Genomic DNA, 56739 nt, shown 5'->3' with positions numbered 1-56739 from the left:
TACGGCAACCAGATCGCGCCGTGCAACTACTGTGGCTACTGCAGCAAGTACCCGTGCCTGAACTACTCCAAGGCCTCGCCGCAGACCGCGGTGATGGACGCGCTCAAGCGCATGGACAACTTCGACTACCGGGTCAATGCCAACGTCCTGCGCGTGGAGCTGCACCCGGACGGCAAGACCGCCAAGGGCATCACCTACATCGACGCCCAGGGCAACGAGGTGTTCCAGCCAGCGAAGATCGTCGTGCTGGCGGCGTTCCAGTTCGTCAACGTACGCCTGATGCTGCTGTCGGGCATCGGCCAGCCGTACAACCCGGTCACCCGCAAGGGCACCATCGGCCGCAACTACGCGTTCCTCAGCAACGGCGGCGCCACGTTGTTCTTCAAGGACAAGCACTTCAACCCGTTCGCCACCGCCGGTGCCACCGGGCAGATGTTCAACGACGTTTCCCCGGGCAACTTCGACGGCCCGTCCCTGGGCTTCATCGGCGGCGCCAAGATCCACAGCTCGCAAGCCACCGGCACGCCGATCGGCACCGCGTTGCCTTCCGGCACCCCGGAGTGGGGCCAGGGCTGGAAGGAAGGCATGCAGGACTGGTACGGCCACTCGATGAAGATCAGCATCTCCACCGGCTGCATGTCGTACCGCGACCACTACGTCGACCTCGACCCGACCTACAAGGACCCGTGGGGCCAGCCGCTGCTGCGCATCACCTTCGACTGGAAGGAAAACGAGCTCAAGCTGCAGCAGCACCTGCGCAAGATCGTCCTGGACATCACCAAGGAGCTCAACCCGGACAGCTACAGCGAGAGCTTCCTGGGCATGGATTCGCACTGGGACATCACCAAGTACGTCTCCACCCACAACGTCGGTGGCGCAATCATGGGTGATTCGCCGGAAACCAGCGCACTCAACCGCTACCTGCAGAGCTGGGACGTGCACAACGTGTTCGTGCCGGGCGGCAACGCCTTCCCGCAGAACTTCCAGGCCAACCCCACCTCGATGATCGGCGCGCTGACCCTGTTCGCCGCCCAGGCCATCAAGGACCAGTACCTGAAGAACCCTGGCCCGCTGGTGCAGGCGTGAGGAGCGAGAACATGAAAGCCAAATCCCGTTCCATCCTCTCGGTATTGCTGGGTGTCGCCGTGCTGGCCGTGGTGCTGGCGTGGATCGTCGCCGGCCTGCTCAACCGCTCCGGTGATGCCCAGGCCAAGCTGACCCAGGCCGTGACCCCGGCGCTGATCGAAAAAGGCGCCTACCTGGCCCGCGCCGGTGACTGCGTGGCGTGCCACACCAGCCACGACGGCGGCAAGCCGTTCGCCGGCGGGCTGGGCATCGCCTCGCCGATCGGCACCATCTACTCGACCAACATCACCCCGGACAAGAAAACCGGGATCGGTGACTGGACCTACGGCGAGTTCGAACGCGCCGTACGCCGCGGTATCGGCCACGACGGCAGCGCGCTGTACCCGGCGATGCCGTTCCCGTCCTATGCCAAGGTCAGCGATGAAGACACCCAGGCGCTGTATGCCTACTTCATGCAGGGCGTGGCAGCGGTCGAGCAGCCGAACAAGGCCAACGACATCCCTTGGCCGCTGTCGCTCCGCATGCCGCTGGCCTACTGGCGCGCGCTGTTCTCGCCAGTGCCCGAGGCCAGCGCGGCGGCGGTCGGCAGTGACGCCCGGATCAGCCGTGGTGCCTATCTCGTGCAAGGTCTGGGGCACTGCGGTTCGTGCCACACCCCGCGCGCGCTGACGATGCAGGAAAAAGGCCTGGACGAGTCGGCCAGCGGCTACCTCACCGGCGCCGAACTGAACGGCTGGAACGTCCCGGCCCTGCGCGGCATGCCGCACTGGAGCGAGGAAGAGCTGGTCGAGTACCTGGGCAGCGGCCGCAACGCCAAGGCCTCGGTGGCTGGCGAGATGACCGACGTGATCGCCAACAGCACCTCGCACATGAGCGATGCCGACCTGCAGGCCATGGCCGCGTACCTGAAATCGCTGGCACCGGCCAAAGGCCCAGGCTACCAGCAGCAGGCCGAACGCAGCGCGGCGACCACCGCCAAGCTGACCGCAGCCAAGGACCTGACCCTGGGCGAGCGGCTGTACATCGACAACTGCGGTGCTTGCCACTTCGTCTCCGGTGAGGGCGCGCAGCGCGTGTTCCCGCGTCTGGACGGGGCTTCGGTGGTCAACGCGGGCAATGCCGATGCACTGCTGCACGTGATTCTGGCGGGGGCGGCGACGCCATCGACCGAGCGTGCGCCATCGGTGCTGCCGATGCCGGGCTTTGCCGAGCGTATGGACGACGCCGAAGTGGCGGAGCTGGCGACCTTCCTGCGCCAGGGCTGGTCGAACCAGGCCTCGGCAGTGACGGCGGAGCAGGTGCACGCGGTGCGTGCGGCCATTTCCAGCCAGCACTGACACCTGGCGGGAGCGGGCCCCCATGGCACCGGCTTTGCCGGTGTTCGCGGGCAAGCCCGCTCCCACAGAGATCGCGCCTGCTTTTAAGCATCGAGCAAGACTCAGTAATTGCGATCAGTCTGTGGGGCAGCCGTCTTGCTCCAATTTCACTAGCTGATGCATTTCCTGCGGAGCGCTCGATCCCTGTGGGAGCGGGCTTGCCCGCGAACACCGGCGCAGCCGGTGCCATCCACCACAGTTCATGATTCCAGGACGACAGTCAGCCGTGGCCACATTTCCAGCCATCGCTTCGACTGATAGCGCTCCCTGAATACCGCTAGCTTTTCCCCCGAAAACCGCCGCGTCGGCCTGACCATCAAGCCAAACAGATCCCCCAGCCCAAACGGCGCCGACACCTCGATCTCACCGCCGCCATCGACCCTGGCCCCCACTGCAGTAGCCGTCTCCGGCCAGCGCATCATCGCCTCGGCCGCCGACCCATAAGCCACATCCCCATTACGCAGATGCATCCGCGCCTGGTTCTTCACCGACCACTGCACCCCACCACAACGCCTCATCAGTTCCGCCTCCAGCGCAAGGTCTACCTGCGGCTCCACCCGCTCAGGGTCGAACCAGATCACATCGATGTCCTCAGGCAGCGGTGAGGCAGGGCGCTGATGCAAATGGTCCCACACCAAGCTGCGCACGAACCCCGCCGCCACCCAGCAATCCGGCAGCCCCAACTCTTGAACTGCCTGAAGGATTCGCCGCCGCACCGGGTCATTGGCCAGCAGTGCCTGAAGTTGTGCCTGGTGATTCATCCGTTTCCCCGTTGCGATCACGCGCGGTTAAGCTTGCCAGTTTTCCAGGATGGATTGGCCCATGACCGACATTTACCAAGGCAGTTGCCTGTGCGGCGCCGTGCGCTTCGAACTGCTTACTGCGCCGAAAGCCGTGAGCCATTGCCATTGCAGCCAATGCCGCAAAGGGCATGGGGCAGCGTTTGCCAGTTATGGCAGCGTGCCGCGTGAGGCGTTGCGGATGCTCAGTGGGGCTGAGGTCGTCAGCGGCTATGCCTCATCCGAGTCAGTGCTGCGCGAGTTCTGTTCGCGTTGCGGGTCGAGCTTGTTCTGGTCGAGGTCGCGGGGTGCATACGCCGATTGGATTTCCATCGCGCTGGGAACGCTGGATACGGCGTTCGAGCCTGGTAAGCAGATGCATGTTAACGCGGACTTCGGGGCATCCTGGTACAAGGTTGCCTAGATGGACAGCAAAGTTGCTCAAAGAAGGAACTTGAACTCTGAAAGCAGTTTGACCGTTTCAGGCAGTTTTTGCTGGAGCAGTTTGTCCAAGTACTCTTGCGCGTTATGAGGTGGCTTCTTCAGGGCCTGCCGTTGGCGCTGAGCGGCCTCAAGGACAGCTGCTTTATCCAGATCCCACAAGTCAGCGATGAAGTCATCAGGATGCAAGGGCTCGATGTCGAAGTTGCCAAGCGTGGAAGAGGGAAAATCCTTGAGGTTGAAGGTGACGATCACCGATGCGTTGCACTTGATGGCTGCAGCGAGCACATGACGATCGTCCTCATCCGGTAGATCGAGCCCATTGACCAGCGGTTCGTAATCCGTGACCAGTGCGTCAGGGACCGCTGCGTCCATGAGTTCCGATGTGCGATCCACCTGAGCGCGGGTCAGGTCTGTACGCTTGAGCAAGAGATTGCGTTTCCACTCCTCATGAATCTTCGCTGACCAGCGGGCGCGGTAAACGCCAGTCAACGCAAGGTTCATGAGGAAGTCACGTAGAGGGGCGGGGTACAGCACGTTGGCGTCATACAGTGCTGTGAAGGGTGAGTGCTTCATTCGTAACCCATCCTCAACTCCTGTGCTTGTGCCGTCAGCGCGTCCATCGCGGAACGGCTGATTTCGTCACGTTTGTCTTTGTAGGCAACCAGGTCAGAGAATTTGACCCGGCGATGGCGGCCTGTCTTGGTGTGAGGAATCACGGCTTCATCCAGAAGCTTCACCAGGTGCGGGCGAGAGACATTGAGCAGGTCTGCGGCTTCCTGGGTGGTCAGCTCAGCATGGATGGGCACGACTTTGACGGCGTTGCCCAGCGCTAGCTCGCTGAGGATTTCTCCGAACAAGCGAAGAGCAAAAGTGGGCACCTCAACGACTTGGCGCTGGTTCTCTTCATTGAACAGCTCAATCCGTTGGGTTTCTGATTTGGTCGAGAGGAAGGCGGCTAGCGTTCGGCTCGATTCGACAGCCGCAGCAATCTCCTTTTCATCGGGAAGCATCTTGCGAGAGAGGTCGGCAGTGGTCATGGGGGTCTCCAGAGCGGTATAGAAGGAAGGGCTGATGTGCTGAGCAGCGGCCTGACTGGAGTTATATTCGAAATATTCGAAAATCGCAATAAACGAAACGGGCTCGGTCGTAGGGGTTAGCCAGGTAGGTTATTCCGTCTCAAGTGGCAGAGCGTCTCAATCCTGGGCAACCCTGGACTCAGTGCTTCATACCCATCTCGGCATCATCCATCAATGCCTTGGCCATCGCGCTCAGGTAGTGGGAGGCCCAGATCAGCATGGGTTTTTCTTCCATAAGGCCCTGGATGGTGAGTTCGCGGACGTAGCCCATCAGTTCAGAGGCCTGCTCGCGGGCGAGCTGGCAGGGGATGCCGGGTTCGATGCGGAACAGGGGGTGGGTTTTGTCTTCGCCTTGGTAGAAGGTGGTTTTGCCGACGGTGCATGGGATGGTGTCTGTGGTCATTGTTCGGTCTCCCTGAAATTTGGCAGTTGCCTGTGCCGGCCCTTTCGCGGGTAAACCCGCTCCCACAGGGATCACCACAGGCTTGAAGGTATGCGCCGTACCTGTGGGAGCGGGTTTACCCGCGAAGAGGCCGGCACAGACAACCCATCACTCAAGCCTCAATGCAGAGTTCGAGGCTCAGTGGGCATCTGCACCTGGATCAAGGCCTGCTCGAGCAACGCCCGCAGCGCCTCCATCTCATGTATGGAAGCCATCATTAGGATCGACGCCGGCGACTTGGGCTGCAACAGCAACGCCTGATGCACCACGGTCGACGCGCACAGCGCGTAGTCCGTCGCCTGGATCAGGGTGTCTTCAAGGGAATGAAAAGCGTGGGGTGGATCGGGGACTATCTTCAGCATCTCGTAATTCCATGGTCTGGGCGGCCACCCTGTCTGCTGTCAAACAGTAGGGTGGCAGCTGTACGCGGGTTGACAGACCGGCGGAATCACGAAGTTCCGGCGCACGCAAGCGTGCCCACACGTACAGCCGCCATAGAAGGGCTCTGTAAGTATGATTACCGTCGCGGCCTGTCAAAGCCGATCGCTGAACACCAGCGACAGGTCGAGACTAGGGCCCTGCTTTAGCAGTCGCAACGGAAAACAGGTTGCAGGAGTATCTTTGGGAAATGGACTACAAACCAGCGGTTAAATCTGATTCTTGATGCTTCAGGCGCCCCCCAAAAACGCCGCCTCCAGTAGTTGTTTTGTATAACCATGTTGCGGCGCATGGAATATCTCCCGCGCATCCCCTTGTTCCACCACATGCCCATGCTTGATCACCATCAACTGGTGACTCAGCGCCTTGACCACCGCCAGGTCATGGCTGATGAACAGGTAGGTCAGGTTGTACTTGGCCTGCAGATTCCTCAGCAACTCCACCACCTGCCGCTGCACCGTGCGGTCCAGCGCTGAAGTCGGCTCATCCAGCAGAATCAACGCCGGCTTCAGCACCAGCGCCCGGGCAATGGCGATGCGCTGGCGCTGGCCTCCGGAAAATTCATGCGGGTAACGGTGCCGGGTGCGTGGGTCCAAACCCACTTCCTCAAGCGCCGCAATGATCGCCGCCTCTTGCTCCTGCGGCGTACCGATCTTGTGAATCCGCAGCCCCTCGCCAACGATATCCGCCACGCACATGCGCGGGCTCAGGCTACCGAACGGATCCTGGAACACCACCTGCATCTCGCGACGCAGCGGCCGCACTTCCTTCTGGTTCAGGCCTTGCAGTTGCTGGCCATGGAAGCGAATCCCGCCCTGGCTGGAAATCAAGCGCAGAATCGCCAACCCCAAGGTCGACTTGCCCGACCCCGACTCGCCGACGATCCCCAGCGTCTGCCCCTGGGGCAGGCTGAAGTTGATCCCGTCCACCGCCTTCACGTGGTCCACCGTCTTGCGCAGCAGGCCCTTCTTGATCGGGAACCACACTTTCAGGTCATTCACCTCCAGCAGTGGCGCGCCGACCGGGTTGTGCGCCGGCAACCCGCTGGGCTCGGCATTGATCAGCATCTGCGTGTAATGGTGCTGCGGCGCGCTGAACAGCGTGGCGCATTCGGCCTGCTCGACGATCTGCCCGCGCTGCATCACGCACACGCGGTGGGCGATGCGCCGCACCAGGTTGAGGTCGTGGCTGATCAGCAGCAGCGCCATGCCCAGGCGCGCCTGCAGTTCCTTGAGCAGGTCGAGGATCTTCAACTGCACCGTCACGTCCAGCGCCGTGGTCGGCTCATCGGCGATCAGCAGCTCCGGCTCGTTGGCCAGCGCCATGGCGATCATCACCCGCTGGCGCTGGCCACCGGACAGCTCGTGGGGCAGGGCCTTGAGGCGCTTGCGCGGCTCGGGGATGCCGACCAGCTCCAGCAGCTCCAGGGTGCGCGCCGTGGCCTCCTTGCCGGTCAGGCCCTTGTGCAGCAGGAGGATCTCGTTGATCTGCTTCTCGATGCAGTGCAGCGGGTTCAGCGAGGTCATCGGCTCCTGGAAGATCATCGCGATGCGGTTGCCGCGAATGCGCTGCAGGGTCTTCTCGTTCTGCAGCAGCAGGTCCTTGCCTTCATAACGGATGCTGCCGCTGGGGTGGCGGGCCAGCGGGTAGTGCAGCAGGCGCAGGATCGAGTGGGCGGTGACGGACTTGCCCGAGCCGCTCTCGCCGACCAGGGCCAGGGTTTCGCCCTTGCGGATGTCGAAGCTGATGCCGTCGACCACCCGGTTGACCTGCTCGCCGGTGACAAACTCCACGGCCAGGTCGCGCACTTCGATCAGGTTCTGTTCGCTCATTTCACTTCCTCGGGTCGAAGGCGTCGCGGGCGGATTCGCCGATGAACACCAGCAGGCTCAGCATGATCGCCAGCACGGCGAAGGCGCTGATGCCCAGCCACGGGGCTTGCAGGTTGGACTTGCCCTGGGCCACCAACTCGCCCAGCGACGGTGCGCCGGGGGGCAGGCCGAAGCCAAGGAAGTCCAGCGCGGTCAGGGTGCCGATGGCCCCGGTGAGGATGAACGGCATGAAGGTCATGGTCGAGATCATCGCGTTGGGCAGGATGTGCCGGTACATGATCGCGCCATTGCGCATCCCCAGGGCGCGGGCGGCGCGCACGTATTCCAGGTTGCGCCCGCGCAGGAATTCGGCGCGCACCACGTCCACCAGGCTCATCCACGAGAACAGCAGCATGATCCCCAGCAACCACCAGAAGTTGGGCTGCACGAAGCTGGCGAGGATGATCAGCAGGTACAGCACCGGCAGGCCGGACCAGATCTCCAGGAAGCGCTGCCCGGCCAGGTCGACCCAGCCGCCGTAGAAGCCCTGCAAGGCGCCGGCGATGACCCCGACGATGGAGCTGAGCACGGTCAGGGTGAGGGCGAACAGCACCGACACGCGGAAGCCGTAGATCACCCGCGCCAGCACGTCGCGGCCCTGGTCGTCGGTGCCCAGCCAGTTGTCCGCCGAGGGCGGCGCCGGGGCGGGCACGCGCAGGTCGTAGTTGATGCTCTGGTAGCTGAACGGGATCGGTGCCCAGAGCACGAAGCTGTCTTTCTTTTCCAGCAGGTCGCGGATGTACGGGCTCTTGTAGTTGGCTTCCAGCGGGAACTCGCCGCCAAAGGTGGTTTCCGGGTAGCGTTTGAATGCCGGGAAGTACCAGGCGCCGTCGTAGCGCACGGCAATCGGTTTGTCGTTGGCGATCAGCTCGGCGCCCAGGCTCAGGCCGAACAGGATCAGGAACAGCCACAGCGACCACCAGCCACGGCGGTTGGCCTTGAAACGCTCGAAGCGTCGGCGGTTGAGGGGGGAGAGGGCCATGTCAGTGCTCCCGGCTGGCGAAGTCGATGCGAGGATCGACCAGGGTGTAGGTCAGGTCGCCGATCAGCTTCACCACCAGCCCGAGCAGGGTGAAGATGAACAGGGTGCCGAAGACCACCGGGTAGTCGCGGTTGATCGCCGCCTCGAAACTCATCAGGCCCAGGCCGTCGAGGCTGAAGATCACCTCGATCAGCAGTGAGCCGGTAAAGAAGATGCCGATGAACGCCGAAGGGAAGCCGGCGATCACCAGCAGCATGGCGTTGCGGAACACGTGGCCGTACAGCACCCGCGAGCGGCTCAGGCCCTTGGCCTTGGCGGTGACCACGTACTGCTTGTTGATCTCGTCGAGAAAGCTGTTCTTGGTCAGCAGGGTCATGGTGGCGAAGTTGCCGATCACCAGCGCGGTGATCGGCAGCACCAGGTGCCAGAAGTAGTCCAGCACCTTGCCGGTGGTGCTCAGTTCGTCGAAGTTGTTCGAGGTCAGCCCGCGCAGCGGGAACCAGTCGAAGTAGCTGCCGCCGGCGAACAGCACGATCAGCAGGATGGCGAACAGGAACGCCGGGATGGCGTAGCCGACGATGATTGCCGAGCTGGTCCAGACGTCGAAGTGGCTGCCGTGGCGCACGGCCTTGGCGATGCCCAGGGGGATCGACACCAGGTACATGATCAGTGTGCTCCACAGCCCCAGCGAGATCGACACCGGCATCTTCTCGGCGATCAGGTCGATGACCTTGGCGTCACGGAAGAAGCTGTCGCCGAAGTCCAGGGTGGCGTAGTTCTTGACCATGATCCACAGGCGTTCGGGCGCCGACTTGTCGAAGCCGTACATGTGCTCGATTTCGGCGATCAGGGCTGGGTCCAGGCCCTGGGCGCCACGGTAGTTGGAGCCGGCCACGGAAACCTCGGCGCCGCCGCCGGCGATGCGGCTGGTGGCGCCCTCGAAGCCTTCGAGCTTGGCGATCATCTGTTCCACCGGGCCGCCGGGGGCGGCCTGGACGATGATGAAGTTGATGATCAGGATGCCGAACAGGGTCGGGATGATCAGCAGCAGGCGGCGCAGGATATAGGCCAGCATGTTATCGGGCCTCGTCCGCTGGGGCTTCGCTCACCGCCGGGGCGACATTGGGCTTGATCCACCAGGTGTCGAGGCCGACGTCGTACTTGGGCGACACTTTCGGGTGGCCGATGTGGTTCCAGTAGGCCACTCGGTTGGTCTTGATGTGCCAGTTGGGCACTACGTAGTAGCCCCACTGCAGCACGCGGTCGAGGGCACGGCAGTGGTCGATCAGGCTCTGGCGCGAGTCGGCGTTGATCAGCTGTTCCACCAGTTGGTCGATGGCCGGGTCGCGCAGGCCGATGAAGTTGCGGCTGCCGGGGTTGTCGGCGGCGGTGCTGGACCAGTACTCGCGCTGTTCGTTGCCGGGGGAGTTGGATTGGGCGAAGCCGCCGACGATCATGTCGAAGTCACGCGAGCGCAGGCGGTTGATGTATTGCGAGACGTCCACGCGACGGATCTCGAAGCCAATCCCCAAGTCGGCGAGGTTGCGTTTGAACGGCAGCAGCACACGTTCGAACTGGGTCTGCGCGAGCAGAAACTCGATGCTGACCGGCTTGCCATCCTTGTCGACCATCTTGTCGTCGACGATCTTCCAGCCAGCTTCCTGGAGCAGCTTGTAGGCCTGGCGCTGCTGCTCGCGGATCATCCCGCTGCCGTCGCTGACCGGATTGGCGAAGGCCTCGGTGAAGACTTGCTCAGGGACCTTGCCGCGCAGCGGTTCGAGAATTTTCAGCTCGGCCGGCGAGGGCAGGCCGCTGGCGGCCATCTCGGAGTTTTCGAAGTAGCTGTCGGTGCGCAGGTAAGCGCCGTTGAACAGCTGCTTGTTGGTCCATTCGAAGTCGAACAACAGGCTCAGCGCCTTGCGTACCCGCACGTCCTGGAACACCGGTTTGCGCAGGTTGAAGACGAAGCCCTGCATGCCCACCGGGTTGCCGTTGGGGATTTCTTCCTTGATCAGGCGGCCATCGCGCACGGCGGGGACGTCGTAGGCGGTGGCCCAGTTCTTCGCGCTCATTTCCAGTTCGTAATCGAAGGCGCCGGCCTTGAGGGCCTCCAGCGCCACGTTGTTGTCGCGGTAGACATCGAAGGTCATGGCGTCGAAATTGTAGATGCCGCGGTTGATCGGCAGGTCCTTGGCCCAGTAGTCCTTGACCCGCTCGTAGCGGATCGAGCGCCCGGCCTTGACCTCAGCGACCTTGTACGGGCCGCTGCCAAGCGGCAGCTCGAGGTTGCCGCGGGTGAACTCGCGGTGCGCGTACCAGTGCTTGGGCAGGACCGGCAGCTGGCCGAGGATCAGCGGCAGCTCGCGGTTGTTGTTGTGCTTGAACTTGAACAGCACCTTGAGCGGGTCTTCGGCGACCACCTCGGCGACGTCGCCGTAGTACTGGCGGTACAGGGGCGCGCCGTCCTTGATCAGGGTATTGAAGGTGAACACCACATCCTCGGCGCGCATCGGCTGGCCGTCATGGAAGCGCGCTTCGGGGCGCAGGTAGAAGCGCACCCAGCTGTTGTCCGGGGCCTTTTCGATCTTGCCGGCCACCAGGCCATACTCGGTGAACGGCTCGTCCAGGCTCTGGCGCATCAGGGTGTCGTAGATGATGCCGAGGTTGTCGGCCGGCACGCCTTTGTTGATGAACGGGTTGAGGCTGTCGAAACCGCCGAAGCTGGACTGACGGAAGGTGCCGCCCTTGGGCGCGTCCGGGTTCACGTAGTCGAAGTGCTTGAAGTCGGCCGGGTATTTCGGCGGCTCGTCGTAGAGCGTAAGCGCATGTTGCGGCGCGGCCAGCGCGGGCAGGCTCAGGCAGGCGAACAGCAGGCTGCAGGCCAGGCGGTGCGTTGGCTTCATTGGGTTTTCTCCGAAGGCTTTATCCACCAGCTGTTCAGCCCGAGGGTGTAGGGCGGCGTGGTGACGAAGGCGAACCGGTTGCGGTAGGCCAGGCGGTGATTGTCGAGGTACCAGTTGGGGATCATGTAGTACTGCCATGAGAGCACGCGGTCCAGGGCGCGGGCGGCGGCGACCTGGTCGTCGCGGGTGCGCGCGGCGAGCAAGGTGTCGAGCAGGTGGTCGACCACCGGGTCCTTGACCCCAGCATAGTTCTTGCTGCCCTTGGTCGAGGCCTGGCTGGAATGGAAGTACAACCACTGCTCGAGGCCCGGGCTCAAGGTCTGGTTCAGGATCATCAGGATCATGTCGAAATCGAACTGGTCCAGGCGTTGTTTGTACTGGGCGCGGTCCACGGTGCGCAAGCGCGCATCGATGCCGATGCTGGCCAGATTTTCGACATAAGGTTGCAGGATGCGTTCCAGGTTCGGGTTCACCAGCAGCAGTTCCATCCTGAACGGCTGGCCCTTGGCGTTGACCAGGCGCTGGCCGTCGAGCTTCCAGCCGGCCTGGTCGAGCAGGCCCAGGGCCTGGCGCAAGGTCTGGCGGCCGACGCCGCGCCCGTCGGTGTGGCTGACCTGGTAGGGCTGGGTGAACAGCGTGTCGGGCAGCTGCTCGCGCAACGGCGCCAGCAGCAGCCATTCCTTGCCGGTGGGCAGGCCGGAGGCGGCGAACTCGCTGTTGGGGTAATAGCTGGTCGCGCGGCGGTAGGCACTGCTGAACAGCGCGCGGTTGGTCCACTCGAAGTCGAGCATCAGGCCCAGCGCCTGGCGCACCCGCGGGTCGCTGAAGGTGGCCCGGCGGCTGTTCATGAACAGGCCCTGGGTCTGGGTGGGGATCCGGTGCGGGATCTGCGCCTTGATCACCTCGCCACGGCGCACGGCCGGGAAGTTGTAGCCGTTGGCCCAGTTCTTCGCCTGGTGCTCGATATAGATGTCGAACTCGCCGGCCTTGAAGGCTTCGAAGGCCACCGTGGCATCGCGGTAGAACTCGTACTCGACGCGGTTGAAATTGTACTTGCCGCGGTTCACCGCCAGGTCCTTGCCCCAGTAGTTCTTCACCCGCTCGAACACCAGGCGCCGGCCCGGCTCGACCTGGGTGATACGGTACGGCCCGCTGCCCAGCGGCGGTTCGAAGGTGGTGGCTTCGAATTCGCGTGTTTGCCAGTAGTGCTTGGGCAGCACCGGCATCTCGCCCAGGCGCAGGATCAGCAGCGGGTTGCCGGCGCGCTTGAAGACGAAGCGGATCCGCAAGGGCCCGAGCACGTCGACGCGCTGCACTTCCTGCAGGTTGGTGCGGTAGATCGGGTGGCCTTGCTTGAGCAGGGTGCGGTACGAGAAGGCCACGTCGGCGGCGGTGATCGGCGCGCCGTCATGCCAGCGCGCTTCAGGGCGCAGGTTGAACACCACCCAGCTGCGGTCCTCGCTGTATTCCACGCTGCGGGCGATCAGGCCGTAGCTGGAGGTGGGCTCGTCGCCGGAGGGGTCGTACTGGCCGGTGCCAACCATCAGCGTCTCGTTCAGCTCGCTGATGCCGTATTGCAGGAAGTTCGGCGTGGTGACCGGGCTGCTGCCCTTGAAGGTGTAGGGGTTGAGCGTGTCGAAGGTGCCGAACGCCATGGCCCGCAAGGTACCGCCCTTGGGCGCTCGCGGGTTGACCCAGTCGAAATGGGTGAAGGTGGCTGGGTACTTGAGCAGGCCGAACTGCGCGTATCCGTGGCTTTCGCTCACCATCGCGACGGCGGGGAAGCTCAAGGCCAGGCTGAGGGACAGCAGGAGGGGACGTATCAAGTCGGCATCCGATCCAGAGGCGTTGGGCTTGGGTCGGGGTACAGTAACAGCTTGGCAGGGTTGGAAAAAGAGAGAGGCTGCAGGCTATGGGATGCGTGATCCCGTAGGAGCGGCCTTGTGTCGCGAAAGGGCTGTGAAGCAGTCCCAGGATCTCAGCGGCAACGCACAAATTGCCGGGGCTGCTTCGCAGCCCTTTCGCGACACAAGGCCGCTCCTACAGAGCCCTGGGTACTTCAGTGGGACAGGTAGACGGTCAGGGTCTGGCCCGGCTTCAGGGCCTGGCCGCTGCGTGGGTTCCAGCGCTTGAGGTGCTTCATCTCGACGTTGAAACGTTTGGCTACCAAATACAGCGAGTCACCTTTGCGCACCTTGTACTGGGTGGAGCGCTGCGCGGAGGCGGCCACGCGGTTGCCTGCGGCGCGTGGCGCGTTGCCACCGCGCAGGGCCAGGACCTGGCCGGCCTTGAGGCGGTTGCCCGGCAGCTTGTTCCAGCGCTGGATGTCCTTCACCGACACCCGGTTGGCCTGGGCAATGCTGCCCAGGCTGTCGCCGCGCTTGACCCGGTAGTTGCGCACGGCTGCCGGCGCCCGGGATTCGGCCACGGCACGCTCGAACACGGCCTTGTTCGGCTGCAGGCTGACCAGTTGCTCGGGCTTGAGGTTGGACAGGCTGTCGCTCAGCAATTGCGCCTTGGCCGTCGGCACCAGCAGCTGCTTGGGGCCGTCGACGGTCATGCGCTTCTTGAAGGCAGGGTTGAGCTGCAGCAGTTCGTCTTCGTCGATATTGGCGAAGGCGGCCACCCGCGACAGGTCGAGGCGGTCGTTGATGGCCACCGCCTCGAAGTAGGGTTCGTTGGCGATCGGCGTCAGGTTCACGCCATAGGCTTCGGGCGTGGACACCACCTGCGACAGGGCCAGCAGCTTGGGCACGTAGTCGCGGGTTTCCTGCGGCAGTGGCAGGTTCCAGTAATCGGTCGGCAGGCCGAGCTTCTCGTTGCGCTCGATGGCGCGGCTGACCGTGCCCTCGCCGGCGTTGTAGGCGGCCAGGGCCAGCAGCCAGTCGCCGTTGAACATGTCGTGCAGGCGGGTCAGGTAGTCCAGCGCGGCGTTGGTCGACGCGGTGACGTCGCGACGGCCGTCGTAGAAGTTGGTCTGGCGCAGGTTGAAGTGGCGACCGGTGGCGGGCATGAACTGCCACATGCCGGCAGCGCTGGCCCGCGAGTAGGCCATCGGGTTGTAGGCGCTTTCGATCGCCGGCAGCAGCGCCAGCTCCAGCGGCATGTCGCGCTCTTCGAGGCGTTCGACGATGTAGTGCAGGTAGAGGCTGCCGCGCTCGCCGGCGTTCTCGAGGAACGAGGGGTTGCTGGCGAACCACAGGCGCTGCTGTTCGATGCGCGGGTTGACGTCGATGCTGTCCTGCAGGGCGAAGCCGCGGCGCATGCGTTCCCAGACATCCTGGGGCGGCTGCTCGGCGGCCTTGGTCACCAGCGGCGCAGGCTTGTGCTTGATCCGCGCCTGGTAGCTGTGCGCGCGAACGCTGTCGGCTTCGTCGACCTGGCGGGTGCTCTGGCAGCCCACCAGGGTGGCGGCCAGCGCCAGCGCACTGATCTGGGCCAGGCGCGTCAGGGCGACTGAATGAGCGGTTCTGCGGCTACGGGAAGACATCGGCGGGCAGGGGTGTCCGGGCAAAAAATTTCGGCGATTCTAGGAACCGCACCCGCCTGGGTCAACCTTTGGCCGCCTGTTGCGATATATCTTGGGGTTATCAGAAGGTGTCCTTCCAAGACCTCAAAGCAGCAAAAACAGCGACCTGCGAGTCGTTTGGTCGTCCATTCCATTCGTCCGCTTTTTGTTTAACTAATGTTTCAGAGGTACGCAAAAAGGGGTTGGTCAGGCGCTCCAGGCCGATCGTTGACGGCAAGGTGATGCGATTGTCGGCGCGCATCCGGGTAACCTCAGCGAAACGTTGCTGAACGTGCGGGTTCGACGGTTCCACGGCCTTGGCGAAGCGCAGGTTGGAGAGGGTGTATTCGTGGGCGCAGTACACCTCGGTCGACGGCGGCAGGGCCGCCAGGCGGGCGAGGGCCGGCTGCATCTGCTCGGGGGTGCCTTCGAACATGCGCCCGCAGCCGGCGGCGAACAGGGTGTCGCCGCTGAACAGCAGCGGGGTGGCAGGCTCGTCGCTGAAGTAGGCGATGTGGCCCAGGGTGTGGCCAGGCACGGCGAGGACCTGGAAGGTCACGCCCAGCACGCTGACCCGGTGGCCTTCGTCGAGGGCCACGTCGCGCCCCGGGATGCGCTCGTGGGCCGGGCCGACGACCCGGGCATTGGTCAATTGCCTGAGCCGTTCGACGCCGCCGACATGGTCGTTGTGGTGGTGCGTCACCATGATCGTCTCCAGCGTCCAGCCGGCGTGGGCCGCCAGCCAGGCTTCCACCGGGCCGGCATCGCCCGGGTCGACCACCGCGCAGCGGCGTTTGGCAGTATCCTGTAACAACCAGATGTAGTTGTCGGAGAAAGCGGGGAGAGCGTCGATCTGTATCATGGTGCGGATCCGTATCGCCTAGCGTGGCACATGGGGGCATCTTAGCCGCGATGGCGCGGTGCGAGAACCTTCGAGGGAGAGCGCAATGACCGACCAAGCCTTTGCCCAGGCCGACCCGGACTGGGTCGAACTGATCAGCCTGGCCCGTGAGTGGTTCAACGGCCCACTCGGCCAGCTGATGCTCAAGGAGGAGGAGAAACTGCTGGAAGAAGAGCTCGGGCGCTTCTTCGGCGGTTACCTCGTGCATTACGGGCCCTGCGCCGAAGCACCGCCCAGCGCGCCGCAGGTGCAGCGCAACGTGCGCCTCGGCGCGCCGCTGCCGGGGGTGGAGATCGTCTGCGAGGAGCAGGCCTGGCCGCTCGGCGAGCACGCCGCCGACGTGGTGGTGCTGCAGCACGGCCTGGACTTCAGCCTGTCGCCCCATGGCCTGCTGCGCGAAGCGGCCCAGGCGGTGCGGCCCGGCGGGCACCTGCTGATCGTCGGCATCAACCCCTGGAGCGGCTGGGGCCTGCGCCATTTCTTCAGCCACGGTGCCCTGCGCAAGGCGCGCTGCATCTCGCCGTCGCGGGTCGGCGACTGGCTCAACCTGCTGGGCTTCGCGCTGGAGAAACGTCGCTTCGGGTGCTATCGTCCGCCGCTCACTTCACCGGCCTGGCAGCAACGCCTGGCGGGCTGGGAACGGATGGCGGGCGGCTGGCAGAGTGCTGGCGGCGGGGTCTACCTGCTGGTGGCGCGCAAGATGGTGGTCGGCCTGCGGCCCTTGCGCCAGGCGCGCCGCGAGCCGATGGGCAAGCTGCTGCCGCTGCCGCTGGCCAAGGTCAACCGCACCGCTGCCGATCCGGATACCGAAAAGCACTGAACATGAGTGGTACATGAGCGAAAGCGTCGAGATGTATACCGATGGCGCCTGCAAGGGCAACCCCGGCCCGGGTGGCTGGGGCGTCCTGCTGATCTACAAGGGCGTCGAGAAGGAACTGTGGGGCGGCGAGCCGGAAACCACCAACAACCGCATGGAACTGATGGCCGCGATCTGCGGGCTGATGGCGCTCACCCGCGAGTGCGAGGTGCTGCTGACCACCGACTCGCAGTACGTGATGAAAGGCATCAACGAGTGGATGCCGAACTGGAAGAAGCGTGGCTGGAAGACCGCCGCCAAGGAGCCGGTGAAGAACGCCGACCTGTGGCAGCTGCTCGACGAGCAGGTCAACCGCCACAAGGTCACCTGGAAGTGGGTGCGCGGGCACATCGGCCACCCCGGCAACGAGCGCGCCGACCAGCTGGCCAACCGCGGCGTCGAGGAAGTGCGCGCCAAGCGCTGAGCTGCGGTACAATCGCCGCCTTTGTAATTGATGCAAGTTGGAGCGCCCCGCGTGGAGCAGCAGCAAGATAAACGCCTGGTCATTCTCGATACCGAAACCACCGGTATGCCGGTCAGCGAAGGCCACCGGATCATCGAGATCGGCTGTGTCGAGGTCATGGGCCGGCGCCTGACCGGGCGGCACTTCCACGTCTACCTGCAGCCTGACCGCGAGAGCGACGAGGGCGCGATCAACGTCCACGGCATCACCGACGGCTTCCTGGTCGGCAAGCCGCGCTTCGCCGATGTGGCCGAGGAGTTCTTCGAGTTCATCCAGGGCGCCACCCTGGTCATCCACAACGCGGCGTTCGACGTAGGCTTCATCAACAACGAGTTCGCCTTGCTGGGGCAGGGCGACCGGGCCGACATCGCCAACCACTGCACCATCCTCGACACCCTGCTGCTGGCGCGTGCCCGCCACCCGGGGCAGCGCAACAGCCTCGATGCGCTGTGCAAACGCTACGACATCGACAACTCCGGCCGTGAACTGCACGGCGCATTGCTCGACTCCGAGTTGCTGGCCGACGTCTACCTGGCGATGACCGGCGGCCAGACCAGCCTGTCGCTGGCCGGGCATGGGGCTGATGAGGGGGATGGGCAGGGTAGCGGTGGCAGCGAGATCCGCCGGATTGTCGGGCGTGCACCGGGGCGTGTGATCATGGCCAGTGCCGAGGAGCTCGAGGCCCATGCCGAGCGGCTGGCGGCGGTGGCCAAGTCGGCGGGCGGGCCGTCCATGTGGCAGGCCCTGACCGAGACACCTGCTGGCTGATCCGTAAGCCTGTACCGGCCTCTTCGCGGGTAAACCCGCTCCCACAGGGACCCCGCAGCCCTCGAAATCTGTGGAGAACCCTGTGGGAGCGGGTTTACCCGCGAAGAGGCCGGCACAGGCGACACTAGGCTCTACTACCCTCAATAGGACAATAAGTCCTGCGAGGGTACCAGCCGGATGTACAAGGACCTCAAGTTCCCGATCCTCATCGTCCACCGCGCGATCAAGGCCGACAGCGTCGCCGGCGAGCGCGTGCGTGGCATCGCCGACGAACTGGGCCAGGACGGCTTCGCCGTGATCAAGGCCGCCGACCACGCCGAAGCCCGGCTAGTCGCCACCACCCACCATGGCCTGGCCTGCATGCTGATCGCCGCCGAAGGCGTCGGCGACAATACCCACCTGCTGCAGAACATGGCCGAGCTGATCCGCCTGGCCCGCCTGCGGGCACCGGACCTGCCGATCTTCGCCCTGGGCGAACAGGTCACCCTGGAGAACGCCCCGGCCGAGGCCATGAGCGAGCTCAACCAGCTGCGCGGCATCCTCTACCTGTTCGAAGACACCGTGCCGTTCCTCGCCCGCCAGGTGGCGCGGGCCGCGCACAACTACCTCGACGGCCTGCTGCCGCCGTTCTTCAAGGCCCTGGTGCAGCATACCGCCCAGTCCAACTACTCCTGGCATACACCGGGCCACGGCGGCGGCGTGGCCTATCGCAAGAGCCCGGTGGGCCAGGCCTTTCACCAGTTCTTCGGCGAGAACACCCTGCGTTCGGACTTGTCGGTCTCGGTGCCGGAGCTGGGCTCGCTGCTCGACCACACCGGCCCCCTGGCCGAAGCCGAGGCCCGCGCGGCGCGCAACTTCGGCGCCGATCACAGCTTTTTCGTCATCAATGGCACCTCCACCGCCAACAAGATCGTCTGGCATGCCATGGTCGGCCGCGATGACCTGGTGCTGGTCGACCGCAACTGCCACAAGTCGGTGGTCCACGCCATCATCATGACCGGCGCGATCCCCCTCTACCTATGCCCGGAGCGCAACGAGCTGGGCATCATCGGGCCGATTCCGCTCAGCGAGTTCAGCCCGGAGTCGATCCGCGCCAAGGTCCAGGCCAACCCGTTGGCCGCAGGGCGCGAGCCGCGGATCAAGCTGGCGGTGGTGACCAATTCCACCTACGACGGGCTGTGTTACCACGCCGGGCTGATCAAGCAGGCGCTGGGCGCCAGCGTCGAGGTGCTGCACTTCGACGAGGCCTGGTTCGCCTATGCGGCGTTCCATGAGTTCTTCGATGGCCGCTACGCCATGGGCACCGCGTGTGGCGAAAACAGCCCGCTGGTGTTCAGCACCCATTCCACCCACAAGCTGCTGGCCGCTTTCAGCCAGGCGTCGATGATCCACGTGCAGGACGGCGCCCAGCGCCAGCTGGACCGCGACCGCTTCAACGAAGCGTTCATGATGCATATCTCCACCTCGCCGCAGTACAGCATCCTCGCCTCGCTGGACGTCGCTTCGGCCATGATGGAAGGCCCGGCCGGGCGCTCGCTGCTGCAGGAGATGTTCGACGAGGCCCTGAGTTTCCGCCGCGCCCTGGCCAACCTGCGTGAGCACATCGCTGCGGATGACTGGTGGTTCAGCATCTGGCAGCCGCCTGCGGCAGAGGGCATCCAGCGCCTGGCCGCGCAGGACTGGCTGCTGCAACCGGGCGCCGAGTGGCATGGCTTTGGCGATGTGGCCGACGACTACGTGCTGCTCGACCCGCTGAAGGTGACCTTGGTGATGCCCGGGCTCAGTGCCGGTGGCGTACTGGGGGAGTGCGGGATACCGGCGGCGGTGGTCGGCAAGTTCCTCTGGGAGCGCGGGCTGGTAGTGGAAAAGACCGGTCTGTACAGCTTCCTGGTGCTGTTCTCGATGGGCATCACCAAGGGCAAGTGGAGCACGTTGTTGACCGAACTGCTGGAGTTCAAGCGCCACTACGACGCCAATACGGCGTTGAGTAGCTGCCTGCCGAGCGTGGTCGCGGTCGATGCCGCACGCTACCAGGGCCTGGGCCTGCGCGACCTGTGCGGCCAGTTGCACGACTGCTACCGCGCCAATGCCACGGCCAAGCAGCTCAAGCGCCTGTTCACGCGGCTACCGGAGGTGGCCGTGAGCCCGGCGCGGGCCTACGACCAGATGGTGCGCGGGGAGGTGGAGGCGGTGCCGATCGAGGCCCTGCTGGGCCGGGTGGCCGCCGTGATGCTGGTGCCTTACCCGCCGGGCATTCCACTGATCATGCCCGGCGAGCGGTTCACCGAGACCACCCGTTCGATCCTCGATTACCTGACGTTCGCCCGGGCCTTCAACCGTGGCTTCCCGGGCTTCGTCGCCGATGTGCATGGCCTGCAGAGCGAAAGTGGCCAGTACACGGTCGACTGCATCAAGGAATGCGAATGATCTCGACGCCCGTCTGTGCCAGCTCGAAGCGGTTTTCACCCAGGTGATTGACGCGGTCGCCGATGGCCAGGCGGTAGGTGGTGATCGGGGCGCCCAGGGCGCTGCCGTCCGCCTGCAGGGTGGACTCCTGGAACTCGTGGACGGGGTAGATACGGCCTTCGGCGTCACGGGCGTGGAATTGGCCGACCATTACTGCTGCCATTTGGGGGGAAACCTCTGAATTACGTAGGAAATGTCTGAACTGATAGACCGTAAATGATGCCTGGAAGTTTTCGCGAGGGGGAAAAAAATCCAGGCTGCCGAGGAACGGTCATCTATAACTACTGACGTCCCTTTTTCCAGCACAGGATGGATCACGCCATGAGCCAGGTGTATTCGGTAGCGGTCGTCGTCGGCAGCTTGCGCAAGGACTCCTACAACCGCAAGGTGGCCCGCGCGCTCGCGGAGCTGGCGCCGTCCAGCCTTGCCCTGAAGATCGTCGAGATCGGCGACCTGCCGTTGTACAACGAGGATGTCGAGGCCGAAGGGGTGCCTGAAGCGTGGAAGCGTTTTCGCGAGGAGATCCGTCGCAGCGATGCCGTGCTGTTCGTTACCCCGGAGTACAACCGGTCGGTGCCGGGCTGCCTGAAGAACGCCATCGACGTGGGGTCACGGCCATACGGGCAGAGCGCCTGGGGTGGCAAGCCGACAGCGGTGGCCAGCGTGTCGCCGGGTGCGATCGGCGGGTTCGGTGCCAATCACGCGCTGCGCCAGTCGCTGGTGTTTCTCGACATGCCCTGCATGCAGATGCCCGAGGCGTACATCGGTGGGGCGGCCAGCCTGTTCGATGAGGGTGGCAAGCTCAGTGACAAGACCCGCCCGTTCCTGCAGGGCTTCATCGACAAGTTCGCGTCCTGGGTGAAGTTGAATCGCGCTGTCTGAACCATCTGTGTTACCTGGACTGACGCATTCGCGGGTAAACCCGCTCCCACAGGTACAGCATCGGTTTCGGATGCTGTGATAATCCTGTGGGAGCGGGTTTACCCGCGAATGGCCATACACCTAGCTGTCAGAACGACTGCGGCATCTCGCCCTTGGCCAGGCGGCGGTTGATGTCGGCCACCACTTCGGGCAGCTCGTTGATGGTGTCGATCAGGTAGTGCGGTCGCGAAGCGGCAAACAGCTCATGAATGCGCTTGCGCTCGCTCTCCAGCTTCTCGGCGCTCAGTGCCCGGTAACCTTCCCAGGTCAGCCCCAGGGCATTGCCTGAGCACACCAGCGCAACAGTCCACATCCCGGCGCGGCGGCCTTCGAGGATGCCCGGCACGGTGTCGTCGACCTTCACGCACGCCGCCACATCGTCGATCCCCAGGGCAATCACGTTGGCCAGGGCCTGGGCCGGCCATGGGCGGCCGTTCGGGGTTTCGTCGGTGGCCACCACGTGGTCGGCGACGTAACCGTTCTGCGCTGCCAGCGCGACCACCTTGTCCATTACCACCTTCGGGTAGCCCGAGCACGAGCCGATCTTCAGGCCGTCCTGGCGCAGGCCGGTGAGGGTATCAAGGGCGCCGGGGATCAGCGCCGAGTGCACGGCGATCTTCTCGATCTGCAGCGGCATGAAGCGGTTGTAGATGGCGGTCACGTCATCGTCGGTCGGCGTCCGGCCGAACACCTTGCGGTAGCGCTCGGCGATCTCCGGCACGTCGCACAGGGTGCGGATGTGGTCCCACTTGCCCATGCCCATCGGGCCTCGGGCTTCGTCGATGGACACCTGCACGTCGAACTCGGCGAAGGCTTCGACGAAGATCTGGGTCGGGGCGAAGGAGCCGAAGTCGACCACGGTGCCGGCCCAGTCGAGGATGGCGGCTTGCAGTTGGGTAGGGTTGCTGTAGTTCATGTGCGCTGATTCCTGAAATCGGGTGGGCAAAGGGTCAAATGTCCAGCACTTCCATTTCCCGCAGCACTTCGGCCACGGCATTCACCGCGGCCTGCATGCCATCGGCACCGACTACGCCGATGCAGCCGACGCGGAAGGTCTCGACCTGGGTCAGCTTGCCCGGGTAGAGGATGAAGCCCTTGGCCTTGACCCGCTCGTAGAAGTCCTTGAACTGGTAGCGAGGATCGCTCGGCGCATGGAAGGTGACGATGATCGGCGCCTGGATCGCGGCGGGCAGGAAGCTGCGCAGGCCGATGGCCGCCATGCCGTCGAGCAGGGTCTTGCAGTTGGCGGAATAGCGCCGGTGGCGCGCTGGCAGGCCGCCTTCCTCCGCGTATTGCTGCAACGCTTCGTGCAGGGCCGCGACCACGTGGGTGGGCGGGGTGAAGCGCCACTGGCCGGTCTTGGCCATGTAGGCATGCTGGTCGTGCAGGTCCATGGCCAGCGAGTGGGCGTTGCCTTCGGCGGCGGCCAGGGCGGTTTTCTCGGCGAAGACGAAGCCCATGCCGGGCACGCCTTCCAGGCACTTGCCGGAAGCAGCGATCAGTGCCTCGAAGGGGATTTCACGGGCGTCGATCGGCAGCGCGCCGAACGAGCTCATGGCGTCGATGATCAGGCGCTTGCCATGGGCGTTGATCACCTGGGCGATTTCTGCCAGCGGGTTGAGGATGCCGGTGCTGGTTTCGCAGTGGATCAGCGCCACGTGGGTGATGGCCGGGTCGGCCGCCAGCAGGCGGTCGACGTCGGTGGCGGTGGTCGGTTGGTCTTCGGCGGTTTCGAAGGTGCTGTAGGCACGGCCCAGCACCTTGCAGATCTTCGCCAGGCGCTGGCCATAGGCGCCGTTGATCAGTACCAGGACCTTGCCGTCGCGTGGCACCAGGGTGCCGATGGCGGCTTCCACGGCGAAGGTGCCGCTGCCTTGCAGGGGCACGCAGTGGTGGCTGGCGCTGCCGTCGATGATCGCCAGCAGTCGCTCGCAGACGTTGGCGGTCAGTTGATTGAATTCGCGGTCCCACGAGCCCCAGTCCACCAGCATGGCTTGGCGGGTGCGGATTGACGTGGTCAGAGGGCCAGGGGTCAGCAGGATCGGGGCGTTGCTCATTCCGTTATTCCTCACAGGCGGTGGGCTGAAACTACGGGGCCTAGGTTGCAATTCACGCTGCCATCAATCAAATTGTTTGTCGTTATCCCAGCTATAAGTCAGGCCGATAAATATGAACCTGTTCCAGCTGCGCGCCTTCGATGCCGTCGCCCGCGAAGGCAGCTTCACCCGCGCCGCCGCGCGGCTGTTCATCAGCCAGCCGGCGGTGACCGGGCACGTCAAGGCGTTGGAGGAGCACTACCAGATCACTCTGTTGCGGCGCACCGCTCGGCGGGTCGAGCTGACCGAAGAGGGCACCCGCCTGGCGGCCATCACCCGGGCCATGTTCGGCCTGGCCGAAGAGGCCCAGGCCATGCTCGAAGCCAACCGGCAGTTGCTGACCGGGCGCCTGGAGGTGGCGGCCGATGGCCCGCACCGGGTCATGCCGATGCTGGCGCTGCTGCGTGAACGCTACCCGGGCATCACCGTCAACCTGCGGCTGGGCAACGCCCAGGACACCCTGGCCGCGTTGCTCGGCGAACATGCCGACGTGGCCGTGCTGACCGAGATCGAGCCGCGCAAGGGCCTGCATTTGCAGAGCCTCTGCCAGTCGCGCCTGTGCGCCTTGTTGCCGGCGGGGCACGCCTGGGCGCAGAGCCAGGACGACCTGCCGCTGGCCGAGCTGCATCAGCAGATCATGGTGCTGCGCGAGCCCAGTTCCACGACCCGGCGCACGTTCGACCGCGCCTGTGGCCTGGCCGCGGTACAGCCGCGCGTATTGCTGGAGCTGGACAGCCGCGAGGCGGTGACCGAGGCGGTGGCCTCGCAGCTGGGGATTGGCGTGGTTTCGTCCACCGAAGTGGCCAATGACCCGAGGATCGTGGCGCGCCCGCTGGCGGGGGGCGGGCTGGTCAACCAGCACATGGTCGGCTGCCTGGAGCGGCGCCGCGATTTGCGCTTGATCCAGGCGTTTCTTGGCCTGGCCGCCAGCGCATGAGGCCGGGCTGGCATTTTCCCCATGGCGGCCTAAGATGGCCGGCACAGCGCAACCCAGGTGGCCGATGAGCGAGAAAGACAGCATATCCATGCAGCTGGTGCGAGAGGCGCTGCTGCAGGCCTGCCCGGACGGCAGGGCCGGTGCCGCGCTGCTCGGGCGTGCCGGCATCGCGGCCAGTGAGCTCGACCACCCCGAAGCACGTGTCAGTGCCCAAGCCTACGCCCGGTTATGGCGCCTGCTGGCGCGCCGCTGCAATGACGAGTTCTTCGCCATGGACCCGCGCGGCCTGCGCAGCGGCAGCCTGGCCTTCCTGTGCCGCGCGGCCATGGCCCAGCCGACCCTGGCCCAGGGCCTGGAGACTGCGCTGGAATTCCTCAGCCTGATGCTCGAAGACCTGCAGCCCGGCCTGGTACGCCAGCCGGGCCTGGCCGAGATCGTCATCAACGAGCCGCAAGACGCGCCGCGCAGGGCCTTCACCTACTTCACCCTGTGGATGATCGTGCATGGCGTGGCCTGCTGGCTCGCCGGGCGACGCATCCCCATCCTGGCGATCGACCTGCGTTGTGGCGAACCGCCGTTCTGCGACGACTACCGGGTGATGTTTTCCGAGAACCTGCAGTTCCTGCGCCCGCGCACGCGCATGATCATCGCTGCCGATGGCCTGGACCTGCCGCTCAGGCGCACGGCCCTGGACCTGCAGCGCTTTCTCGCCGAGGCGCCTGGCAACATTCTGGTCCGCTACCGCGACCCGGCCAGCCTGGGGCTTCGCATTCGCCACGACCTGCTGGTGCTCGAGCCCACCCGTTGGCCCGATGTCGACAGCCTGGCACGCCAGCTGTGCCTGTCGGCATCGACCCTGCGCCGCCGCCTGGCGGAGGAGGGGCAGACGTATCAGGGCCTCAAGGACAGCGTGCGCCGCGAACTGGCGATCGCCTGGCTCAGCGAAGACCGCCTGGGCATGCAGGACATCGCCGCTGGCCTGGGCTTTGCCGATGGCAGTTCGTTCTACAAGGCGTTTCGCAAGTGGTTCGGCTGCAACCCGGGGCAGTATCGGCAACTGGCCCTGGCGCGGGAGGACCAGCCTGGCGCTGAGGGTGGCTGATTTCCTGCTGCTGGGCGGCAGCAGAGGTTGGGCAGGCTAGGGCGCTTGTTCAATTTCAGGACCCCCAATGCCTACCCCAACTCCCACCGCTGCCGGCCTGCCCGGCGGCAAGCTCGACACCGCGACCGACACGTTCATTGGCAACGCACTCCCGGGCTGGCTGAAAAAGGCCACGCCGGCGCAGATCAACGGCCTGCGTGACAGCTTCAGGCGCCATCGGCAAAACCAGGCTGCGCTGCGCGCCGCCACCTCGGCATTGATCCCGCTGCAGGATTACGCAGAACAACGATTCACCACGCTGCTCGGCGCCCGCCTGCCGGCCGACACGCCGTTGCGCGCGCTGCAGTGGCTGCAGGTGCGGCGCAACTTTTCACGTTTGCCTGGCATTCACTGGCCGGTCTACGGGCCTGTCAAGGAGCGCCAGCCGGCCTTGCTGCGATTGATGCAGAACTTCCACGAGAATGCGGAGATCCTGATCGGCTCGGGGCTGGTTCGCGACGATAGCGAACAGCTGTTGTCGGCAAGCCCCGAGCAGTTGGCCAGGGACTGTCGCCGCTGGGATGTGGGGGCAGGCTATCAGGCGCTGCTCGAACGCATCTTCTCCAGCAGCACCCAGATGCTGCTGGTCGGGGACAAGCGGGCCGGGCTGCTGCTGGCGCTCGATGTCGCCCTGCTCAAGGGCGATCTTGGCAGTGCGGAGGCGGCGGCGTTGCACGCCCTGGTGAAGTCGCAGGCGGAGGAAAAACTACGCGCCTACCCCGGCCTGCTGACCCTGCTCGGCCAACCGATCGCCGATGCGCTGGCGTTCCAGTTACGTGGCGAAGAGGGCGAGGACGCGGGCGTGGTGCTGTACCTGCCAAGCGATCCGAAGCGTGCCCTGCGCCACTTCGCCTCCTGGGCGCAGCTCAATGCGTCCCTGGCTGAATTACTGCAGGCACCGGGGTACCGCCACTATTTCAGCCAGCTGGTCGCGCTGAAGGCAAGGGTCGAATTCCTCGGCACACTGGGGATGCGCCTCAAGGATGACGTACCGGACCTGCAGCTTGAGGCTGTCACCGGCAATGGCGAGGTCTTCCATCGCCTGGTGGCGCAGCAGGTGCAACGGGCCAAGGATGATGCGCGCGTGCTGTTGGTACCCACCGCCGACGCCGACCTGCAAGCGGCCAGGGAACGCCTGCAGGCCTGGAAGGATGCCGGGCTGGGGTTGCTCAACCTGGCGGGGCTGTTCATTCCGGTGGTGGGCACGTTGCTGCTGGGGCAACTGGTGGTGCAAACGCTGTCGGAGGTCTATGAGGGCGCCGAGGATTGGTACCATGGGCATCAGCACGAAGCCCTCGAACACATGCTCGGCGTGGCCGAAACGCTGGCCGTCACTGCCGCGGTTGCCACCGGCGCGGCACTGGTCGTGCGCGGCTTCCAGCGCAGCGCCTTGGTCGACGGCCTCGAACCGGTCGAGCTGGAGAGCGGCGAGCAACGCCTGTGGCAGCGCGACTTGCAACCCTACCAGGCCATGCCCCAGGGCACCACGCAGGATGCCGACGGCCTGTTCGCCGAGGGCGGGCGCAAATACCTGCGGGTGGGTGATCGTTATTATCGCGTGCACCGCCCGCAGGCGGACGGGCCTTGGCGCCTGCGCCACCCCCAGCGAGCCGGTGCGTTCGGCCCGGAGGTCGAATCGAACGGCGACAGGGGCTGGCGTTTGCGCAGCGTGCGGCCTGTGGAATGTGACGACCAGACCGAGATGCTGCACATGCTGTGGCCGCAACAGGTGCCGTTGAGCCCACTGCGGGCCAGCGCGGTCCTGCGCGTTGCGGGGGTGGACAGCGATGCGTTGCGCGGCCTGCTGGTGGAGGGGCGGCGATTGCCGGTCAACCTGCGGGAAACCTTGCGTCGTTTTGAAGCCGATGCCCGCATCGAGGCGTTCTTCGAACAGATGCAGCGTGAAGTGCCGGCCAGCGCCGATGCCGAGATCCAGCAGTGGTGCCTGGCCCAGCCCGGTCTGCAGGGGCTGGAGGCGCAGGCGCTGCGCGAACGGCTGCTGCAACGCCGGCCGGCACTGGCCGAGCAGATGCTGGCGCACCTGACCCGTCAGGCCCTGTCGCCTGATGCCCTGCGTGACCTGGTCCAACGCGACTTTCCTGGCCTGCCATCGGCTTACGCCGAAGCCGTGATCCAGCATGTGGGCGACGCCCGGCGCAACCTGGCGGTGCTGGAGCAGCGCCTGCCATTGAGCCTGGCCAGCCAGGCGCGCGTATTGCTGCAGCAGGTGCGCCTGAGCCGTGCACTCGAAGGGCTGTACCTCGCCAACAGCTACAGCGACCAGACGGGCGAGCTGGTGCTGGCGATGTTGCCGCGCCTGCCGCACTGGCCTGCCAGGCTCAACCTGGAGCTGCGCCAAGGCTCGGAATTCGGCCGACGGCTGGCGCTGCTCGACCCCCAGGGGGAGCAACAGGCCCTGACCGTCCTGGCACGCCGGGGCGGCGAGTTTCGCCTGTATGACAACCAAGGTTACCCGCTTGAGCAGGCGATCGCCGCGCCGGCGGATCTCTATGCGGCGATCGTGGCATGCCTCTCGCCGTCCGAGCTGGCCGCCCTTGGGCTGGCTGGCGACGACCCTGCCGGGGCACTGCGGGCACGCCTGGTCGAACGCTTGCCTGCCACGCCCGCCGAACTGCTGCGGTTGCTCGGCTGGCGGCCGGCAGAGGCGCGCGTCGATCCGCTGCAACGCCTGTCGGGCGGACGTATCGGCTACCCGCTCAGCGGCCGTGGCCAAGGTCACCCCTCGCTGCGCTGGGCCCTGCTGCGCAACCGCCTGCGTGAATTGTACTGGGGCTTGAGCGAAGGGCAGCTCGATACCTTGTTCAACCAGTTGCTGCAGAGGGCCGGCTCGCCCTTCGACAACCTCCTGCAGCTGGAAACCGAGTACCGCCAGGTCGACCTGTCGCTCAACCGTTGGGCCAGCGCCGAATTGAACGACAGCAGGCGCGGCATACGTCAGCACGTGAGCGGCCTGCTGCGCCGCGCCTGGCGCTTGCAGGGCGAGGCAGCCCAAGGCGCGGACAGCGTGGCCGCGGGCCGGCGCCTGGACCTCAGCGGCCTGCCCTTGAGGACCTTGCCGTCGCTGCCGGAGCGGGCGGACTTCGGCAGCGTGACCGAGTTGCACCTGGGCGGCTTGCAACTGACAGATGTGCCCTCGGCCTTCCTTTACGGCTTCGGTGCACTGCGGCGCCTGAGCCTGAACGACAACGCGCTGCTGCGCATTCCCGCAGGTATCGGCCGGTTCAACCAGTTGACCGAGCTGCGCCTGGCCGGTAACCGGATCCGCATGGACCTGGACGGTATTCAGGCGTTGGCGAGGCTGGCTGCCTTGCGCCATCTTGACCTGAGCTTCAACCCGTTGGGCTCGTTGGCCCTGCGCTTCAATCAGCTGTCCCAGCTCAGGTCGATCGGGTTGCGCCGTTGTGGCTTGCTCAGTTGGCCGCAGGGGCTGGAAAGCTGCGGTTTTCTCGATTGCGCCGATATCCGCCAGAACCAGATCGCCCAAGTGCCCGAAAACGTCCTGCGCATGCCGGCGGCGTTTCGCCGCTCCTTCAGGGTGGATGACAATCCGCTTGCCGTCAGCGAGCGCGAGCGCTTGTTCGCCGAACGCGTGCACGAGCATGCGGGCGGGGTGCCGCCGTTGATCGAGCCGTTGCCAGTGGATGCACAGGGGCCGGGTCGTGAACGCTGGCTCGATGGCGCGGAGCAGGAGGCGCGCGAAGCGAACGCGCAGCGCTGGGAGCGGTTGGCCGCCGCGCCCGACAGTGCCGGCTTGTACCGCTTGCTCGGCGACCTGGCGCAGACCCGGGATTTTCGCCTGGTCCCGGAGCACCTCACGGAGCAGGTCTGGGCGCTGTTGCGCGCCATCGACGAAGACAGCGCGCTGCGCCTGAGGGTCTTCGAACAGGCGGCCATGGCGGTTACCTGCGTGGACAGTGTCGCTGGCCGCTTCAGTGACCTCCAACTGCTGATGCTGACGCACCAGGCAAGCCATGGCGGTGCAGGCCCTGAACGACGCGATGCACTGCTCGGCCTCGGACGTCGGTTGTTTCGCCTGGATGAAGTGCGCCGTCATGCCCTGGCCGACGTGGCGCAGCGCCTCGCGCGGTTGCCCCCGCCCGGCGCCGCAGGCTATGTGCGTGCCCGTGCCCTGATCGATGAGATCGAGATCGATCTGTACTACCGGGTGCGGCTGGCTGAGGCGCTGGAGTTGCCCGTGCAACCGCGGCACATGCAGTTCGAGGCGGTCGCCAATGTCACCCCCGCGCAACTGCAGCAAGCCCTGCAAAGCGTGCGTGCAGCCGAAGGCACCCAGGCCCTGGCCGAGAACCTCAGCCAGCGCGAGTGCTGGCTGAATTACCTGCGCGCCGAGCATCCGCAGGCATTCACGGCCATCGAGGAGGACTTCGCCGCGCGCGGCAGCGAGCTCGACGAGCAGGCGCAGGCGTTGCCCAGCGAAGCCTACAAGCAACGCTGGCAGGACCTGCAGATCGAGCGCGATGCCGAGCTCAATGCACTGGCCTTGCAATTGACCCAGGAGGCCCTCGACCACGAGGCGAAACGCTAGCGTCGAGGGCGGGGCGCTCCCGGGACGAGGTGCAACAGGCGGGGAATGCGGCGCGGGTATTCCCATTCACGCACCGCTTCCCTCTGCCGTAGCAGGCGACGGTTGTCGAGGATTGCGCTCTTTCCCGACAGCAAGGAGCTCCCCGCAATGCCCCCAGACACCGGCAACCATCCCCAGCCAAACCCGCCGCACCCCGACAACGTCATCGACGACTGTATCCGCGGCGGATTGCCCGCATGGCTGACCAGGGCTTCCAGCGGCCAGATCGCGAAACTGCGCGAACGCTTGAATGCCCATCATGCGACCCAGGCCCGTTTGCGGGCTCGGACCTTGGGCCTTCTGTCCCCTCAGCACTTTGCCGAGCGACAGTTCACCGGCCTGTTGCAGCAACCGCTGCCTGACGGTGTTGCGTTCGAGCAGCTGCAATGGCAGCAGGTAGGGCCTTCCTTCAGCAAACTGCCGGATGCGCTACTGGGCGGCTACACCCCTGTCGAAGCGCGAGAGAACGGCCTGCTGCGGTTGATGCACAATTTTGCCGACGTTCATTACTACCTGGGGACCGGGCTGGTGGCACCCGCAGGCGATGCCGTGCTGTCCAGGCCTGCGCGTGATCTGGTGCAAGCCTGCCGCGCGCTGGACGTCGGCGCCGCCTACCAGGCCGAACTGGACCGGGTGTATGACAGCAGTACCTGCACGTTGCTGGCGAGCGACCGGCAATCCGGGCTTGGCCTGGTCGTCGAGGTGGCAGCGCTCAAAGGCGATATCTCCGCGCAGGAGCAAGTGGCCTTGCGCGAAATGCTCGAACCGGGGGCGATCCATACCCAGGATGGGCTCAGAGCCTACCCCGGGCTGCTCGAGGTGCTGAAATGTCCGGTCGCCGAGGGGCTGTTGATCCACCTGAGAAACAAGGACGGCGAGTTGCACAGCAGCCTGCTGTACCTGCCCGGTGCCCGCCAGCAGAGCCTGCGCAGATTCACCTCGGACACGCAGCTTGGCAACGCCTTGGCCCAGTCGTTGCGCCAGCCGCAATACCTGGACGACTTCACCCGGCTGGTCGCCCTCGACCAGCGTGCGCACTTCGTCAGCGTGCTGGGCAAGCGCCTGCAGGATGACGTGACTGACCTGGAGCTGGAAGGCAGAACCGCGCAAGGGTCGATCTTCGACGCGATGGCCAGGCTGCAGGTGCAGCGGTTCAAGGACGATGCACGACTGCTGCTGGTTCCGACTGCGCAGGTGGATGCGCAAGCCGCCGAGGCGCGGCGCGAAGCCTGGAAAGACGCAGGGCTGAGCCTGCTCAACCTGGCGGGCTTTGTTTTTCCTGCGGTTGGCGCGGTGCTGTTGGCCAGCCTGTTCGTGCAGACCCTGGGCGAAGTGTTCGAGGGCGTGGAAGACTGGTCGCAGGGGCACCGGCATGAAGCACTGGAGCACCTGCTCGGGGTGGCGGCGACGGTGGTCGCCACGGTCGGCACGGTTGCCGCAGCCGGCTTTGTGCGCAGTGCCTTTGTCGATGCCATGGAACTGGTCAGCACGGACGCTCAGACCAGCCGCCTGTGGGCCGATGACCTGCAACCCTATGCCTCGACGCCGGGAAAACCCGTGCTGCAGGCCGATGGCCGCTACCGTGACGGGGCGCGGTACTGGATCCGGCTGGATGGCCGCTACCTTGAAGTGCACCAGCCCAAGGCCGCCGGGCTCTATCGCCTGCGTCACCCACAGCGCCCGGCGGCCTATGGGCCGGCACTGCTGCACAATGGCGAGCGCGGCTGGCAGCTGTTGCACGGGCGGCCGGCAGCCCTGGCCGAACCGGCTGCCATGCTCGACCGGTTGTGGCCGCACGAGGCGCCATGGGACGCCACAAGCGCCCGACAGGTGCTGCGTGCTGCCGGCCTGGACGACGACGAGCTGCGAGGCGTGCTGGTGGAAAACCGCCGGGTACCGATCAATCTGCGGGTCATCCTCGAGCAATTCGAGGCCGACGCGCAGATAGAGGGGTTTTTCCGGCAATTGCGCCAGTCGCCCCCTGTCATCAGCAACCGGCAATGGTTCGACTGGTGCGAGCGGCAATTCGATGTCGGCAGGGGCGTGGCCAATGTGCTGGGCGCTCGAACCCGGCTGCGGCATCCCTTGTTCATGCACGTGACCCAGGCCCCGGCAAGCACCGACGAGCTGGCCCGGCAACTGGCCAGGACCTTCACCGGGCTGCCCGACGCCTATGCCCAGGCACTGGCCACCCAGGCCCGGGCCTCCGGCGAGGCCGGCGACACGCACGAGGCATCGGCGCCAGGGCCGCAACGGCTGCCACTGGCGCTGGCGACCCAGGCCCATGCGCTGGCGCGTATGGCCAGGTTCAACCGCATGATGGCGGGATGTTACTTGCCCGGCGCCTATTGCGACGACACCGGGATACTGCTGTTTCGCCTTCTGGAGACCCTGCGCCTGGATGGCCTCGATGTGTCCCTGGCCAATGCGCTTGCCGGGGAAGAGCCGCTGGCCGCCGTGGTATCGGCCAGCATCGATGGCCCTCGCTACCAGCTGATTCATGAACAGGGGGTGTTCAATCTCTATGACGAACGAGGTACCCGCATCGAAGGGGAGCCCGCCGACGACATCTACCAGGCGCTCGTCGGCCTGCTGCGCAAGCACGGGCTGCTGGGCGCGCTGCAGATCACGGCTGACGATGCGGCGGCGCAGTTGCGCGACAGGTTGCTGGCGTTGTTGCCGGATAACCAGTCCGCCATCGAGGGCCTGCTCGGTTGGCCACCGACCTCACGCTGGTGGAACCCTGGGCAACGCTTGCCGGACGGCAGGGTCGGCTACCTGCTCAGTGGCCGTGGCCCGGCGCGCCTGACCCGCAAGGGGCGCTTGCGCGAAACGCTGCGCCAGCTCTTTCCCGGCTTGAGTGAGGCCCAGCTGGAGCGCGAGGTCAATGACAGATGGCGACGTGGGGGGGCGATCGAGGCCGAGCTCAGGGCGCTGGAGGATGATGTGCAACAGCTGGCAGCAGGGCTCGATACCTGGGTCAGCCTCGCCTCGAACGGGCCTGAACGCAATGCCCGGCAACTGCTGGGCGAGCGCGTGCTGCGGGCGTGGCGAGGGCTGGGCGATCAGTACGAGCTGACGGCCCGTGGCGCACGGGTCGGCCTGAAGCTGGCATTCAGTGAGCTGGCGATTACCACGCTTCCCGACCTGCCTGCGCCAGTGACCTTCCAGCATGTCACGACCTTGATCATCCAGCAGACGTCGATCGACACGGTGCATGCGCGATTCCTGCAGGCCTTCACCTCCCTGCAACGCCTGGACATGAGTGGCAATCGTCTGCTGAGCTGCCCGGAGGGGCTCGGCTACCTGGTCAATCTGCGGCGCCTGCGCCTGGCGCATAACCAGATCCGCCTGAACGCCCAGAGTGCGGACGCCCTGAGCCGTCTGGCACTGTTGACGCACCTGGACCTGAGTGACAACCCGTCCCTTGCCACCTACGACATCAACTACCTTCACCTGATGCAATTGACCGAACTGAGACTGCGCAGGTGCGGGCTGAAGGCGTGGCCGACGAATATCGAGCTGTGCAACGACCTGCGCGAAGTGGACCTGCGTGACAATGCGCTGAGTCATGTGCCCCGTGGCGTGTTGAACATGCCCAGGGAGTTTCGCCTGGTCTTCACGGTCACCGGCAATCCGCTGAGCCGGCACGAGTTCACCAACCTGACGGCGTTCGAGCCGATCCAGGAGGAGCCGGAGCGCGCTACCGGGCGATCGTGGTGGGTCGCAGAGGGGGCGACGGCTGCCGAGCGTGGCCGGATCTGGGACGCCCTCGAAGTGGACGGGGACAATGCTGGCGTGTTCGAGTTGCTGAGCCGCCTGGAAACCCATGCAGATATCAGCTGGCAGGGGCGCCTTCTGATCGAGCGCGGCTGGGCCGTGCTGGCCATGATGGATAACGATCCCCTGTTCGCGGGCTCGGTGCGCCGGGTGGTGAACGCGGCAATGGCCGATGACAACGACGTCATCGAGCGGTTTTCGCAGTTGCTGCGTCTGCATGCGCAAGCCCGGGCACTGAACGCCGAGCCGGCGCTGCCAGGGACGATGCTGTTGTCCCTTGGCCGCGGCCTGTTCCGGCTCGACCGGCTGCAAGCGTTCGTGCAGACCGATATCAGCGAGCGTGCTGCCGGGCTCGATGCACGCGTTCAGGCGGCGCTGGGCTTGCGTTATCGGGTCAGGCTGCGCAGCGCGCTGAAATTGCCGTTCCAGCCACTGCGCATGCATGAGTCACCCGCCCCGCTGGTGAGTGCGGCGCTGGCTGCGTCGGCGCAGCAGGCGGTCGAGATGGCCTCGCTCGACGAAGTGATTGCCCAGGACCTGTGCCGCCGGCCTTTCTGGCGCCGGTTCCTGGTGCGCTACGCCCCGGCGTCTTTCGCCGACGAGGCGGCGGTGGCAGGCGATCCGGCGCTCGCGCAACGCCTGACGCTGGAATACATGCAACGCATGGCGCGCATCGACGAAGGCACCGAGCGCGGCGTGGGCTGATGGCGGCAGGCGCCTGCGGCAGCGGCCAATCCGCTCATCCAGATTGACAGCTTTGGCCATTGCCGCCTGGCCACGGTGACGCGAACATCGTCTGACCGATGGTTAACTCCAAAAACAACAAACCAGGAGTGCGACGATGCGTGATTACGCCGAGGCCGTTCGTCTGTTCGAGCATGGCAAGGCCGCTGCTGCGGCGCTGCATGGCAGCCTTGACGCCCTAAATGCCTGCGTCGAGTGCTGTGACCGCCACGTCGGCAGGGGCAAGCTGGCGCTGCTGCACGAGGATCGCGACGGCAACGGCGCCCGTTACACCTTCGATCAGTTGCAAGCGCTTGCCGCCCGCTTCGCCAATGTGCTCAAGGCGCAAGGCGTGGGCGCTGGCGACCGGGTGGCGGGGCTGATGCCGCGCACCCCCGAGCTACTGGTCAGCATTCTTGCCACCTGGCGCCTTGGGGCGGTGTACCAGCCGTTGTTCACGGCCTTTGGCCCCAAGGCCATCGAACACCGTCTTGAACAATCCCATGCCCGTGTGGTTGTCACCGACTGCCACAACCGTGCAAAGCTGGACGAGGTGCACGCCTGCCCGACGATCATCACGGTCGACGCCCGTGTCGGTGAACTGGACTTCCAGCAGTGCCTGGAAAACGCAGCCGCCGATTGCGAGCCGGTGATGCGCTCGGGCAATGACCCGTTCCTGCTGATGTTCACCTCTGGCACCACCGGCCCGGCCAAGCCCCTGGAAGTGCCGCTGCGCGCCATCGTCGCGTTCCAGGGCTACATGCGGGATGCCATCGATCTGCGGCCCACCGACAATTTCTGGAACCTGGCCGACCCGGGTTGGGCCTATGGCCTGTATTACGCCGTTACCGGCCCGTTGTCGCTCGGCCATGCCACCACCTTTTATGACGGCCCGTTCAGCGTCGAGAGCTGCGCGCGCCTGATCGACAAGCTGGGCATTACCAATCTGGCAGGCTCGCCCACGGCCTATCGCCTGCTGATCGCCGCCGGCACGGAGTTCTCGGTACCGGTCAAGGGCCGCCTGCGGGTGGTCAGCAGTGCTGGTGAGCCGCTGAATCCGGAAGTCATCCGCTGGTTCGCCGACGAGCTGGGCGTGACCATCCATGACCACTATGGCCAGACCGAACTGGGGATGGTGTTGTGCAACCACCATGGCCTGGCGCACCCGGTGCATCCGGGGTCGGCCGGCTTCGCCATTCCCGGCCACCGCATCGTGGTGCTGGACGAGCAGGGCAACGAACTGCCGCCCGGGCAGCCGGGCATCCTTGCCGTCGACCGCGAGCAGTCACCCCTGTGCTGGTTTGGCGGCTACCTCGGCTTGGCGACCAAGGCGTTTGTCGGCCACTACTACCTCAGCGGCGACACCGTCGAACTGAACCCGGACGGCAGCATCAGCTTCGTCGGCCGCAGCGACGATGTGATCACCACCTCCGGCTACCGGGTCGGCCCGTTCGATGTGGAGAGCGCGCTGATCGAGCACCCGGCGGTGATCGAGGCGGCCGTGATCGGCAAGCCGGACCCGGAACGCACCGAGCTGATCAAGGCCTTCGTGGTCCTGGCCAGCGGCTGTCAAGGCAGCGCCGAGCTGGCAGAAGCCCTGCGCCAGCATGTGCGCCAGCGCCTGTACGCGCATGCCTACCCCCGCGAAATCGAATTCGTCAGCGAGCTGCCCAAGACCCCGAGCGGCAAGCTGCAACGCTTCATCCTGCGCAACCAGGAAGTCGCCAGACAACACGCGCAACAGGCAACCCCTGCCAGCGCCTGAACAGGAACCCGAACATGCAGATAGCCAACAAACACTTCATCGTCAGCGGCGCCGCCTCCGGACTGGGGGCGGCCACCGCCGGGATGCTGGTCGAGGCCGGCGCCAAGGTCATGCTGGTCGACCTCAATGCCCAGGCTGTCGAGGCCAAGGCCCGCGAGCTGGGTGACAACGCCCGCTTCGCGGTGGCCGACATCAGTGACGAACAGGCCACCCAGGCGGCGGTCGACGCGGCGCTCAGCGCCTTTGGCAGCCTCCATGGGCTGGTCAATTGCGCCGGCATCGTCGGTGCCGAGAAGGTCCTGGGCAAGCAAGGCCCGCACGGCCTGGCCAGCTTCGCCAAGGTTATCAACGTCAACCTGGTCGGCAGCTTCAACCTGCTGCGCCTGGCCGCCGCGGCCATGGCCGAAGGCGCCGCGGACGAAGGCGGCGAGCGTGGGGTGATCATCAACACCGCGTCGATTGCCGCCTACGATGGCCAGATCGGCCAGGCCGCCTATGCCGCCTCCAAGGGTGCCATCGCCAGCCTGACCCTGCCGGCGGCTCGCGAGCTGGCGCGCTTCGGCATCCGCGTGATGACCATCGCCCCCGGCATTTTCGAAACACCCATGATGGCCGGCATGACGGAAGACGTGCGCGCCTCGCTGGCGGCGGGCGTGCCGTTCCCGCCGCGCCTGGGCCGCCCGCAGGAATACGCCGCCCTGGCCCGTCACATCATCGAGAACAGCATGCTCAACGGCGAGGTGATCCGCCTCGACGGTGCCTTGCGCATGGCTGCCAGGTAAGGAGAACACACATGAGCCTCGTCAATGATCCCATCGTTATCGTCAGCGCCGTGCGCACGCCCATGGGCGGCCTGCAGGGCGACCTCAGGAGCCTGAGCGCGCCGCAGCTGGGCAGCGCGGCCATCCGTGGTGCCGTCGAGCGCGCCGGCATCGATGCCGCCAGCGTCGAGCAGGTGCTGTTCGGCTGCGTGCTGCCGGCCGGCCAGGGCCAGGCGCCGGCTCGCCAGGCGGCATTGGGTGCCGGCTTGGCCAAGCACACCACCTGCACCACCCTGAACAAGATGTGTGGCTCGGGCATGCAGGCCGCGATCATGGCCCATGACCTGCTGCTGGCCGGCAGCGCCACGGTGGTGGTGGCCGGTGGCATGGAAAGCATGAGCAATGCGCCGTACCTGTTGGACAAGGCCCGCGGTGGCTACCGCATGGGCCACGGCAGGGTCATCGACCACATGTTCATGGACGGCCTGGAAGACGCCTATGACAAGGGCCGGCTGATGGGTACCTTCGCCGAGGACTGCGCCCAGGCCAACGCCTTCAGCCGCGAAGCCCAGGACCAGTTCGCCATTGCCTCGCTGACCCGCGCCCAGGACGCGATCAAGCGCGGCCGCTTTGCCGCCGAGATCGTGCCGGTGGAAGTCACCGAGGGCAGGGAGAAGCGCGTCATCGAGGATGACGAGCAACCACCCAAGGCGCGCCTGGACAAGATCCCGCAGCTCAAGCCAGCCTTCCGCGAAGGCGGCACGGTGACAGCGGCCAATGCCAGCTCGATTTCCGACGGCGCCGCGGCGTTGCTGCTGATGCGCCGCTCCGAAGCCGACCGGCGTGGCCTCAAGCCGCTGGCGGTGATCCATGGCCACGCGGCCTTCGCCGACACCCCGGCGCTGTTCCCGACCGCGCCGATCGGTGCCATCGACAAGCTGATGAAGCGCACTGGCTGGAACCTGGCCGAGGTCGACCTGTTCGAAATCAACGAAGCGTTCGCCGTGGTCACCCTGGCGGCCATGAAACACTTCGACCTGCCCCACGACAAGGTCAACATCCATGGCGGCGCCTGCGCCCTGGGCCACCCGATCGGCGCCTCGGGCGCACGCATCCTGGTGACCCTGCTGTCGGCCCTGCGCCAGAACAATCTGCGCCGCGGCGTGGCGGCCATCTGCATTGGCGGCGGTGAAGCCACGGCCATGGCCGTCGAATGCCTGTATTGAGGTGAACCATGCTGGTAACAGACGAGCAACAACAGATCGCCGACGCGGTGAAGGCCTTCGCCCAGGAGCGCCTCAAGCCGTTTGCCGAGCAGTGGGACAAGGCCCATCGCTTCCCCCGCGAGGCGATCGGCGAGATGGCCGAGCTGGGCCTGTTCGGCATGCTGGTTCCGGAGCAGTGGGGCGGCAGCGACACGGGCTATGTGGCCTACGCCATGGCCCTGGAAGAAATCGCCGCCGGTGATGGCGCCTGTTCGACCATCATGAGCGTGCACAACTCGGTGGGGTGCGTGCCGATCCTGCGGTTCGGCACCGAGCAGCAAAAGGCGCAGTTTCTCACCCCGCTGGCCACGGGCGCGATGCTCGGCGCCTTCGCCCTGACCGAAGCGCAGGCCGGTTCCGACGCCAGCAGCCTGAAGGCCCGTGCGCGGCTTGACGGTGACCACTATGTGCTCAACGGCAGCAAGCAGTTCATCACCTCCGGGCAGAATGCCGGTGTGGTGATCGTCTTTGCCGTGACCGATCCGGATGCCGGCAAGCGTGGCATCAGTGCCTTCATCGTGCCCACCGACTCGCCGGGCTATCAGGTGGCCAGGGTCGAGGACAAACTGGGCCAGCATGCCTCGGATACCTGCCAGATCGTCTTCGACAACGTGCGCGTGCCTGCGGCCAACCGCCTGGGCGCGGAGGGCGAGGGCTACAAGATCGCCCTGGCCAACCTCGAGGGCGGCCGCATCGGCATCGCTGCGCAGGCGGTGGGCATGGCCCGTGCGGCGTTCGAGGTGGCGCGCGACTACGCCCACCAGCGGCAGAGTTTCGGCAAGCCGTTGATCGGCCACCAGGCCGTGGCCTTCCGCCTGGCCGACATGGCGACGAAAATCGCCGTGGCCCGGCAGATGGTGTTGCACGCCGCGGCGTTGCGCGATGCCGGGCGCCCGGCGCTGGTGGAGGCGTCGATGGCCAAGCTGTTCGCCTCGGAAATGGCCGAAAAGGTCTGCTCGGACGCCTTGCAGACCTTGGGTGGATATGGCTATCTGAGCGACTTCCCGCTGGAGCGCATATACCGCGACGTTCGGGTTTGCCAGATCTACGAAGGCACCAGCGACATTCAGCGCATGGTCATTGCGCGCACTCTTTGAAGGAGCAGACTGCATGGCATTCGAAACCATCCTGTTGGACATCCATGGCAAGGTCGGCCTGATCACCCTCAACCGGCCCCAGGCACTGAACGCGCTGAATGCGCAGATCGTCGGCGAGATCAACCAGGCCCTGGACCAGCTCGAGCGAGACCCGAACATCGGCTGCGTGGTGCTCACCGGCTCTGCCAAGGCGTTTGCCGCCGGTGCCGACATCAAGGAAATGGCCGAGCTGCAGTACCCGCAGATCTATGTCGACGACTTGTTCAGCGACGCCGACCGCATCGCCAACCGGCGCAAACCGATCATCGCAGCTGTCGCCGGTTTCGCCCTGGGCGGCGGCTGCGAGCTGGCGATGATGTGTGACTTCATCCTGGCTGCCGACAATGCCCGCTTCGGCCAGCCGGAAATCAACCTCGGCGTGCTCCCGGGCATGGGCGGCACCCAGCGCCTGACCCGTGCGGTGGGCAAGGCCAAGGCGATGGAGCTGTGCCTGAGCGGCCGCCTGATGGACGCCGAGGAAGCCGAACGCGCCGGCCTGGTGGCGCGCATCGTGCCCCAGGCGCAATTGCTGGAAGAAGCGTTGAAGGTCGCGACGACGATTGCCAGCAAGTCCATCCCGGTCAGCATGATGGTCAAGGAAAGTGTCAACCGCGCCTTCGAGGTCACCCTCAGCGAAGGGGTGCGCTTCGAGCGCCGGGTGTTCCATGCCGCGTTCGCCACCGAGGACCAGAAGGAAGGCATGGCGGCGTTCATCGCCAAGCGCGAGGCGCAGTTCAAGGACCGCTGAGCATTGGCATTTCCGATTGGGGCGGTGGCAAGGTGTTAGCCCCCCCGCATAATGCCGAACAGCGGAATCGACGGCATTTGGGCAAAAACACCTGTGATTGCTGTTGCTCATGGCGACGTGTCGCCTTAGACTGCCGCCCCCTGTAAAAGAGTGCCAATTGGCGCTTGAAGAATTCCGCTGCCGATGCCGAGGCATTGGCGGCACCTGAATCGCCCAAATGCACATTTTTTCATAGAGAAATCGATGACCAAGGAACAGTTGCTGGCCATGTCGGCCGATGACTACATGAACGCTGAACAGCTGGCCTTCTTCACTGAGCTGCTGCAGGCGATGAAAGTCGAAACCCATGAACGCATCGAGCTCAGCCGCACCACCATCGAAGGCTTGGACACTCCGTCGGACCCTGCCGACGTGGCTTCGGTCGAGGAAGAGCGTAGCTGGCTGGTCAATGCCATCGACCGTGATCAACGCCTGCTGCCACAGCTGGAAATGGCCCTGGACCGTATCTCTGACGAGAGCTTCGGCTGGTGCGATGACAGTGGTGAGCCGATCGGCCTGAAGCGCCTGCTGATCAGCCCGACCACCAAGTACTGCATCGAAGCCCAGGAGCGCCACGAGCAGCTCGACCGTCACCAGCGTCAGGTCTGACCGAGCGCTGTGCGCCAGGCCCCTTGGAGAAATCCTTGGGGCTTTTTGCGTTTTTTGCGCTGCGTAGCGATTGTGGATTTGTTGCTTGCCGCGTAAGACTGCTGTACCAGGATGCGCTGTTTCCTGCTGGACCGCGGGCGTATCATGGCCTTATCGTTAGGGTGCTAATTAAGTTCCGGAGGGAATGATGAATAGCCGAGTCGATGTGGCTGTGATGATTGGTTCCGGGGTGCCGGCGACCTTGCAGGCGCTGGGCAAGCGGGTGTGCTGGGTGGTGCTGGTCAACGGCGAGCGCCGTGGCACTGCATTTGCAACGCGTGACGAAGCCATGGAATGCCAGACTGCCTGGTTGCAGCAGTTGCACAAGGGGCAGGCCGCCTGAAGCCGTTCAGTCTGAAAGTCCGGCAGGAAATGCTCATTAGCTCTCGACGGATTTCGGTGTTTTCGTGCATATTTCTGTCTCGGTAATGTCTTGAAGCAATACAGCGTCCTTGATGTCCAAAGCGTTGCTGGTATCCGTCGCATCTTTTCGTGCGGTTATGCTGTCAGACATTACGATTCCCTGTGTCAGGAAATACGCCAAAGGCCAGTATTAAGGTTCTATCTGGCAAGCCAGAGTAAAGTTTCCTGCATGCCGCATCGTTGGCAAGCACAGACGTTTCGTGCATCACTTTATTACTATTTTCGCCATTGGGATTGAAATGCCGTGCCTCGCCGATGGTGGAAGAGGGCGGATGTCACCGGTTTGAGGATTACTTCATTGGCAGTCAGTACACTCGACACTCACGCCTTGTTTGCCCTTGGCGATTTGCGCGGCAAGTTGGCCAAGCTGTGCCAAGGGCGTTTCATCTATGTCACCGAGCAGAACCCTGAAGGCCTTTACATGGCCGAGATCGATACCGAGAGCGCCTTGGTGGTCGATGACAAGCAACGCCTGGAATTGAAAGTCGGTGACCACTTTCGTGCTGCGGTTTTACCCAGCCGTGAAGGCGGCAAGCTGGAAATGCGCTTTCGCGAGATCAAACTCAACGTCTATGGCGTAGGCGATTACGCTTTCGTTTCCGTGCCGGAAGGGGAAGGCATCGTGTTCCGTGAGGGCCAGGGCGTGATGCTGGTTTTCGCCGCGCAGCAGCAGGTGCAGGAAGGCTTGGGCAAGTTGCTCAAGGCGGTGACCGGGAAGGTCGCCAAATGGCGCAAGGGTGAACTGACCACCTTCAAGGCCAGTGAATGACCGACGCTGAAGGCCTGCCTGGCAGCCGCGCCGATTTTCATCGGCAGCACCAGGCCCAGGCGCTGGCTGACGCTCAACGCTTGCTGGAAGCTCGCGAGGCGATGGGCCCGGCCTGGCTGAGCTGGGTAGCGGCCCAGCTTTACGCGCTGAGCCCGCCCCCTTATGCCGCCATGGTGCGGCGCGAGTTGCAGCGCCTTGCCCAAGGCTAAGGCGACTGCAGTCAATGGCCCCTGTCGCGGCCGCTGCTGACTTCCTCGGGCACCGCTTCCTTCGACATCCGCTTGCGGAATAGCGCCGCCCTGGCCAGCAGCAGGGTGGTGACCGGCACGGTGATCGACAGCAGGATCGGGATCAGCCAGGCATGCAGCACCGGGCTTTGCTTGAGCCAGGAGAAGTAGATGATCGAGGCCAGCGCCACGCACCAGGCGCCGATGGTGGAGGCCAGTGCCGGCGGGTGCATGCGCTGGAAGTAGTCCTTCAGGCGCACCAGGCCAATGGCGCCGATCAGCGCGAACAGGCTGCCGAGCAGCAGCAGTGCGGCAGTGAGCAGCTCCAGCCAGAGGGGTAATGCCAGGGCTTCGGTCATTCGATCACCTCCCCGCGCAGCAGGAACTTGGCCAGGGCGAACGAGCCGACGAAACCGAACAACGCTATCAGCAGCGCGCCTTCGAAGTAGGTGTCACTGGCGTAGCGAATGCCCAGCACCAGCATCATCAGCATGGCCAGGATGTACAGGTAGTCCAGCGCCAGTACCCGGTCCTGGGCGGACGGGCCGCGGAACAGCCGGATCAGCGCCAGGCCCATGGCCAGGGCGAAGATGAACAGGCTGGCGAGGACAGCGTTGGCGAGCAGGCCTGTCATTGGAAGATCTCCATCAGCGGGCGTTCGTAGGTGTGTTTGAAGTGCTCGATGAACGCCGCTTCATCGTCCAGATCGAAGACATGCAGCAGCAGCACGCTGCGGTCCAGGGCCAGTTCCGACCACACCGTGCCAGGCACCACCGTGGTGATCATCGACAGGGCAGCCAGGCCGTGGGTGTCGCGCAGGTCCAGCGGAATGTGCACGAAGGCCGAGCGCGGCGGCGTATTGCCAGCGCGCAGCACGCCGATCGCCACATTCAGGTTGGAATGGATGACATCGAGGCCGACCCGGCCGATCAGCCTGGCGACCGCCCATGGGCGACGCACATGAGCATGTTGCGGGCGCAATGGCGCCAGCAGCAGCGGTGCCAGGACGCCGAGCAGGGCGCCGAACAGCAGGTTGCCTGGGCTGACCGAGAGATTCAGCAGCAGCCACAGCAGCAACAGTGCGGCCGACAACAGCGGTGCGGGGAACAGTCGGTTCATGGCTGCACCTGAGCGTCGAGCGTGGTTGGGCCGGGGACTGGCCGGGCAGCCATCACCGCTTCGATGTAAGCCTCGGGCGCCTGCAGGCTGGCGGCGGTGTCCTGGGTGTAGCGCAGCAGCGGCTCGGCCCTGAAGCTGAGGATGAAGCACAAGCCGAGCAGGATCACGATGGGCAGGTACTCGTAACGGCGCAATACGGGCGACGGACGTTCCTCGGGCTTCCAGAAGCGCTGGATACCGACCCGGCCAAAGGCGATCAGTGAAGCCATGCCCGACAGGATGAGCAAGGCGACCAGTGCCCAGCCGGCAGCCGGCAGCGGTTGCTCGGCCGCTACCCCCAGGCCCAGCGGGTTGAACAGCGCACTGATCAGGTTGAGCTTGGCGACGAAGCCCGACAGCGGTGGCATGCCGATGATCAGCAGGGCACAGGCGATGAAACTCAGGCCGAGGAAGGCCATGGTCCAGGGAATGATCTGCCCGACCACCACCTTCTGCTCGTCATCGAGGTTGCTGCCCTTGGGTGGGTGCAGTGACTCGAGCAGCGGTGGCATGGCGTCTTCCTCTTCATCCAGCGGTGCTTCGTTGGCCGAGCGCGACCGCTCGACCAGTTCGGCCAGCAGGAACAGCGCGCACAGCGCCAGGGTCGAGTTGACCAGGTAGAACAACGCCGCGCCGGTCAGCGCTGACTGGGCGAAGCCGACCGCGCCCAGCAAAGTGCCTGCCGACACCAGGATGCTCAGTGCCGCCATGCGCTCCAGGCGCTGCGCGGCCAGGATCGACACTGCCGCCACCGCCAGGGTCACCAGCCCGCCATAGACCAGCCATTGCCCGCCGAAATGCGCCGAGGCACCGGCCTGGCCGGAAAACAGCAGCGTCCACAGGCGCAGCACGGCGTACAGGCCGACCTTGGTCATGATGGCGAACAGCGCCGCCACCGGCGCGCTGGCCGAAGCGTAGGCCGGCACCAGCCAGAAGTTCAGTGGCCAGATGCCGGCCTTGGCCAGGAAGGCCATGGCCAGGATCGCCGCGCCGGCATGCAGCAGGCCGCGGTCGGCTTCCGGCACCAGCGGGATCTTCAGCGCCAGGTCGGCCATGTTCAGGGTGCCGGTGACGCCGTAGAGCATCGCCGCCCCCACCAGGAACAACGACGAGGCGAACAGGTTGATCGCGATGTAGTGCAGGCCGGCACGCACCCGCGCGCGGCCCGAGCCGTGCAGCAGCAGGCCGTAGGAGGCTGCCAGCAGCACTTCGAAGAACACGAACAGGTTGAACAGGTCGGCGGTGAGGAAGGCGCCGTACAGGCCCATCAGCTGGATCTGGAACAGCGCATGGAAGCTGGCGCCGGCACTGTCCCAGCGGGCGCGGGCGAACAGCAGGGCACAGAGGCCGATGACCCCGGTCAGGGTCAACAACAAGGCTGACAGGTGGTCAACCACCAGCACGATGCCAAACGGCGCAGGCCAGTTGCCGGGCAGGTAGACGCCGATGGATTCCGCCTGGCCCTGGGTGCGTACCCACAGCAGCAGGGTGGCGGCGATGGCCAGGCCGGCGAACGTCGACAGCAGGTTCAGGCGTGCCTTGATCCGGCGGTGTTTTTCACCCAGCAACAGCATCAGTGCCGCGGTCAGCAGCGGCAGCAGGATGGGCGCGACGATCAGTTGACTCATGCCGCTCATTCGTCACGCTCCCGGCCATCCACGTGGTCGGTGCCGGTCAGGCCGCGCGAGGCCAGCAGCACGACCAGAAACAGCGCGGTCATGGCGAAGCTGATGACGATGGCGGTGAGCACCAGGGCCTGGGGCAGCGGGTCGGTGTAATGCAGCAGGTCCTGGGTGACGCCGTCCTTGATGATCGGTTCCTTGCCGATGAACAGGCTGCCCATGCTGAAGATGAACAGGTTGACGCCGTACGACAGCAGGCACAGGCCCATGATCACCTGGTAGGTCCGTGGGCGCAGGATCAGCCACACCCCCGAGGCGGCCAGTACACCGATGGCGACTGCAATGACTTCTTCCATCAGGCGGCTCCTGCTTGGCTGGGTTTCGACGGGATGCCCGGGCGGGCGCGCACCGACTGGTGCGCCAGGGCGGTGAGGATCAGCAGGGTCGAGCCGACCACCACGGTGTACACGCCGATGTCGAAGAACAGCGCGCTGGCCACGTGCATGTCACCCAGCAGCGGCAGGTGCAGATGGGCGGTGTGGGTGGTGAGGAACGGGTAGCCGAGCAGCATCGCACCGACCCCGGTCAGGGTCGCGCAGAACAGCCCGGTGCCCATCCAGCGCAGCGGCCGCAGGCTCATCTGCGCCTCGACCCACTGGGTGCCGGCGACCATGTACTGGAGGATGAACGCCACCGACATCACCAGGCCGGCGACGAAGCCGCCCCCTGGCTGGTTGTGGCCGCGCATGAACAGGTACATCGACACCAGCAGGGCGATCGGCAGCAGCAGGCGCACCAGCACCGCCGGCACCATCATGAAGCCCAGCGCGGTGTCGGTGGCATGCCGCGGGTTGATCAGGTCGGTGGCCACATCCGGTGCCAGCAAGCGTTGCTGGGCTGGCAGCTGCATGCTCTCCTTCGGTGGGCGGAAGCGGCGCAGCAGGGCGAACACGGTCAGGGCCACGGCCACCAGCACGGTGATCTCGCCGAGGGTGTCGAAGCCGCGGAAATCCACCAGCATCACGTTGACCACGTTGGTACCGCCGCCCTGGGGCAAGGCACGGCTGAGGTAGAAGGAGGAGATGTCGTTGGGTGTCGGCCGGGTCAGCATGGCGTAGGACAGCAGCGCCATGCCGCCGCCGACCAGGACTGCCAGCAGCAGGTCGCGCAGGCGCCGGGCACGGGCGCGCTCGAGGCTGCCGGGCAGCGGCGAAACGCCTTCGATACGCCGTGGCAACCAGCGCAGGCCAAGCAGGATCAGTACCGTGGTGACCACCTCGACCACCAGTTGGGTCAGGGCCAGGTCCGGGGCGGAGAACCAGACGAAGGTGATGCAGGTCATCAGGCCGCAGACACCGACCATGATCAGCGCCGCCAGGCGGTGGTACTTGGCCTGGTAGGCGGCGCCGAGGGCGCAGGCGATGGCGATCAGCCACAGCGCGACGAACACGCCGGAGCCTGGAATCTTCGGTCGGTCGCCCCAGCTCAGGCCGCTGTGGAGCATGGGGATCAGACCGGCGAGGAACGCCGCCAGCACCAGCATGAACAGCTGCGACTGCAGGCGCCGTGAGGTCAGCAGCCGCTCGATGCGCCGCGCCAGCAGCATCAGCCGCACCTGGCCGTGCTCGAACAGGCGCTTGCCGTTGAAGCGCTCGATCAGCGGCGGATAGGGGAAGCGGCCCAGGCGCAGCTGCTTGCGCAGCAGCAGGTAAAGCACGATGCCGCCGCTCATGGCCACCAGGCTCATGATCAGCGGCGCGTTCCAGCCGTGCCAGATGGCCAGGCTGTACTCCGGCAAGGTGCCGCCCACAACCGGCAGGGCGGCGGCGGCCAGCAGCGGGCCGACCGACTGGGCGGGGAAGATGCCCACCACCAGGCAGGTCAGCACCAGCAGCTCGACCGGTGCGCGCATCCAGCGCGGCGGCTCGTGCGGGGTGTGCGGCAGGTCCTGGGCGGTGGGGCCGAAGAACACGTCGACGGTGAAGCGCAGGGCGTAGGCGACGCTGAAGGTGCCGGCCAGGGTGGCGATCACCGGCAGCGCGGCCTCGACCCAGGCGGTTGAGGTGATGAACACGGTTTCGGCGAAGAACATCTCCTTGGACAGGAAACCGTTCATCAACGGCACGCCGGCCATCGAGGCGCTGGCCACCATGGCCAGGGTCGCGGTGTAGGGCACCAGCCGGATCAGGCCGCTGAGGCGGCGGATGTCGCGGGTCCCGCTTTCATGGTCGATGATGCCGGCGGCCATGAACAGCGAGGCCTTGAAGGTAGCGTGGTTGAGGATGTGGAACACGGCGGCCACGGCGGCCAGCGGGCTATTGAGGCCCAGCAGCAAGGTGATCAGGCCCAGGTGGCTGATGGTCGAGTAGGCCAGCAGGCCCTTGAGGTCGTTCTGGAACATGGCGGCGAAGGCGCCGAGCAGCAAGGTGATGGCGCCGGCACCGCCGACGATCCAGAACCATTCGTCACTGCCCGACAGCACCGGCCACAGGCGCGCCAGGAGGAACACCCCGGCCTTGACCATGGTCGCCGAGTGCAGGTAGGCCGAAACGGGAGTTGGCGCCGCCATGGCGTGGGGCAGCCAGAACTGGAAGGGAAACTGTGCGCTCTTGCTCAGCGCGCCGATGAGGATCAAGGGCAACAGCACCGGGTACAGCGCGTGCTGACGAATGGTTTCTCCGGCTGCCAGGACCTTGTCCAGGTCATAGCTGCCGACCACATGGCCGAGCAGCAGCGCACCCACCAGCAGGCAGAGGCCGCCGGCACCGGTGACCATCAGCGCCATGTAGGCGCCGCGGCGGGCGTCGGCGCGATGGTGCCAGTAGCCGATCAGCAGGAACGAGAACAGGCTGGTGAGTTCCCAGAAGAACACCAGCTGGATCAGGTTGCCGGAAATCACCAGGCCGAGCATGGCGCCCATGAACGCCAGGAAAAAGGCGAAGAAGCGCGGCACCGGGTCCTGCGGCGACATGTAGTAGCGGGCATACAGGGACACCAGGGTGCCGATGCCCAGTACCAGTAGCGAGAACAGCCAGGCAAAGCCGTCCATGCGCAGGACCAGGTTCAGGCCCAGGCTCGGCAGCCAGAGGAATTCTTCGCGGATTACACCGCCATCGGCGACCTGGGGGTACAGCAGTGCTACCTGGACGGTGCCGACCAGGGCCACCAGCCCGGCAAGGATGGACTCCGAGTTGCGGGCATTGTGCGGCAGCACGGCTGCCAGGCAACTGCCCACGAACGGCAGAAGCAGTAGCACTATCAATGACATAGCGTTCTATTCTGGAAAGGTATGCAAGGATCATACGTGCCGGGCCGTTGATCACCAACACGCAAGCTGTCGCAGAATCGTACAAAAGCGCTGTGACAAGCTGTTTTTTTATAACAGTTTTTTACAGAGCATAGCCGGTGTCGGGCGCTTTACAGGCCGGCTTCACGTTCGCGAGGGGCTTGCGCTTCCAGGGTGCGGTCCGATTCGCGGCCACGGCGGACCTTGAGTTCGCTGACCACCACGGCGATCACGATCAGCAGGCCGCCCAGCAGCGCGATGCCGGGCAGGCGCTCGCCGGCGATGCGCCCGACGATGCCGGCCCACACGGGCTCGCCGGCGTAGATGAGGGTGGCGCGGGTCGGGGATACAGACTGCTGTGCCCAGTTCATGGCCACCTGGATCACCGCGCTCATGGCGCCCAGGCCCAGGGCACTGAGCAGCAGCAGCCAGGAGAAATCGGGCAGGCGCTCCTGGGTCGGCACGATCATCAGGAACGCCAGCAGCGAGGCGGTGGCCAGTTGCACCACGGTGACCCGGCGCACGTCGACCTGGCCGGCGTACCGGCTGATCAGGATGATCTCGGCGGCGATCGCCACTGCACTGACCAGCGTGACCACTTCGCCCTCGCTGAAGTGCAGGCTGCCGCCTTCGGGCCCGGCCAGCAGCATCAGGCCGACGAAGGCCAGGCCGATGCCGAGGCTGGGCATCAGCCCTGGGCGACGCCCGAGCACCAGCCACTGCAGCAGCGGCACGAACGGGACGTAGAGTGCGGTGATGAACGCCGACTGGCTGCTGCTGATGGTTTGCAGGCCCATGGTCTGCAGGCCGTAGCCGAGCATGATCGACACGCCGATGAGCACGCCGGCCTTGAGTTCGGTGAGGGTCAACCCGGGCAGCGCGCGTGCCGACACTGCGCCGACGAACAGCGCCGCGGCGGCAAAGCGCAGGCCGACGAAGAACATCGGGCCGCTGACGGTCATCACGTTGTGCACCAGCAGGAAGGTGCCACCCCACAGCATGGTGATGAACACCAGCACCATTTCTGCCTTGCTCAGGCGGAAGCTGACGGAGGTTCTTGCGGGGCTGGCGGGCTGGCTCATGGTCTTGCTCATTCGGAAGGGGCAGCGCACAATCGCCGCAAAGTGGGCAGTATACTGCGCAACCCTTGCAAGTGAGCAATATAGTGCACAAAGATTCGACGCACCGCGCCTCGGTGCTGCAGCATGTCAGCCTCAATGTCCGCAGCTTGCGCAATGCCGCCAGCATGAGCCAGAGCGCCCTGGCCGAGCGCTCGGGTGTCAGTCGCCGGATGCTGGTGGCGATCGAGGCGGGGGAGAAGAATGTCAGCCTGACGACCCTCGACCTGATCGCCGAAGCCCTGGGGGTGGCGTTCAGCCAGTTGATCCAGGCCCCCGACCAGCGTGACCGCAGCCGCATCAACGAACCGGCCTGGGCCGGGGAACATTCCCAGAGCAGGGCCGTGCTGCTGGCCAGCAGCACGGCGCGGCGGGAAGTGGAGCTTTGGGAATGGACCCTCGCGCCTGGCGAATGCTACGCCAGCGAAGCCGACGCCGAGGGCTGGAGCGAGCAGATCTACGTGTGCGAGGGCCAGTTGACGCTGGTCATCGAAGGCGCCGAGCATCGCCTGCGCGGTGGCCAGTTCCATGTCTTCCCGAGCAATTGCCGCTATGCCTACCGCAATGATGGCGGCATGCCGGTGCGCTTCGTGCGCAACGTGGTGATCTAGGCGCTGATCCGTTCAGGGTAGATGCGGCCCAGGGCCTTCCTCGGCCAGGTGGTCCTGGCGATTGCGCAGCGGGCACTCCTTCAGCGACATGCAGCCACAACCGATGCAGCCATCGAGCTGGTCGCGCAGCCTGATCATTTCGTCGATGCGCCGGTTCAGGTCTTCGCGCCAGCGCGCCGAGAGTTGCTGCCAATCCTCGGCGGTGGGCGTGTGGTCGTTGGGCAGTTCGGCCAGGGCCGTGGCAATTTCGCCCAGTGGGATGCCCAGGCGCTGGGCCATCTTGATCACCGCGACCCGGCGCAGCATGGCCCGCGGGTAGCGGCGCTGGTTGCCGGCGTTGCGGCTGCTGTGGATCAGGCCCTTGGTTTCGTAGAAGTGCAGGGCGGTCACCGCCACGCCGCTGCGTGCGGCCAGCTGGCCGACGCTGAGGAGTTTTTCTGCGGTGATGGGCGTGGGGCTGGGCATGAGAATAACGCTTGACCTTGAGTTAACTGGAGGTTTTACCCTGCTGACCATTCCGTAGCAAGAGCCTGAAGCGAGGAGACTGCCCATGACCGCCGCGCAACAATCCCTGTGGTTCACCCAGATGATCGAATATGAAGTGCCCAGCTCGCGTCAGGCGGCGTTGGCCCAGGCCTTGGTGACGCGCAGCGAAGCGCTGGCGATGCGTTGCTCGGGCCTGCAAGGGGTCAGTGTCCAGGCCAGTGACGATGGCAGCCGGGTGCTGCAATACCTGCAATGGCAGTCCCGCCAGGCGTGGGCGCAAGCCGCGGATTTTTTCGCCGCGGAGCCGTTCTATGACTTGCTGAGCCAGCATCAGGCGCGTGGTGTGAATTTTGCGTCGTATCAGGCTTTGCGCAGCCTGGTGCGAGGCGACGATGGCGGCCTGCATTGCCAGGTCGGTGACGTTCCGGCATAGCTCAGGCATACCATGGCGCGTAGTGCGGGTAACGGTTCAGGCGTGCGCCGACCACCATCTCGCTGATCCACGCGGCCAGGATCGTGCTGTAGGCTTTCTGGCTTTCTTCGCTGGACAGCGCATGGTCGGCACCATCGACCATGCGATGGGTCAGCGAGTGGGCGCTGACGAACGCCGAGCGATAGCTCATCAGCGTGCTGTGCGGCACATAGTCGTCCTGTTCCGACTCCACCAGCAGGACGTCACCGGTAAATTCGGCGCAGGCGGCCAGGGCGCGGTTGTCGGTGGGGCCGAGCGGGCGCAGCCGGTAGTCGTTGAGGCGCTGACGGTCGAGGGCTTGCTTGGGCATGTTCCACTCGTCGTCCCAGTACATGGCCGGGACGCGCAGGGCCAGCCACTTCACCGGGCGCTGCAGGGTCAGCAGCGTCGCCAGGTAGCCGCCATAGCTGCTGCCGATGATGGCGATGGCACTGCTGTCCACCGCCGGGTGGCTGGCCAGGCGGTCGTAGGCGGCCAGCAGGTCGTTGAGGTTGTGCGCACGGGTGACGGTCAGGCGCTGGCTCTCGGTCTTCTCGTGGCCGCGCAGGTCGAAGGTCATGCACACGCAGCCCAGGCCAGTGATGTGCCGTGCGCGGGCCAGGTCACGTTGCTGGCTGCCGCCCCAGCCGTGAACGAAGAGGATTCCTGGCATCTTGCTGCCGGGGCTGACCAGGGTGCCGGCGATGCGGTCATCGTCGACCTGCAGTTCAACGGTTTCACTCTGAATGCTCATGCTGGCGAATCCGCGCGTATTTGCTGAGTTGTCCGAGTTCACTGTCGTTTCCTTGATAGAAGAGAGTGGCGTCCGGCGGCAGCTGCGCAGTGCCGAACACCTCATGGGTGGAGGCCCTCACCCGTTGCAGGTTCGGGTCATCGGCGAAGGCCAGCAGGGCCAGCAGTTCGGCGCTGCTGGCACCGCCCAGGCGCCAGGATTGTTCGAGCACGCCGCTGCGCAGATGGCCCTGGGCGTTGCGGCCTCGGGCGATGTCGTAATTGCGGCGGGAGGCGATGAAACCTGGGAAGTGCTGTTCGGCCGCTTGTTCGTAGCTGATGGCCTGGGTGACGGCCAGGCGCAGGTGGTCTTCCAGAGGTAGTTGCAGCAAGGCTTGGTAATCACCGCGTACCACCTGCAGATCGGACCCGCCATACACCTCGGTGCCCTGGTGGTCGCGGGTGAGCTGCTGGGTGCCGTGGTAGCAGCAGGTCAGGCCTGCGACACGGACCTGGCCGACGCTGAAGGTCTGTACCTCGCTGAGGTTCTCTTCCAGCACCAGCCCCCAGAGCGCCAGCTCCTGGTCATTCATGTCGGCCAGCAGCGGCTCGAGCTGGTCAAGTTGCGTGATGACCTGCTGGCCGCGCCCGGCACAGGCCCGCACCGGCTTGATGCGCAGTGGGCCGTCCTGCAGCAGCAAGCGGGCGGCGCCACGGGCGTCGACCTTGCTGAAAACGGTGTAGCCGCGCAGCAGGGCGTCGGCTGCCTGGCGCGCGAAAGCATCGGTCCAGCCTGGCGGAAAGCTGGCATCGGCGGGCAGTGGGTGGGAAATGGCCTTGGTGGCCATGTAGGGCTGACTGACCAGGCCGCCGAACAGGTCCTGCTCGCTGCGAATGCCCATGGCAGCGTAACGGGGTGGGCCGACCAGGGTTTCGGTGGGCAGGTAGTAGTACTGCCCAGGCGCCTTGGCCGGTTGCTCGACCAGCACTGTGCTGCAGCCCAGCAGGCTGGCCAGGCCGTCGGCAAGCTTCAGGTGCGTCTGGTGTTCATGCTCCGGGGTGTGCTCGCGGGTATCGAGCAGCACCACGGCTTTCTTCCGGTCGCGGGCACTGGGCATGGTCTTCTGCCTGCGTGCAATGAATGTACTGGTTGTGAAGCCCATGCCGGCGGGAAGTTCAGCTGCATGTGATCGATGGTCCCGGACGGCGTGGGCATTGTCGCCGCGTGTCGGTCGCCATGATTGCAGCGCCGAGGTGGCTGTTCCATTATCCTCATCCTGGAATAACCAAGAAGTCCGCAGGAGTGCGCATGAACGTTCAGACCACGATTCAGCAGAGTGTGCCGGAGCGCCTGGCGCGCGTGCGCGCAATCATGGCCAGGGAGGGCGTCGATGCCTTGCTGGTGCCTTCGGCCGACCCCCATCTTTCCGAATACCTGCCGGGGTACTGGCAGGGGCGTCGCTGGCTCTCGGGTTTCGATGGGTCGGTGGGCACGTTGGTGGTGACTGCGGATTTTGCCGGGGTATGGGCTGACAGCCGGTACTGGGAGCAGGCCGAGAAGGAGCTGGCCGGCAGTGGCATCGTGCTGATGAAGCTGCTGCCGGGCCAGCCGGGGGCGCTGGAGTGGCTGGGTGACAATGTGGCGGCCAAAGGTGCCGTGGCGGTGGATGGCGCGGTCATGGCGCTGGCGTCGGCGCGCCAGCTCGAAGCGCGGTTGCAGGCCCGCGAAGTGCGGCTGGTGACTGAGCGTGACCTGCTCGCCGAGGCCTGGGAAGGCCGCCCGGCGCTGCCGGCGAACCCGGTGTACCAGCACTTGCCGCCACATGCCACGGTCAGTCGCGCCACGAAGCTTGCGCAGTTGCGCGATACCTTGGCAGAGAAGGGCGCGGACTGGCATTTCATCGCGACCCTGGATGATATCGCCTGGCTGTTTAACCTGCGTGGTAGTGATGTTTCCTACAACCCGGTGTTCGTTTCCTTCGCGCTGATCGGTAGGGATCAGGCAACCCTGTTCGTCGGGGCAGGCAAGCTCGACGAACATTTGAGCCAAGTGCTCCAGGCCGATGGCATCACCGTGCGCGATTATTCGGCGATTCACCCGGCATTGGCGGCGCTGAAGTCCGGCGACCGGCTGCTGCTGGACCCGGCGCGGGTGACCTGCGGCCTGTTGAAGAACCTCGATGCTGGCGTGGAGTTGCTCGAGGGCTTGAACCCGACCACCCTGAGCAAGTCGCGCAAGGGTGAAGGTGAGCTTGAGCACATTCGCCAAGTCATGGCGCAGGATGGTGCGGCCTTGTGCGAGTTCTTCGCCTGGTTCGAGGCGCATCAAGGGCGGCAACTGATCACCGAGCTGACCGTCGATGAACAGCTGACCGCAGCGCGTGCCCGCCGGCCTGGCTACGTGTCACTGAGTTTTTCGACCATCGCGGCCTTCAATGGCAATGGTGCCATGCCGCATTACCGTGCCACCGAGCAATCCCATGCGGTGATCGAGGGCGATGGCCTGCTGCTGATCGATTCGGGCGGGCAATACCTGGGCGGCACCACGGACATCACCCGGATGGTGCCGATCGGTACGCCGAGCCTGGAGCAGAAACAGGATTGCACCCGGGTGCTCAAGGGCATGATCGCGTTGTCACGGGCGAGTTTCCCGCGCGGGATCCTGTCGCCTCTGCTCGATGCCATCGCCCGTGCTCCGATCTGGGCCGACCAGGTCGACTACGGGCATGGCACCGGGCATGGCGTCGGCTATTTCATGAACGTGCATGAAGGCCCGCAGGTCATTGCCTACCAGGCGGCGACCACGCCGCAGACGGCGATGCAGGCGGGCATGATCAGTTCCATCGAGCCGGGTACCTATCGCCCGGGCGCCTGGGGGGTACGGATCGAGAACCTGGTCGTCAACCGTGAAGCGGGCAAGAGTGCTTTCGGTGATTTCCTGGCATTCGAAACCCTGACGCTGTGCCCGATCGACACCCGCTGCCTGCTGCCTGACGTTCTGACGGCAGAGGAGCGGCGTTGGCTGAACGACTACCATGCCACGGTGCGTGAGCGCCTGGCGCCCTTGCTGCAAGGCGAGGCCCTGGCCTGGCTGGAGGTGCGTACAGCGGCCCTGTGAGGCGTGGCAAGGTGGAATGGAAAAGGGCAGCCGGTGGCTGCCCTTGTTGTCATTTGCAGATGACGATCATGCTGCGGCTGGTGTAGCCGGCGGGGTTGATGCCGAACAAGTAGTCGCCGGCCTCCTCGTCACTGTCGCCGGAGCGAGCGATGACTTTGTAGCCGCGGGTGCTGCAGGTGCTGGCTGCCTTGCTGTAGCACTTGTCCCACGAGGAAGAAAGGCCAGAGCAATTGATATGCATGCCTTTCTTACCTTTCTTGACTTCGGTCTTGGCCGTCGCGGCGCATCCCGCCATGGCCAGGACTGCCAGGATGAGCAAAATACGTTTCATGCCTGTCCTTAAATGCAGGGTCGATCAGTTGTCAGACCCTGTCGTTATTGCTTGGCTTCGTCCTGAATGTTCCCCAGCTTCCGTGTTGCATCAGTAGATAGCGTAAATATTCCGATTTTGTGACAGCTTAATCAGCGAGGCGGGCCGGGACAATGCTTAATCCCGCCTCAAATGGAAATATTTCTCAAATCAGTCGGCAGCTAAAGGGGGGGTTGTTTCCCTGCGCATTGAAAGCGTCGCCCCGACGGAGGCGGCGATGATGGCGAGAATGGCCAGCCATTGGGTCGCGCTCAGTACTTCGCCGAGGAACAGCAGGCCGGAGAGGGCGCCGATGGCAGGCTCGATGCTCATCAAGGTGCCAAAGGTGCGCGCTGGCATGCGGGTCAGGGCGACCATTTCCAGGCTGTAGGGAAGCGCGGTGGAGAGCAGGGCGACGGCCAGCGCCACGGGGATCAATGCCGGAGAGAGCAGGGCGCTGCCGGCATGGACGATGCCGATGGGGGCGACGAACAGGGCCGCGACCACCACGCCAAGCGCTGCGCTCTGGATGCCATGCTCGGCGCCGGCGCGCTGGCCGAACAGGATGTACAGCGCCCAGCACACGCCGGCACCCAGGGCATAGGCGGCGCCCACCAGGTCCAGTGGCTGGCCGCCATGGCCGACGGGGAGCAGCAACAGCAGGCCGGCCACCGCCAGGGCGATCCACAGGAAGTCCAGCGGGCGGCGCGAGGCGAACAGCGCCACGGCCAGCGGACCGGTGAACTCCAGTGCCACGGCGATGCCCAGCGGCGTGGTTTGCAGGGACATATAGAAGAGGAAGTTCATGCCGCCCAGGGACATGCCGTAGATGATCACGTTGCGCAGGGCGCTGGCAGTCATGCGCACGCGCCATGGACGCAGGATCAGCAGCATGATGATGCTGGCGAAGATCAGGCGCAGGGTGGTGGTGCCCTGCGCGCCGATGACGGGGAACATGGTTTTCGCCAGTGAGGCGCCGGACTGGATGGAGGTCATGGCGATGAGCAGCAGGCCGATGGGGAAGAGCGTGGCGGCCAGGCTGCGGGGCTGGGTGTTCATTTCTGGGTGGCTGTCCTTGGGGTATGCGGGGGTGTGCAATATAGTGCGCAATTGCTGGGGCGGGGTGCAAGGGGGAGAGGTGTAGGGGGAGAGGTGGGAGAGGTGGGAGGGCTTGTCTTGAGGTTGGGTTGGGTTTGAGAGGTGTTCGCCACAACCCTTTTGGCGCCTATGAGATCGAGCGCCGCCCGCGCGGCGCTTCGCGGGTAAACCCGCTCCCACATTTGTTGCAACGTGCCGAACCTGTCAGGCCATGGCCGCCTGCCTTGGTGCATGCCTTGAGGCAGGTGGGGCGCCATCAATGCCCACCGCGATATCCAGTCATGCCAACAAGGCTGACAACCATGGCCTCACAGACATGGCCACGTTGCAACAAATGTGGGAGCGGGTTTACCCGCGAAGCGCCGC

51 protein-coding genes (1 of these 51 only partly in view) are annotated in these 56739 nt (G+C 65.2%); 24 read left to right on the top strand and 27 right to left on the bottom strand.

What is annotated here, in order from left to right:
• Positions 1–1086, top strand: the 3' portion of a protein-coding gene (locus ACIP21_RS25120; protein ID WP_400693522.1) for a GMC family oxidoreductase. 684 nt of this gene lie to the left of the window's left edge; the window shows 1086 of its 1770 coding nt (coding positions 685–1770); its start codon lies beyond the left edge, outside the window; it ends in the stop codon at positions 1084–1086.
• A gap of 11 nt (positions 1087–1097) precedes the next feature.
• Positions 1098–2423, top strand: coding sequence for a c-type cytochrome (locus ACIP21_RS25115; RefSeq protein WP_400693519.1), 1326 nt, complete (start codon positions 1098–1100; stop codon positions 2421–2423).
• A gap of 239 nt (positions 2424–2662) precedes the next feature.
• Here ACIP21_RS25115 and ACIP21_RS25110 read toward each other — a convergent pair whose 3' ends face one another.
• Complete coding sequence (locus ACIP21_RS25110) at positions 2663–3223, bottom strand: nucleotidyltransferase family protein (protein ID WP_400693517.1); 561 nt, start codon at positions 3221–3223, stop codon at positions 2663–2665.
• A gap of 61 nt (positions 3224–3284) precedes the next feature.
• Here ACIP21_RS25110 and ACIP21_RS25105 point away from each other — a divergent pair, with 61 nt between their 5' ends.
• A complete protein-coding gene (locus ACIP21_RS25105) occupies positions 3285–3665 on the top strand; it encodes a GFA family protein (protein ID WP_400693514.1) in 381 nt (126 codons plus the stop codon).
• A gap of 17 nt (positions 3666–3682) precedes the next feature.
• Here the strand turns inward: ACIP21_RS25105 and ACIP21_RS25100 are convergent, their stop codons facing one another.
• The 11 genes from ACIP21_RS25100 to gloB all read right to left on the bottom strand — a co-directional run bounded on the left by ACIP21_RS25100 (position 3683) and on the right by gloB (position 15767).
• A complete protein-coding gene (locus tag ACIP21_RS25100; protein ID WP_400693512.1) occupies positions 3683–4258 on the bottom strand; it encodes a putative toxin-antitoxin system toxin component, PIN family in 576 nt (191 codons plus the stop codon).
• Positions 4255–4722 (bottom strand): helix-turn-helix domain-containing protein, encoded by a 468-nt coding sequence (locus ACIP21_RS25095; RefSeq protein ID WP_400693510.1) that lies wholly within the window; start codon positions 4720–4722, stop codon positions 4255–4257. The genes ACIP21_RS25100 and ACIP21_RS25095 overlap by 4 nt, the downstream gene beginning before the upstream one ends.
• A gap of 178 nt (positions 4723–4900) precedes the next feature.
• On the bottom strand, positions 4901–5164 hold the full coding sequence (locus ACIP21_RS25090) for a DUF3077 domain-containing protein (RefSeq protein ID WP_400693508.1): 264 nt from the start codon (positions 5162–5164) through the stop codon (positions 4901–4903).
• Between the two features lie 158 nt (positions 5165–5322).
• Positions 5323–5565, bottom strand: a complete 243-nt coding sequence (locus tag ACIP21_RS25085; RefSeq protein ID WP_400693505.1) for a hypothetical protein — start codon at positions 5563–5565, stop codon at positions 5323–5325.
• A gap of 306 nt (positions 5566–5871) precedes the next feature.
• The gene (locus ACIP21_RS25080; RefSeq protein ID WP_400693503.1) at positions 5872–7473 is read right to left on the bottom strand and encodes an ABC transporter ATP-binding protein; all 1602 of its coding nucleotides are present in this window, start codon (positions 7471–7473) and stop codon (positions 5872–5874) included.
• Position 7474: 1 nt separating this feature from the next.
• Positions 7475–8494: an ABC transporter permease gene (locus tag ACIP21_RS25075; RefSeq protein WP_400693500.1), complete on the bottom strand. Its 1020-nt coding sequence runs from the start codon at positions 8492–8494 to the stop codon at positions 7475–7477.
• 1 nt (position 8495) lies between these two features.
• Positions 8496–9569 carry a microcin C ABC transporter permease YejB gene (locus tag ACIP21_RS25070; RefSeq protein WP_400693498.1) on the bottom strand — a complete coding sequence of 358 codons (1074 nt, stop codon included), beginning with the start codon at positions 9567–9569 and terminating at the stop codon, positions 8496–8498.
• A gap of 1 nt (position 9570) precedes the next feature.
• On the bottom strand, positions 9571–11397 hold the full coding sequence (locus tag ACIP21_RS25065) for an extracellular solute-binding protein (RefSeq protein ID WP_400693495.1): 1827 nt from the start codon (positions 11395–11397) through the stop codon (positions 9571–9573).
• Positions 11394–13223, bottom strand: coding sequence for an extracellular solute-binding protein (locus tag ACIP21_RS25060; RefSeq protein ID WP_400693493.1), 1830 nt, complete (start codon positions 13221–13223; stop codon positions 11394–11396). Before ACIP21_RS25060 ends, ACIP21_RS25065 begins: the two co-directional genes overlap by 4 nt.
• Positions 13224–13456: 233 nt before the next feature.
• Positions 13457–14887: a transglycosylase SLT domain-containing protein gene (locus tag ACIP21_RS25055; RefSeq protein WP_400693490.1), complete on the bottom strand. Its 1431-nt coding sequence runs from the start codon at positions 14885–14887 to the stop codon at positions 13457–13459.
• 100 nt (positions 14888–14987) lie between these two features.
• A complete protein-coding gene (gene gloB / locus ACIP21_RS25050) occupies positions 14988–15767 on the bottom strand; it encodes a hydroxyacylglutathione hydrolase (protein ID WP_400693487.1) in 780 nt (259 codons plus the stop codon).
• 85 nt (positions 15768–15852) lie between these two features.
• Between gloB and ACIP21_RS25045 the strand changes: the two genes are divergently transcribed.
• From ACIP21_RS25045 to ACIP21_RS25030, 4 genes are all read left to right on the top strand, one after another.
• Positions 15853–16626 carry a class I SAM-dependent methyltransferase gene (locus ACIP21_RS25045; protein ID WP_400693485.1) on the top strand — a complete coding sequence of 258 codons (774 nt, stop codon included), beginning with the start codon at positions 15853–15855 and terminating at the stop codon, positions 16624–16626.
• A gap of 13 nt (positions 16627–16639) precedes the next feature.
• Entirely contained in the window at positions 16640–17086 is a 447-nt protein-coding gene (gene rnhA / locus ACIP21_RS25040) for a ribonuclease HI (protein ID WP_400693483.1), read from the top strand.
• A gap of 51 nt (positions 17087–17137) precedes the next feature.
• A complete protein-coding gene (dnaQ, locus tag ACIP21_RS25035; RefSeq protein WP_400693480.1) occupies positions 17138–17893 on the top strand; it encodes a DNA polymerase III subunit epsilon in 756 nt (251 codons plus the stop codon).
• A 177-nt stretch (positions 17894–18070) separates the two neighbouring features.
• On the top strand, positions 18071–20320 hold the full coding sequence (locus ACIP21_RS25030; protein ID WP_400693477.1) for an Orn/Lys/Arg decarboxylase N-terminal domain-containing protein: 2250 nt from the start codon (positions 18071–18073) through the stop codon (positions 20318–20320).
• Here the strand turns inward: ACIP21_RS25030 and ACIP21_RS25025 are convergent.
• Entirely contained in the window at positions 20304–20522 is a 219-nt protein-coding gene (locus ACIP21_RS25025) for a hypothetical protein (RefSeq protein WP_027919089.1), read from the bottom strand. The genes ACIP21_RS25030 and ACIP21_RS25025 overlap by 17 nt on opposite strands.
• A 158-nt stretch (positions 20523–20680) precedes the next feature.
• Between ACIP21_RS25025 and ACIP21_RS25020 the strand changes: the two genes are divergently transcribed.
• On the top strand, positions 20681–21241 hold the full coding sequence (locus ACIP21_RS25020) for an NADPH-dependent FMN reductase (protein WP_400693474.1): 561 nt from the start codon (positions 20681–20683) through the stop codon (positions 21239–21241).
• 127 nt (positions 21242–21368) lie between these two features.
• Here the strand turns inward: ACIP21_RS25020 and phnX are convergent, their stop codons facing one another.
• On the bottom strand, positions 21369–22196 hold the full coding sequence (phnX, locus tag ACIP21_RS25015) for a phosphonoacetaldehyde hydrolase (RefSeq protein WP_400693471.1): 828 nt from the start codon (positions 22194–22196) through the stop codon (positions 21369–21371).
• Positions 22197–22230: 34 nt separating this feature from the next.
• Positions 22231–23337, bottom strand: coding sequence for a 2-aminoethylphosphonate--pyruvate transaminase (locus tag ACIP21_RS25010; protein WP_400693469.1), 1107 nt, complete (start codon positions 23335–23337; stop codon positions 22231–22233).
• 112 nt (positions 23338–23449) lie between these two features.
• Here ACIP21_RS25010 and ACIP21_RS25005 point away from each other — a divergent pair, with 112 nt between their 5' ends.
• The 13 genes from ACIP21_RS25005 to ACIP21_RS24945 all read left to right on the top strand — a co-directional run bounded on the left by ACIP21_RS25005 (position 23450) and on the right by ACIP21_RS24945 (position 42326).
• A complete protein-coding gene (locus ACIP21_RS25005) occupies positions 23450–24313 on the top strand; it encodes a LysR substrate-binding domain-containing protein (RefSeq protein ID WP_400693466.1) in 864 nt (287 codons plus the stop codon).
• A 64-nt stretch (positions 24314–24377) separates the two neighbouring features.
• Positions 24378–25415, top strand: coding sequence for an AraC family transcriptional regulator (locus ACIP21_RS25000; RefSeq protein ID WP_400693463.1), 1038 nt, complete (start codon positions 24378–24380; stop codon positions 25413–25415).
• Between the two features lie 67 nt (positions 25416–25482).
• Positions 25483–30021 carry an NEL-type E3 ubiquitin ligase domain-containing protein gene (locus tag ACIP21_RS24995; protein WP_400693460.1) on the top strand — a complete coding sequence of 1513 codons (4539 nt, stop codon included), beginning with the start codon at positions 25483–25485 and terminating at the stop codon, positions 30019–30021.
• A gap of 147 nt (positions 30022–30168) precedes the next feature.
• The gene (locus ACIP21_RS24990; protein WP_400693457.1) at positions 30169–34545 is read left to right on the top strand and encodes an NEL-type E3 ubiquitin ligase domain-containing protein; all 4377 of its coding nucleotides are present in this window, start codon (positions 30169–30171) and stop codon (positions 34543–34545) included.
• Positions 34546–34681: 136 nt separating this feature from the next.
• Positions 34682–36328 carry an acyl-CoA synthetase gene (locus ACIP21_RS24985; RefSeq protein ID WP_400693454.1) on the top strand — a complete coding sequence of 549 codons (1647 nt, stop codon included), beginning with the start codon at positions 34682–34684 and terminating at the stop codon, positions 36326–36328.
• Between the two features lie 14 nt (positions 36329–36342).
• Positions 36343–37110, top strand: a complete 768-nt coding sequence (locus tag ACIP21_RS24980) for an SDR family NAD(P)-dependent oxidoreductase (protein ID WP_400693452.1) — start codon at positions 36343–36345, stop codon at positions 37108–37110.
• A gap of 11 nt (positions 37111–37121) precedes the next feature.
• Positions 37122–38315 carry an acetyl-CoA C-acyltransferase gene (locus ACIP21_RS24975; RefSeq protein WP_400693449.1) on the top strand — a complete coding sequence of 398 codons (1194 nt, stop codon included), beginning with the start codon at positions 37122–37124 and terminating at the stop codon, positions 38313–38315.
• Positions 38316–38323: 8 nt separating this feature from the next.
• A complete protein-coding gene (locus ACIP21_RS24970) occupies positions 38324–39451 on the top strand; it encodes an acyl-CoA dehydrogenase (protein ID WP_400693446.1) in 1128 nt (375 codons plus the stop codon).
• A 13-nt stretch (positions 39452–39464) separates the two neighbouring features.
• Complete coding sequence (locus tag ACIP21_RS24965; protein ID WP_400693443.1) at positions 39465–40238, top strand: enoyl-CoA hydratase; 774 nt, start codon at positions 39465–39467, stop codon at positions 40236–40238.
• 243 nt (positions 40239–40481) lie between these two features.
• Complete coding sequence (locus tag ACIP21_RS24960) at positions 40482–40886, top strand: TraR/DksA family transcriptional regulator (protein ID WP_110639068.1); 405 nt, start codon at positions 40482–40484, stop codon at positions 40884–40886.
• Positions 40887–41073: 187 nt separating this feature from the next.
• Positions 41074–41268, top strand: coding sequence for a hypothetical protein (locus tag ACIP21_RS24955; protein WP_400693441.1), 195 nt, complete (start codon positions 41074–41076; stop codon positions 41266–41268).
• A gap of 378 nt (positions 41269–41646) precedes the next feature.
• Positions 41647–42117, top strand: coding sequence for a hypothetical protein (locus tag ACIP21_RS24950; RefSeq protein ID WP_400693438.1), 471 nt, complete (start codon positions 41647–41649; stop codon positions 42115–42117).
• Complete coding sequence (locus ACIP21_RS24945; RefSeq protein WP_400693436.1) at positions 42114–42326, top strand: hypothetical protein; 213 nt, start codon at positions 42114–42116, stop codon at positions 42324–42326. The genes ACIP21_RS24950 and ACIP21_RS24945 overlap by 4 nt, the downstream gene beginning before the upstream one ends.
• 11 nt (positions 42327–42337) lie before the next feature.
• Here the strand turns inward: ACIP21_RS24945 and ACIP21_RS24940 are convergent, their stop codons facing one another.
• The 7 genes from ACIP21_RS24940 to ACIP21_RS24910 form a co-directional block, all read right to left on the bottom strand.
• Entirely contained in the window at positions 42338–42703 is a 366-nt protein-coding gene (locus tag ACIP21_RS24940) for a Na+/H+ antiporter subunit G (RefSeq protein WP_400693433.1), read from the bottom strand.
• The gene (locus ACIP21_RS24935) at positions 42700–42978 is read right to left on the bottom strand and encodes a K+/H+ antiporter subunit F (protein WP_054899865.1); all 279 of its coding nucleotides are present in this window, start codon (positions 42976–42978) and stop codon (positions 42700–42702) included. The genes ACIP21_RS24940 and ACIP21_RS24935 overlap by 4 nt, the downstream gene beginning before the upstream one ends.
• Positions 42975–43463, bottom strand: a complete 489-nt coding sequence (locus ACIP21_RS24930) for a Na+/H+ antiporter subunit E (RefSeq protein WP_400693431.1) — start codon at positions 43461–43463, stop codon at positions 42975–42977. The genes ACIP21_RS24935 and ACIP21_RS24930 overlap by 4 nt, the downstream gene beginning before the upstream one ends.
• Complete coding sequence (locus tag ACIP21_RS24925) at positions 43460–45139, bottom strand: monovalent cation/H+ antiporter subunit D (RefSeq protein ID WP_400693429.1); 1680 nt, start codon at positions 45137–45139, stop codon at positions 43460–43462. Before ACIP21_RS24925 ends, ACIP21_RS24930 begins: the two co-directional genes overlap by 4 nt.
• Positions 45136–45480, bottom strand: coding sequence for a Na+/H+ antiporter subunit C (locus tag ACIP21_RS24920; RefSeq protein ID WP_003250128.1), 345 nt, complete (start codon positions 45478–45480; stop codon positions 45136–45138). The genes ACIP21_RS24925 and ACIP21_RS24920 overlap by 4 nt, the downstream gene beginning before the upstream one ends.
• Positions 45480–48392, bottom strand: coding sequence for a monovalent cation/H+ antiporter subunit A (locus ACIP21_RS24915; RefSeq protein ID WP_400693426.1), 2913 nt, complete (start codon positions 48390–48392; stop codon positions 45480–45482). Before ACIP21_RS24915 ends, ACIP21_RS24920 begins: the two co-directional genes overlap by 1 nt.
• 149 nt (positions 48393–48541) lie before the next feature.
• Positions 48542–49492 carry a DMT family transporter gene (locus tag ACIP21_RS24910; protein WP_400693423.1) on the bottom strand — a complete coding sequence of 317 codons (951 nt, stop codon included), beginning with the start codon at positions 49490–49492 and terminating at the stop codon, positions 48542–48544.
• Between the two features lie 83 nt (positions 49493–49575).
• Between ACIP21_RS24910 and ACIP21_RS24905 the strand changes: the two genes are divergently transcribed.
• The gene (locus ACIP21_RS24905; protein WP_400693420.1) at positions 49576–50139 is read left to right on the top strand and encodes a helix-turn-helix domain-containing protein; all 564 of its coding nucleotides are present in this window, start codon (positions 49576–49578) and stop codon (positions 50137–50139) included.
• 12 nt (positions 50140–50151) lie between these two features.
• Here the strand turns inward: ACIP21_RS24905 and soxR are convergent, their stop codons facing one another.
• A complete protein-coding gene (soxR, locus tag ACIP21_RS24900) occupies positions 50152–50604 on the bottom strand; it encodes a redox-sensitive transcriptional activator SoxR (protein ID WP_400693417.1) in 453 nt (150 codons plus the stop codon).
• Positions 50605–50689: 85 nt separating this feature from the next.
• Here soxR and ACIP21_RS24895 point away from each other — a divergent pair, with 85 nt between their 5' ends.
• Positions 50690–51058: an antibiotic biosynthesis monooxygenase gene (locus tag ACIP21_RS24895; RefSeq protein ID WP_400693414.1), complete on the top strand. Its 369-nt coding sequence runs from the start codon at positions 50690–50692 to the stop codon at positions 51056–51058.
• A gap of 1 nt (position 51059) precedes the next feature.
• Here ACIP21_RS24895 and ACIP21_RS24890 read toward each other — a convergent pair whose 3' ends face one another.
• Complete coding sequence (locus ACIP21_RS24890) at positions 51060–51830, bottom strand: alpha/beta hydrolase family protein (RefSeq protein WP_400693412.1); 771 nt, start codon at positions 51828–51830, stop codon at positions 51060–51062.
• On the bottom strand, positions 51814–52926 hold the full coding sequence (locus ACIP21_RS24885) for a DUF3182 family protein (protein ID WP_400693410.1): 1113 nt from the start codon (positions 52924–52926) through the stop codon (positions 51814–51816). The genes ACIP21_RS24890 and ACIP21_RS24885 overlap by 17 nt, the downstream gene beginning before the upstream one ends.
• A gap of 191 nt (positions 52927–53117) precedes the next feature.
• Between ACIP21_RS24885 and ACIP21_RS24880 the strand changes: the two genes are divergently transcribed.
• The gene (locus ACIP21_RS24880) at positions 53118–54926 is read left to right on the top strand and encodes an aminopeptidase P family protein (RefSeq protein ID WP_400693407.1); all 1809 of its coding nucleotides are present in this window, start codon (positions 53118–53120) and stop codon (positions 54924–54926) included.
• A 49-nt stretch (positions 54927–54975) separates the two neighbouring features.
• Here the strand turns inward: ACIP21_RS24880 and ACIP21_RS24875 are convergent, their stop codons facing one another.
• Both ACIP21_RS24875 and rhtA read right to left on the bottom strand, forming a co-directional pair.
• Entirely contained in the window at positions 54976–55257 is a 282-nt protein-coding gene (locus tag ACIP21_RS24875) for a hypothetical protein (RefSeq protein WP_400693404.1), read from the bottom strand.
• Positions 55258–55446: 189 nt separating this feature from the next.
• Entirely contained in the window at positions 55447–56334 is an 888-nt protein-coding gene (gene rhtA / locus ACIP21_RS24870) for a threonine/homoserine exporter RhtA (RefSeq protein ID WP_400693402.1), read from the bottom strand.
• Between the last annotated feature and the right edge of the window lie 405 nt (positions 56335–56739).

Source organism: Pseudomonas sp. NPDC089401 (assembly GCF_044749485.1).
In the GTDB taxonomy this organism is placed as follows: Bacteria; Pseudomonadota; Gammaproteobacteria; order Pseudomonadales; family Pseudomonadaceae; genus Aquipseudomonas.
The sequence above is the reverse complement of the archived record's forward strand: the minus strand, read 5'-3'. Positions and strand labels throughout refer to the sequence as shown.

Bases quoted from the DNA above. Each gene is read 5' to 3' on its own strand.
- ACIP21_RS25115 (WP_400693519.1), top strand. From the start codon at position 1,098: ATGAAAGCCAAATCCCGTTCCATCCTCTCGGTATTGCTGGGTGTCGCC.
- ACIP21_RS25110 (WP_400693517.1), bottom strand. From the start codon at position 3,223: ATGAATCACCAGGCACAACTTCAGGCACTGCTGGCCAATGACCCGGTG.
- ACIP21_RS25105 (WP_400693514.1), top strand. From the start codon at position 3,285: ATGACCGACATTTACCAAGGCAGTTGCCTGTGCGGCGCCGTGCGCTTC.
- ACIP21_RS25100 (WP_400693512.1), bottom strand. From the start codon at position 4,258: ATGAAGCACTCACCCTTCACAGCACTGTATGACGCCAACGTGCTGTAC.
- ACIP21_RS25095 (WP_400693510.1), bottom strand. From the start codon at position 4,722: ATGACCACTGCCGACCTCTCTCGCAAGATGCTTCCCGATGAAAAGGAG.
- ACIP21_RS25090 (WP_400693508.1), bottom strand. From the start codon at position 5,164: ATGACCACAGACACCATCCCATGCACCGTCGGCAAAACCACCTTCTAC.
- ACIP21_RS25085 (WP_400693505.1), bottom strand. From the start codon at position 5,565: ATGCTGAAGATAGTCCCCGATCCACCCCACGCTTTTCATTCCCTTGAA.
- ACIP21_RS25080 (WP_400693503.1), bottom strand. From the start codon at position 7,473: ATGAGCGAACAGAACCTGATCGAAGTGCGCGACCTGGCCGTGGAGTTT.
- ACIP21_RS25075 (WP_400693500.1), bottom strand. From the start codon at position 8,494: ATGGCCCTCTCCCCCCTCAACCGCCGACGCTTCGAGCGTTTCAAGGCC.
- ACIP21_RS25070 (WP_400693498.1), bottom strand. From the start codon at position 9,569: ATGCTGGCCTATATCCTGCGCCGCCTGCTGCTGATCATCCCGACCCTG.
- ACIP21_RS25065 (WP_400693495.1), bottom strand. From the start codon at position 11,397: ATGAAGCCAACGCACCGCCTGGCCTGCAGCCTGCTGTTCGCCTGCCTG.
- ACIP21_RS25055 (WP_400693490.1), bottom strand. From the start codon at position 14,887: ATGTCTTCCCGTAGCCGCAGAACCGCTCATTCAGTCGCCCTGACGCGC.
- gloB (WP_400693487.1), bottom strand. From the start codon at position 15,767: ATGATACAGATCGACGCTCTCCCCGCTTTCTCCGACAACTACATCTGG.
- ACIP21_RS25045 (WP_400693485.1), top strand. From the start codon at position 15,853: ATGACCGACCAAGCCTTTGCCCAGGCCGACCCGGACTGGGTCGAACTG.
- rnhA (WP_400693483.1), top strand. From the start codon at position 16,640: ATGAGCGAAAGCGTCGAGATGTATACCGATGGCGCCTGCAAGGGCAAC.
- ACIP21_RS25030 (WP_400693477.1), top strand. From the start codon at position 18,071: ATGTACAAGGACCTCAAGTTCCCGATCCTCATCGTCCACCGCGCGATC.
- ACIP21_RS25025 (WP_027919089.1), bottom strand. From the start codon at position 20,522: ATGGCAGCAGTAATGGTCGGCCAATTCCACGCCCGTGACGCCGAAGGC.
- ACIP21_RS25020 (WP_400693474.1), top strand. From the start codon at position 20,681: ATGAGCCAGGTGTATTCGGTAGCGGTCGTCGTCGGCAGCTTGCGCAAG.
- phnX (WP_400693471.1), bottom strand. From the start codon at position 22,196: ATGAACTACAGCAACCCTACCCAACTGCAAGCCGCCATCCTCGACTGG.
- ACIP21_RS25010 (WP_400693469.1), bottom strand. From the start codon at position 23,337: ATGAGCAACGCCCCGATCCTGCTGACCCCTGGCCCTCTGACCACGTCA.
- ACIP21_RS25005 (WP_400693466.1), top strand. From the start codon at position 23,450: ATGAACCTGTTCCAGCTGCGCGCCTTCGATGCCGTCGCCCGCGAAGGC.
- ACIP21_RS25000 (WP_400693463.1), top strand. From the start codon at position 24,378: ATGAGCGAGAAAGACAGCATATCCATGCAGCTGGTGCGAGAGGCGCTG.
- ACIP21_RS24995 (WP_400693460.1), top strand. From the start codon at position 25,483: ATGCCTACCCCAACTCCCACCGCTGCCGGCCTGCCCGGCGGCAAGCTC.
- ACIP21_RS24990 (WP_400693457.1), top strand. From the start codon at position 30,169: ATGCCCCCAGACACCGGCAACCATCCCCAGCCAAACCCGCCGCACCCC.
- ACIP21_RS24985 (WP_400693454.1), top strand. From the start codon at position 34,682: ATGCGTGATTACGCCGAGGCCGTTCGTCTGTTCGAGCATGGCAAGGCC.
- ACIP21_RS24980 (WP_400693452.1), top strand. From the start codon at position 36,343: ATGCAGATAGCCAACAAACACTTCATCGTCAGCGGCGCCGCCTCCGGA.
- ACIP21_RS24975 (WP_400693449.1), top strand. From the start codon at position 37,122: ATGAGCCTCGTCAATGATCCCATCGTTATCGTCAGCGCCGTGCGCACG.
- ACIP21_RS24970 (WP_400693446.1), top strand. From the start codon at position 38,324: ATGCTGGTAACAGACGAGCAACAACAGATCGCCGACGCGGTGAAGGCC.
- ACIP21_RS24965 (WP_400693443.1), top strand. From the start codon at position 39,465: ATGGCATTCGAAACCATCCTGTTGGACATCCATGGCAAGGTCGGCCTG.
- ACIP21_RS24960 (WP_110639068.1), top strand. From the start codon at position 40,482: ATGACCAAGGAACAGTTGCTGGCCATGTCGGCCGATGACTACATGAAC.
- ACIP21_RS24955 (WP_400693441.1), top strand. From the start codon at position 41,074: ATGAATAGCCGAGTCGATGTGGCTGTGATGATTGGTTCCGGGGTGCCG.
- ACIP21_RS24945 (WP_400693436.1), top strand. From the start codon at position 42,114: ATGACCGACGCTGAAGGCCTGCCTGGCAGCCGCGCCGATTTTCATCGG.
- ACIP21_RS24940 (WP_400693433.1), bottom strand. From the start codon at position 42,703: ATGACCGAAGCCCTGGCATTACCCCTCTGGCTGGAGCTGCTCACTGCC.
- ACIP21_RS24935 (WP_054899865.1), bottom strand. From the start codon at position 42,978: ATGACAGGCCTGCTCGCCAACGCTGTCCTCGCCAGCCTGTTCATCTTC.
- ACIP21_RS24930 (WP_400693431.1), bottom strand. From the start codon at position 43,463: ATGAACCGACTGTTCCCCGCACCGCTGTTGTCGGCCGCACTGTTGCTG.
- ACIP21_RS24925 (WP_400693429.1), bottom strand. From the start codon at position 45,139: ATGAGCGGCATGAGTCAACTGATCGTCGCGCCCATCCTGCTGCCGCTG.
- ACIP21_RS24920 (WP_003250128.1), bottom strand. From the start codon at position 45,480: ATGGAAGAAGTCATTGCAGTCGCCATCGGTGTACTGGCCGCCTCGGGG.
- ACIP21_RS24915 (WP_400693426.1), bottom strand. From the start codon at position 48,392: ATGTCATTGATAGTGCTACTGCTTCTGCCGTTCGTGGGCAGTTGCCTG.
- ACIP21_RS24910 (WP_400693423.1), bottom strand. From the start codon at position 49,492: ATGAGCCAGCCCGCCAGCCCCGCAAGAACCTCCGTCAGCTTCCGCCTG.
- soxR (WP_400693417.1), bottom strand. From the start codon at position 50,604: ATGCCCAGCCCCACGCCCATCACCGCAGAAAAACTCCTCAGCGTCGGC.
- ACIP21_RS24895 (WP_400693414.1), top strand. From the start codon at position 50,690: ATGACCGCCGCGCAACAATCCCTGTGGTTCACCCAGATGATCGAATAT.
- ACIP21_RS24890 (WP_400693412.1), bottom strand. From the start codon at position 51,830: ATGAGCATTCAGAGTGAAACCGTTGAACTGCAGGTCGACGATGACCGC.
- ACIP21_RS24885 (WP_400693410.1), bottom strand. From the start codon at position 52,926: ATGCCCAGTGCCCGCGACCGGAAGAAAGCCGTGGTGCTGCTCGATACC.
- ACIP21_RS24880 (WP_400693407.1), top strand. From the start codon at position 53,118: ATGAACGTTCAGACCACGATTCAGCAGAGTGTGCCGGAGCGCCTGGCG.
- ACIP21_RS24875 (WP_400693404.1), bottom strand. From the start codon at position 55,257: ATGAAACGTATTTTGCTCATCCTGGCAGTCCTGGCCATGGCGGGATGC.
- rhtA (WP_400693402.1), bottom strand. From the start codon at position 56,334: ATGAACACCCAGCCCCGCAGCCTGGCCGCCACGCTCTTCCCCATCGGC.